Source organism: Pseudomonas sp. UBA6753 (genome assembly GCF_002453565.1).
GTDB classification, from domain to species: Bacteria; Pseudomonadota; Gammaproteobacteria; order Pseudomonadales; family Pseudomonadaceae; genus Aquipseudomonas; species Aquipseudomonas putida_Z.
The window spans coordinates 114155-169962 of the sequence record NZ_DKHD01000061.1; the positions used below are offsets into that span (position 1 = coordinate 114155).

Consider the following 55808-nt stretch of genomic DNA (forward strand, 5'->3'; position numbering starts at 1 on the left):
TTGGGCAGCAGCACGCCGTAGGTGTCGTACTTGATTGCACGGTAATCGGCCTGGCCCGGGTTGCCGTCGTAACGGTAACCGTTTTCCAGCACCAGGTAGCGGTTGCCGTCGGCCTGGATTTCCTGGTGGCCTTTTTCGGCCACCAGCACCGACGGGGCGCGGTCCTTGGTCTTGTCCTGGTTGAAGCGCTTCTCGGAAATGAACACCCCGGCCAGGTTGATGCGGTCGTCCGACAGCTCTTCGGTGTAGGTCACCCGCGAGCCGTCGCGCAGGGTCTGGAAGCGGCCCGGCACCAGGGTGTCGAACTCGGTCAGGGCATCCTGCTGGGCGATGATCTGCTGCACCTGGGCCACGCCCAGCGGTGCCAGGCTCAAGCTCAGCCATGCTACCAGCAGGGCGACCAGGGCGGCCGGCGCCATGGTCAGGCTCAGCAGGCGCTGCTGGCTCATGCCGGTGGCCGACAGCACGGTCATCTCGCTTTCCAGGTACAGGCGCCCGTACGCCAGGAGAATGCCGAGGAACAGCCCCAGAGGCAGGATCAGTTGCAGGAAGCCCGGGAGGCGGAAGCCCATGATCAGGAACAGCACGCTCGGGTCGAGCACACCCTGGGCAGCCTGGGCCAGGTACTTGATGAAGCGCCCGCTCATGATGATCACCAGCAGCACGGCGCTGACGGCGCTCAAGGTCACCAGGACCTCGCGGGACAGATAACGAAAGACGATCAAACCAGACACTCCTGGGTTGTCAGGGCGGACTGCCAATCAATGGCGCCAGACAATGACTTAGTACAGCCAAGACCAATGCCGGTTCGCCAAAGGCGAACCTCCATGTAAAGTGCGCGCATTATCCTGTGATTGACCGCCCCTGTCACTTCGCCGCGCATGAAGGCGCAAAACGGGGTTGTCAGCACGCTTGCCGCAGGCTCAAACTGGCAGCTTTTCCGCTGGCGCGCGACGACGCGGCCAGGCCCGTCCAGAGCGCTGGAACACACAGCGCCGACTGTATCGATCATTCGGGGATCCTGACATGGAACTGGTTGTAAAAAGCGTAGCTGCTGCATCCGTAAAAACCGCCACCCTGGTCCTCCCGGTAGGTGAAAACCGCAAGCTCGGCGCCGTGGCCAAAGCCGTCGACCAGGCCAGCGAAGGCGCCATCAGTGCCGTGCTCAAGCGTGGCGACCTGGCCGGCAAGCCGGGCCAGACCCTGCTCCTGCAGAACCTCGCGGGCCTGAAGGCCGAGCGCGTGCTGCTGGTGGGCAGCGGCAAGGACGAAGCCCTGGGCGACCGCGCCTGGCGCAAACTGGTCGCCAGCGTCGCCGGCGTGCTCAAGGGCCTGAACGGCGCTGACGCAGTGCTGGCCCTGGACGACATCGCGGTCAGCAACCGCGATGCCCACTATGGCAAGTACCGCCTGCTGGCCGAAACCCTGCTCGACGGCGAATACGTGTTCGATCGCTTCAAGAGCCAGAAGGCCGAGCCGCGCGCCCTGAAGAAGGTCACCCTGCTGGCCGACAAGGCCGGCCAGGCCGAGGTCGAGCGTGCCGTCAAGCATGCCAGCGCCATCGCCACCGGCATGGCTTTCACACGCGACCTGGGCAACCTGCCGCCCAACCTGTGCCACCCAAGCTTCCTGGCCGAACAGGCCAAGGACCTGGGCAAGGCGCACAAGGCGCTGAAAGTCGAAGTGCTGGACGAGAAGAAGATCAAGGACCTGGGCATGGGCGCGTTCTACGCCGTCGGCCAGGGCAGCGACCAGCCACCACGCCTGATCGTGCTCAACTACCAGGGCGGCAAGAAGGCGGACAAGCCGTTCGTGCTGGTGGGCAAGGGCATTACCTTCGACACCGGCGGCATCAGCCTCAAGCCTGGTGCCGGCATGGACGAAATGAAGTACGACATGTGCGGTGCCGCCAGCGTGCTCGGCACCCTGCGTGCGGTGCTCGAGTTGCAGCTGCCGGTCAACCTGGTGTGCCTGCTGGCCTGCGCCGAGAACATGCCGAGCGGCGGAGCCACCCGCCCGGGTGACATCGTCACCACCATGAGCGGGCAGACCGTGGAAATCCTCAACACCGACGCCGAAGGCCGCCTGGTGCTGTGCGACACCCTGACCTACGCCGAGCGCTTCAAGCCGCAGGCAGTCATCGACATCGCCACCCTGACAGGTGCCTGCATCGTCGCCCTGGGCAGCCACACCACCGGCCTGATGGGCAACAACGACGACCTGGTCGGCCAGTTGCTCGACGCCGGCAAGCGCGCCGACGACCGTGCCTGGCAGCTGCCGCTGTTCGATGAGTACCAGGAGCAACTGGACAGCCCGTTCGCCGACATGGGCAACATCGGCGGGCCGAAGGCCGGCACCATCACCGCCGGCTGCTTCCTGTCGCGCTTTGCCAAGGCCTACGACTGGGCGCACATGGACATCGCCGGCACCGCCTGGGTCAGCGGTGGCAAGGACAAGGGCGCCACTGGCCGCCCTGTGCCCCTGCTGACCCAGTACCTGCTGGACCGCGCTGGCGCCTGACGCCATGAAGCCGGTGGCGCCCCGCGCGCCACCGGCCGGCGATACCACCATGAGCAAAGTCGATTTCTACATCCTGCCCACCGACTCGCTGTCGGCGCGGCTCGATTTCGCCTGCAAGCTGTGCGAAAAGGCCTGGCGCCTTGGCCACCGGGTCTACCTGCATTGCCAGGACGCCGAGCAGCGCAGCGAGCTGGACCAACGCCTGTGGCGCTTCAAGGGCGAGGCCTTCGTGCCCCACGATCTCGCGGAAGTGCATGCCGATGCCAGCGTGGCATTGGGCCTGGCCGCCGACAGTGCAGGCGATCACCACGACCTGTTGATCAACCTGGGCGCCGGCGTACCGGCCTTCGTCGGCCAGTTCGAACGGGTGGCCGAAATCGTCGTTGAAGAGCCTGGCATCCGCCAATCGGCCCGTGAACGATTCCGTTTCTACCGTGAACAGGGCTATGCTCTGCAAGACCACCGCTTACAGCGACTTTGACGACGATGGACAAGCCCTCCCCCCTGCCCGATTCCGCCCATCTGCTCGATGACCTCGAGTCGATACGCCAGTTGCTTGGCGACGCCGACCTGCAACCGCCGCTGCTGACCGAGACGGTGGAGCAGATCCCGTTGCTGCTGGAAGAAGCGCCCGGCAACCATGTGCCTGCGGCCGAACCGGTAGCTGCCGAACCCGAAGATGACCCGCAGACCCGTCGCCAGGACACCCTCCTGCACCTGGAAAGCGAACTGCGTGCGGCGGCGCAGATGATCATGCAGGACGTGATCAACGACTTCACCCCGCACATCGAGAACGAGATCAAGCGCCGGCTGGATGCGCGGATCGAGCGGTTGATCAAGCGTTCCGAGTAGATACCGAACATCCGGGTCGCCTGCTTCGCGGGCACGCCCGCTCCCACAGGGTCCCCACAGCCCGCAAGATCTGTGGTGCACCTGTGGGAGCGGGCGTGCCCGCGAAGCAGGCGCCACTGTTCCGACAGTTGTCAGCAGCTTGTCGCCTGCGGCCCCCAGCTTGGTTATACTTCCCGGCTTTCCCGAATAAATGCACAGGGTCCCGCCGCGCATGGATAAGACCTACCAGCCGCACGCCATCGAAACTTCCTGGTACAACACCTGGGAGTCCGAGAACTATTTCGCCCCACAAGGTGCAGGCGAGTCCTACACCATCATGATCCCGCCGCCGAACGTGACCGGCAGCCTGCACATGGGCCACGGGTTCAACAACGCGATCATGGACGCCCTGATCCGTTTCCGCCGCATGCAAGGCCGCGACACCCTGTGGCAGCCAGGCACCGACCACGCCGGTATCGCCACCCAGATGCTGGTCGAGCGCCAACTCGAGGCCAAGGGCCAGAACCGGCATGACCTGGGCCGCGAAAAGTTCCTGGAAAAGGTCTGGGAATGGAAGGACCAGTCCGGTGGCAACATCAGCCGTCAGATCCGCCGTCTGGGCTCGTCGGTCGACTGGAGCCGCGAGCGCTTCACCATGGACGACGGCCTGTCCGAAGCGGTCAAGGAAGCCTTCGTGCGCCTGCATGAAGACGGCCTGATCTACCGTGGCAAGCGCTTGGTCAACTGGGACACCAAGCTGCACACGGCCATCTCCGACCTCGAAGTGGAAAACCACGACGAGAAAGGTCACCTGTGGAACCTGCGCTACCCACTGGCCGACGGCGCCAAGACCGCCGAAGGCAAGGACTACCTGGTAGTCGCCACCACCCGTCCGGAAACCCTGCTGGGTGACGCCGCCGTGGCGGTCAACCCGAACGACGAGCGCTACCAGGCACTGATCGGCAAGTTCGTCGAACTGCCGCTGGTCGGCCGCCGCATCCCGATCATCGCCGACGACTACTGCGACCCCGAGTTCGGTACCGGCTGCGTGAAGATCACCCCGGCCCACGACTTCAACGACTACGAAGTCGGCAAGCGCCACAACCTGCCGCTGCTGAACATCTTCGACAAGAACGCCTTCGTGCTGGCCAGCGCGCAGGCCTTCAACCTCGATGGCAGCGTCAACGAGCAGGTGGACACCCGCCTGCCGGCCCAGTACGCCAACCTCGACCGCTTCGTTGCGCGCAAGCAGATCGTCGCCGACCTGGATGCCCAGGGCTTGCTGGTCAGCATCGACGACCACGCGCTGAAAGTGCCGAAAGGCGACCGTTCGGGCACCGTCATCGAGCCGTGGCTGACCGACCAGTGGTACGTTTCCACCAAGCCGCTGGCAGAGCCTGCCATCGCCGCCGTGGAAGATGGCCGCATCCAGTTCGTGCCCAAGCAGTACGAAAACATGTACTTCTCCTGGATGCGTGACATCCAGGACTGGTGCATCAGCCGCCAGCTGTGGTGGGGCCACCGCATCCCGGCATGGTACGACGAGGCCGGCCAGGTCTATGTCGGCCGCAACGAGGAAGAAGTGCGCGCCAAGCACAACCTGGGCGCCGACGTGGCCCTGCGCCAGGACGACGACGTACTCGACACCTGGTTCAGTTCGGGCCTGTGGACCTTCTCTACCCTGGGCTGGCCGGAACAGACCGAGTTCCTCAAGAAGTTCCACTCCACCGACGTGCTGGTGACCGGCTTCGACATCATCTTCTTCTGGGTTGCGCGCATGATCATGCTGACCATGCACCTGATCAAGAACGAGGATGGCACCCCGCAGGTACCGTTCAAGACCGTGTACGTGCACGGCCTGGTACGTGACGGCCAGGGCCAGAAGATGTCCAAGTCCAAGGGCAACGTGCTGGACCCGCTGGACATCGTCGACGGCATCACCCTCGACGCCCTGCTGGAAAAACGCACCAGCGGCATGATGCAGCCCAAGCTTGCCGAGAAGATCGCCAAGCAGACCAAGGCCGAGTTCCCCGAAGGTATCGCCAGCTACGGCACCGACGCCCTGCGCTTCACCTTCTGCTCGCTGGCCTCCACTGGCCGCGACATCAAGTTCGACATGGGCCGCGTCGAAGGCTACCGCAACTTCTGCAACAAGATCTGGAACGCCGCCCGCTACGTGCTGGACAAGGGCGAGGACTGCGGCCAGAACGGCGAAGCCTACGAGCTGTCGCTGGCCGACCGCTGGATCATCTCGCAGCTGCAGCGTACCGAAGCCGAAGTGACCCGCCAGCTGGAGCAGTTCCGCTTCGACCTGGCCAGCCAGGCGCTGTACGAGTTCATCTGGAACCAGTACTGCGACTGGTACCTGGAGCTGTCCAAGCCGGTGCTGTGGGACGAGAACGCCCCGGTCGAGCGCGCCCGTGGCACTCGCCGCACCCTGGTGCGCGTGCTGGAAGTGGCGCTGCGCCTGGCACACCCGTTCATGCCGTTCATCACCGAAGAGATCTGGCAGCGCATCGCGCCGCTGGCCGGCATCGAAGGCAAGACCATCATGCTGCAGCCATGGCCGGTGGCCAATGAAAGCCGCATCGATGCTGCCGCCGAAGGCGACATCGAGTGGCTCAAGGAGCTGATGGTCGGCCTGCGCAACATCCGCGCCGAAATGAACATCGGCCCGGGCAAGCCGCTGCCGCTGTTCCTGAAGAACGCCAACGCCGACGACCAGCGTCGCCTGCAGGAAAACGAAGCCCTGCTGAAGAAGCTGGCCAAGGTCGAATCGTTCACCGTACTGGGCGATGCCGACGAAGCGCCGCTGTCGGCCACGGCCCTGGTCGGTGACCTGCAAGTGCTGGTGCCAATGGCCGGCCTGATCGACAAGGATGCCGAGCTGGCGCGCCTGAACAAGGAAATCCAGCGCCTGCAGGGTGAAGTGGCTCGCGTGGGTGGCAAGCTGTCCAACGCCGCCTTCGTCGACAAGGCACCACCTGCCGTGATCGAGAAGGAGCGCGCCAAGCTGGCCGAGTCCGAACAGGCCCTGGCCAACTTCACCGAGCAGCATGCGCGGATTGCAGCGCTGTAACCAAAAGTGAAGCCATAGCGGGCTGCTTCGCAGCCCATCGCCGGCAAGCCAGCTCCCACAGGAAAGCGCTGTACCTGTGGGAGCTGGCTTGCCGGCGATGCTTTTCAGGACCCCATCATGACCGACAAACCCACCCTGCACCCGCGCAACCGCCACCAGGGCCGCTACGACTTCCCCAGCCTGATCAAGGCCCACCCTGACCTGGCGCGCTTCACCATCACCAACCCCCACGGCAAACCCAGCATCGACTTCGCCAACCCCGAGGCCGTACGGGTGTTCAACCGTGCCCTGTTGAAGGCCCAGTACGGCATCCAGCACTGGGATATCCCCGCCGACTACCTGTGCCCGCCGATTCCCGGCCGCGCCGACTACATCCACGTGGCCGCCGACCTGCTGGCCGACGACAATGCCGGCGAGATCCCAAAGGGCGCCCAGGTGCGTGCGCTGGACATCGGCGTGGGGGCCAACTGCATCTACCCGCTGCTGGGCCACAGCGACTACCGCTGGCGCTTCCTCGGCTCGGACATCGACCCCGTGGCCCTGGCTTCGGCCAAGGCCATCGTCCAGGCCAACGGCCTGGGCAAGGCCATCACCCTGCGCCAGCAGGCCAACCGTGCACACATCCTCAGCGGCCTGCTGCAGGAGGGCGAACGCTTCGACCTCACCCTGTGCAACCCGCCCTTCCATTCCTCACGCGACGAAGCCACCCGCGGCAGCCAGCGCAAGTGGAAGAACCTCGGCAAGCAGGACCCCAAGCGCAAGCTGCCGGTGCTCAACTTCGGCGGCCAGAACAACGAACTGTGGTGCGAAGGCGGCGAAATCCGCTTTGTCAGCCAACTGGTCAGCGAAAGCGTGCAGTACGCCGAGCGGGTACTGTGGTTCACCAGCCTGGTGTCCAAGGCCAGCAACCTGCCGGGGATCGAGGCTGCGCTCAGGAAAGCGGGCGCCAAGGCCGTGCGCATCAGTGAAATGGGCCAAGGGCAGAAGCAAAGCCGCATGGTCGCCTGGAGCTTCCACGACGACGCCGCGCGCCAGGCCTGGCACGCCGGGCGTAAAAACCAGGCATGAAAAAACCGCGCCCGGGCAAGCCGGGCGCGGTTTCGTCAAAGCTTCAACAATTACTTGTTGATGGCGTCGGTCAGCACTTTGGCTGGAACGAACTTGACGACTTTCTTGGCAGCGATTTCGATGGCAGCGCCAGTCGAAGGGTTGCGGCCGGTACGGGCAGGACGCTCAGCGACTTTCAGCTTGCCGATGCCTGGCAGAGTGATTTCAGCGCCGTTTTCCAGCTGGTCGGCAACGATCTGGCCCAGTTGCTCCAGAGCGTTCTTGGCGGTGGCTTTTGGCGCGGCGATCGATTCGGCGATGTCGGCAATCAGTTGGTCTTTGGTCAATGCCATGGTGGTGTTCCTTCCCTATCAAATTCGATGGTTATGCAGCGGACTACGACGTTATCGGGCCAGCCCCTGAAAGTGGAGGGCCGCGCCAATCGCGTATGTAGATACGCAAATCGACGTTTGGTTCGACACGACGACAGCACGCTGCCAGCAATGCGCCACACAAGGGGCGCAAGACCGCGCAAAGCTACCACAGGAACGGATAAATATCCGCTGCGCGCTTCGATTTAATGCAGGTTTTTCGGGGGTTTTAGCCTAAAACGCACAAATTTGAACAAAAAACGAACAACCGGCATTTCTGCCAACATCCGGCCACTGCACCACCTTGTGTCTAGGGTAAACTGGACGACTTTTGCAGCTCGCCGAGAATTCCATGCCAATCCGTCATTGCATCGTTCACCTGATCGACAAAAAGCCCGATGGCAGCCCCGCCGTGCTGCATGCCCGCGATCGCGAACTGGCCGCCTCCGACGCCATCGAAAACCTGCTGGCCGACCTCAATGACAGCTACAACGCCAAGCAAGGCAAGGCCTGGGGCTTTTTCCACGGCGAGTCCGGCGCCTACCCGCTGAGCGGCTGGCTGAAGCAGTACCTGGACGAAGAAAAGGACTTTACCGCCTTCAGCCGCGTGGCCGTGGAGCACCTGCAGAAGCTGATGGAAGAGTCCAACCTGTCCACCGGCGGCCACATCCTGTTTGCCCACTACCAGCAAGGCATGACCGAATACCTGGCGATCGCCCTGCTGCACCACAGCGAAGGCGTGGCGGTGAACGCCGAGCTCGACGTGATGCCTTCGCGCCACCTCGACCTTGGCCAGCTGCACCTGGCGGCGCGCATCAACCTGTCGGAGTGGAAGAACAACCAGAACTCCAAACAGTACATTTCGTTCATCAAGGGCAAGAACGGCAAGAAGGTCTCGGACTACTTCCGCGATTTCATCGGCTGCCAGGAGGGCGTCGACGGCCCGGGCGAAACCCGCACCCTGCTCAAGGCCTTCAGTGACTTCGTCGAGAGCGAAGACCTGCCGGAAGAGTCTGCCCGCGAAAAAACCCAGACCCTGGTCGAGTACGCCACTACCCAGACCAAGCTGGGCGAGCCGGTCACGCTGGAAGAGCTGTCCAGCCTGATCGACGAGGACCGGCCCAAGGCGTTCTACGACCACATCCGCAACAAGGACTACGGCCTGTCGCCGGAAATCCCCGCAGACAAGCGCACCCTCAACCAGTTCCGCCGTTTCACCGGCCGTGCCGAGGGGTTGTCGATCAGCTTCGAAGCGCACCTGCTGGGGGACAAGGTCGAGTATGACGAAGAGGCAGGGACCTTGATCATCAAGGGCCTTCCGACCACCTTGGTGGATCAGTTGAAGCGGCGCAAGGACTGATGGGCCCGGGACTGCTGGGCAGCCCATCGCCGGCAAGCCAGCTCCCACAGGTACTGCACAGGCCTGAGGTCTAAGCAGTCGAAGTGGGAGCTGGCTTGCCGGCGATGGGGCGCGAAGCGGCCCTAATTAGCAGCCACTACTGCGCCATAGGAGGCCACCAACGCCTCCTTCGCCGACTTGCGCAGCCGCTTCACCAGCCGCTCCTGGCGTAACGCCTCGCCCTTGTTCGGCCATTGCTCCACATACACCAGCGCCTGGGCCGGGCTGGTCTTGAAGTAACGCGCGCCCTGCCCTTTCTGGTGCGCCAGAAAGCGCCGCTGCGGGTCATCGCTGATACCGCAATACAGCGATCCATTGGCAGCCCTTACCAAGTAGACATACCAGGGTTTGCTGGCGGCGATTTCGACGGGCTCACTCACACTGGGCCTGCTGGAATGCTCGCAATCCTGTGAACGCCTGCTGGCGTACCTTGTTCTGCACCAGCGGCGACCAGCCCAGCAGCATGCCAGGCACACCCAGCGCCTGCCGCGACCAGCGCCACAAGTCGAAGTGGTCATCGTGCTGGCAGATCAGCCCGTCACGGATCACGAAACGCGCCTGGATATCGTTGACCACGATGCGGCCGGTCTGGCTGAACAGGTAGGTGGCCACCCAATGTGCGGCGCCTGTGCGTTCATCGGCGCGGACGTTGTCGAAGGTCAGGGTGAAGTCCTTGGCCCGGCTGGTGAGCATTCGCCACATGTCGCCTGCATCCTTGCCACGCAAGGTGCCGAAGACCGGGTCGCTGAAGACGATATCGTCGCAGTAGCAGGCGACCATGGCCTCGGCGTCCAGGCGCTGGAAGGCCTGGTAGAAGCGGGTGATCAGGTCGCGGTTGGCGTCGCTCATGGGGGGCTGGTCCGTCCTGGGATGAAAGCAGCACGATAATCTGCCCCGGTTGCTTATGCCAGTACCGGCCTCTCCGCGGGCGCGCCCGCTCCCACAGGATCTACACACGCTTCGAACCTGTGGCTCTCCTGTGGGAGCGGGCGTGCCCGCGAAGAGGCCCCTTCAGACTTTCTCGCTGCTCACCTGCACATGCAAAGCCCGCCCGGCGCCCAGGCCGAACACGATAGCCCCCACCCCCAGCACGGCAAAGATCCACCCCACTGCCGCCCAGCCCCCGGTCAGGTCATGCACCAGCCCCACCGCAAACGGCCCCATCGACGCCAGGGTATAACCCACCCCCTGCGCCATGCTCGACAGGTTCGCCGCCACATGGGCATCCTTCGAGCGCAGCACGATCAAGGTCAGCGCCAGGGCAAAGGTACCGCCCTGCCCCAGGCCCAGCACAACCGCCCAACCCCACAGCCCGGAAAGCGGCGCATACAGGCAACCGAACAGGCCGGCCAGGGTAATGAGCATGACCAGCACGATCGCCAGGCGCTGGTCCTTGCCGCGAGTGGCCAGCCAGGGCGCACTGAGCGAACTGACCAGCTGCACGATCACCGACCCCGACAGCACCAGCCCCGCCTCGGTCGGGCTCAGGCCGCGACCGATCAGGATCGATGGCAACCAGCCAAAGACGATGTAGGCCAGTGACGACTGCAGGCCCATGTACAGGGTCACTTGCCAAGCCAGCGGATCACGCCACAGCCCACGCACGCGATAGGCCACCTTGTGCAGGCCATGACCTTGACGGGCCTGCGGCAGCCATACCAGCATGGCCAGCAGGGCCGGCACCATCCAGAAGCCAAGCCCCAGCGCCCAGCTGCCGTCGAAATGCTGGGCCAAGGGCACCGTGGCGCCAGCCGCCATGGCGGCGCCCAGGCACAACGCCATGGTGTACACGCCGGTCAGCGTGCCAGCGTGCTGCGGGAAATCGCGCTTGACGATGCCCGGCAGCAGCACGCCAATGATGCCGATGCTGGCCCCCGCCATGAGGCTACCGAGGAACACCCCGGTGGCCCCCAGGCTACTGCGCACGACAATGCCGAGCGCCAGGGTGGCGAGGATGCCGAGGATCACCCGCTCGCTGCCAAAGCGCCGCGCCAGCACCGGCGCCAAGGGGGCGAACAGGCCCAGGCACAGCACTGGCAAGGTGGTCAGCAAACCGGCCTGCGAGGCGTTCAGCCCCAGGCCTTCGGACACCTGGCCCAGCACCGGAGCCATGCTCGACAATGCCGGGCGCAGGTTCAAAGCCACCAGCACCAGGCCGAGCAACAACAGCCAAGGCCGCTGTACCTGTACCGGCTGCTGTTGGACCTGTTCGTCGTCAGCCTCGGCGTCGATCAGCAACTCATCGAGGTCCCGCTCGCTCGGTGGGGTGTTACGGGTGATGGAATCAGCCATGGCCTTCTCGGAGTCAGGATTCGATAAGGGTACGGCTCAGGCGCTTGGCCTGCTCCGCATCGCGTTGCTCGATGGCGGCAAGGATCTGCCCATGCAGGTCGAACGTGGCCTGGCAGCGCGGCACGGTCGCCATGTTGTGCTGCAGCGCGGCAGCCACCACCCCGGAAAAGTACCGGTACAGCTCACTCAAGGCCGGGTTATGGGCGGCATCGACCAGCCGCTGGTGAAACACCAGGTCGCAGGCCACATAAGCATCGATATCACCGTGAAAATGCCCGGCACTGTTGGCCAGGGCATCACGCAGCGCCTGCAGGTCGGCGTCGGTTCGGCGCAGCGCGGCCAGGCCGATGGCCTCGGCTTCGAGGATGTGCCGGGTTTCACGGGCCTGCTCGGGCGTGCAGCGTGACATCGCCTGCACCGCCTGCAGCGGGTCCTGGGCCGTGCGCAGGTAGCTGCCGTCGCCCTGGCGGATCTCCACCAGGCCACTGAACGCCAGCACACGCATGGCCTCGCGTACTGTGTTGCGGCTTATGCCCAACTGCAGGGCCAGTTCCGGCTCGGTCGGCAAACGTTGGCCAACCTGCCAGTCGCCCAGCACGATGCGTTCGCGCATGCGCTCGACGGCCAGTTCGACCAGGGAGCGCTTGGTCAATTCGGTACTCATGCAACTCAACCAATCATCCGATGAATCTGGCCAGCATAATGTATACCGGCAATACAGCAAACACTGATGGTTTCTGGCGATAGTGGAAATCCCTGTGGGAGCGGGCATGCCCGCGAAGAATCCAACGCGATGGATGGCACCGGCGTTGCCGGTGTTCGCGGGCACGCCCGCTCCCACAAGGGCTGCGTCACGGCAGCTTGCAATACCGTCAGGTCAACGCATCGAGCAGCGCCTGGTTCATCTCTGGCGTACCGATGGTGATGCGCAGGAACTGGGCAATGCGCGGCTGCTTGAAGTGGCGCACGATCACGCCCTGCTCGCGCAGGCGTGCAGCCAGCTCACCGGCATCTTGTTGCGGATGGCGGGCGAAGATGAAGTTGGCCGCCGACGGCAGCACTTCGAAGCCCTTGGCCTGCAGCTGCTCGACCAACACCTCGCGGCTGTCGATCACCTTGCGGCAGGTTTCCTCGAAGTACTCGCGGTCCTCGAACGCCACCGCCGCGCCGACGATCGCGGCACGGTCCAGCGGGTAGGAGTTGAAGCTGTTCTTGATCCGCTCCAGCGCCTCGATCAGGTCCGGGTGCCCCACCGCCAGGCCAACCCGCAGCCCGGCCAGCGAGCGCGACTTCGACAGGGTCTGGGTGACCAGCAGGTTGTCGTAGCGGTCCACCAGGCTGATCGCCGTTTCGCCACCGAAGTCGATGTAGGCTTCATCGACCACCACCACCGAATCACGGTTGGCCTGCAGCAACTGCTCCACCGCCTGCAGCGGCATCAGGCAACCGGTCGGCGCGTTGGGGTTGGGGAAGATGATGCCGGCATTGGGCTTGTTGTAGTCCTCGATGCGGATCTGGAACTGCTCGTCCAGCGCCACCTGCTCGAAGGCGATACCGTACAGGCCGCAGTAGACCGGGTAGAAGCTGTAGCTGATGTCAGGGAACAGCAGCGGTGCGTCGTGCTGGAACAGGCCGTGGAAGATGTGCGCCAGCACCTCGTCCGAGCCGTTGCCGACGAACACTTGTGCCGGCGTCACGCCGTAGTACTCGGCCACCGCCTGCTTCAGCCGGTCACCGTTCGGGTCAGGGTACAGGCGCAGGTTGTCGTTCAGCTCGCCGCGCATGGCCTCCAGCGCCTTGGGCGAAGGGCCGTAGGGGTTTTCGTTGGTGTTCAGCTTGACCAGGCGGGCCAGCTTGGGCTGCTCGCCCGGCACGTAAGGCACCAGGTCCTTGACGAAGGGGCTCCAGAATCGACTCATGCTCAGTTCCCCTTCTCTTGGGTCAGGATGCGGTATTCGGCGCTGCGGGCGTGGGCGGTCAGCGACTCGCCACGGGCCAGGACCGAGGCGGTGTGGCCCAGCTCGGACGCGCCCTGCTCGGAGCAGAAAATGATCGACGAGCGCTTCTGGAAGTCATACACACCCAGCGGCGACGAGAAACGCGCGGTGCCGGAGGTCGGCAGCACGTGGTTGGGCCCTGCGCAGTAGTCGCCCAGCGCTTCACTGGTGTGGCGGCCCATGAAGATCGCGCCAGCGTGGCGGATGTGCGGCAGCCAGGCCTGCGGGTCGGCCACCGACAGCTCCAGGTGCTCGGGTGCGATGCGGTTGGCCACTTCCATGGCCTGCTGCATGTCACGCACCTGGATCAGCGCACCACGGCCATTGATCGACTTCTCGATGATCTCGGCACGTTCCATGGTCGGCAGCAGCTTGTCGATGCTGGCGGCAACGCGGTCGAGGAAGGCGGCGTCCGGGCTGACCAGGATGGCCTGGGCATCTTCGTCGTGCTCGGCCTGGGAGAACAGGTCCATGGCGATCCAGTCCGGGTCGGTCTGGCCGTCGCACACCACGAGGATTTCAGACGGGCCGGCGATCATGTCGATACCCACCTGGCCGAACACATGGCGCTTGGCGGTGGCGACGTAGATGTTGCCCGGGCCGACGATCTTGTCCACCTGCGGCACGCTTTCGGTACCGTAGGCCAGCGCGGCAACAGCCTGGGCGCCACCGACGGTGAACACACGGTCGACACCGGCGATGCAGGCAGCCGCCAGCACCAGCTCGTTGACCTCGCCACGCGGGGTCGGCACCACCATCACCACTTCGGCCACACCGGCGACCTTGGCCGGGATGGCGTTCATCAGCACCGACGACGGGTACGACGCCTTGCCACCCGGTACATACAGGCCGGCGCGGTCCAGCGGGGTGACCTTCTGGCCAAGCACGGTGCCGTCGGCCTCGGTGTACTGCCAGGAATCCTGCTTCTGCCGCTCGTGGTACATGCGCACGCGGTTGGCAGCCTTTTCCAGGGCTTCGCGCTGGACCGGAGTAATGCGGGTCAGGGCCAGTTCCAGGCGCTCGCGGCCGAGGATCAGGTCATCGATGGACTTGGCATCGACACCATCGAAACGCTGGGTGAATTCCACCAATGCCGCATCGCCACGCTCGCGCACGGCCTTGATGATGTCGAGCACGCGCTGGTTGACCGCGTCATCGGACACACTTTCCCAGCTCAGCAGATGATCCAGATGTCGGGCGAAATCCGGATCAGCAGCGTTGAGACGGGCAATTGCAGTGGACACGGTCATGGCGAGGGCCTCGATTATTGGCGAATGCTCAGGCGCCCTAGGCTACCAGTCCATCCGCGCGGGCACCCGAGAAAAATGGCTATGACGCGGATAGACGGGCGCGGCAGCGAAGGCCGCGCGCAGTCGGTAGAGAGTCAGCCGCGGTGTCGCGATTCGACCGCTCCGCGCAGCGTGTCGATCAGGCTCTGGATACGGGCGTGCTGCATTTTCATGGAGGCCTTGTTGACCACCAGGCGCGAGCTGATCGTGGCGATCAGTTCCTGGGGCTCCAGGCCGTTGGCACGCAGGGTGTTGCCGGTGTCGACCACGTCGATGATCTTGTCGGCGAGGTTGATCAGCGGAGCCAGTTCCATCGAGCCGTACAGCTTGATGATGTCGACCTGGCGGCCCTGTTCGGCATAGTAGCGCTTGGCTACGTTGATGAACTTGGTAGCCACGCGCAGACGGCCCTTGGGCTCGGGTGCGCCGACCACGCCAGCGGTCATCAGCTTGCAACGGGCAATCTGCAGGTCCAGGGGCTCGTAAAGGCCCTGGCCGCCGTACTCCATCAGCACATCCTTGCCGGCCACACCCAGGTCGGCGGCACCATGCTCGACATAGGTCGGCACGTCGGTGGCACGCACGATCAGCAGGCGCACATCGTCCTGCGTGGTGGGGATGATCAGTTTGCGGCTCTTGTCCGGGTTCTCGGTCGGCACGATACCGGCCTCGGCCAGCAATGGCAGGGTATCGTCGAGAATACGGCCTTTGGAAAGCGCGATGGTCAACATTGGAACGTCGGTCCTTAAGCGGCTACTGCCGGCCGGGCGTCGAGCCCGACCGTATTTGATTCATTGTGGGAGCGGGCTTGCCCGCAAAGCAACCACCGCGGTGCATGGCACCGGCTCTGCCGGTATTCGCGGGCAAGCCCGCTCCCACACGGTATGCCGAAGGGCTACTAGCCCGGTACGCGACGGATCTTCGCGCCCAGCATCTGCAGTTTTTCTTCGATGCACTCGTAACCACGGTCGATGTGGTAGATGCGATCGATCAGGGTATCGCCTTCGGCTACCAGCGCCGACAGCACCAGGCTGGCGGAAGCACGCAGGTCGGTGGCCATTACCGGGGCCCCCTTCAGCGCCTTGACGCCAGTGACGATGGCAGTGTTGCCTTCGACCTGGATCTGCGCGCCCATGCGGTGCATTTCGTAGACGTGCATGAAGCGGTTTTCGAAGATCGTCTCGATCACTGCACCAGTGCCTTCGGCAATGGCGTTGAGCGAGATGAACTGCGCCTGCATGTCGGTCGGGAACGCCGGGTACGGGGCGGTACGCAGGTTGACGGCTTTCGGCCGCTTGCCGTGCATGTCCAGCTCGATCCAGTCTTCGCCGGTGCTGATGTCGGCGCCGGCTTCCTTGAGTTTTTCCAGTACGGCTTCAAGGATGGTCGGGTCGGTGTCCTTGACCTTGACGCGGCCGCCGGTCACGGCAGCGGCAACCAGGTAGGTACCGGTCTCGATACGGTCCGGCATCACCCGGTAGTTGGCCGAGTGCAGGCGCTCGACGCCATCGATGACGATGGTGTCGGTACCAGCGCCCTGGACCTTGCCGCCCATGGCGTTGATGAAGTTGGCCAGGTCGACCACTTCCGGCTCGCGCGCGGCGTTCTGCAGCACGCTGCGGCCCTTGGCCAGGGCAGCGGCCATCATGATGTTCTCGGTACCGGTCACGCTCACGGTGTCGAAGAAGAAGTGCGCACCGCGCAGGCCACCCTCAGGTGCCTTGGCCTTGATGTAGCCGGCTTCGACTTCGATCTTCGCGCCCATGGCCTCGAGGCCACGGATGTGCAGGTCGACCGGGCGCGAGCCAATGGCGCAACCGCCAGGCAGGGCCACTTCGGCCTCACCGAAACGGGCGACCATCGGGCCCAGCACCAGGATCGAGGCGCGCATGGTCTTGACCAGCTCGTAAGGCGCGACCAGGGTCTTGATGGTGCGAGGGTCGATCTCGACCGCCAGCTTTTCGTCGATCACCGGCTCGATGCCCATGCGGCCGAACAGCTCGATCATGGTGGTGATGTCGTGCAGGTGCGGCAGGTTGCCCACGGTGACCGGGCCGTCGGCCAGCAGGGTCGCTGCCAGAATCGGCAGGGCTGCGTTCTTCGCGCCCGAAATGCGGATCTCGCCATCAAGGCAAGCGCCGCCAGTAATAATCAGTTTGTCCATTGGAATCTCGCCGCCACGTTGGCTCAGGTGCGCTCAGCCCAGGCTGCGCTGCTGAAAAATTTCATGGTTACCGCATGGATGCTGCCATTGGCGATCCACGGATTCAGGTGAGCATAGATCGCCTGCTGGCGTTTGACCGGGCTCAGGCCAGCCAACTCGTCGCTGATCACGTTCAACTGGAAGTTGCAGCCTTCGCCTTCAACTTCGACCCGGGAACCCGGCAATTTCTCTTCAAGGAAGCTTTTAACTTCTACGGCCTGCATGCTCAACCTCAATCGGCGCCCGATGCGCACGGGTCGGCCATCATACAAAAAAGCCCCTCGCCTGCGAAGCCCAACGAGGGCTTCGCTGACCGAGGGGCCATCATCCGTGCCGGGCCATCAGGTTGCCAGCACTTCATCGAGGTCATAGACCTCGGCAATTTCCCGCATGTCGTCGGGCATGCTGCGCACCTGGCAACCCTTGCCGGCGGCCTGGGCATCACGCATGAATGCCAGCAGCAACGACAGGCCGACACTGGTGGAGCGCTGCACTGCCGAGCAATCGAGCACCAGCTGCGCCTCGCGGCAGGCCGCGATCAGCGCCTTGCCCTGCTTGCGCAGGGCCGGCCCGCTGCGGTAGTCCAGCTCGCCGGCCAGGCGCAGCACGCCCGGCTCGGCCATGCTTACGCCGGCCTCACTCATTTGACGGTCTTCTCTGGCGAGTTGTCGGCGGCCTGCTTGGCCTTGGCCACTTCGCCGGCCCAGCCGTCGATGGTCTTGTCCAGGTCGTTGCCATTGCGCTGCATGGCGTCGGCGAACTGGTCGCGGAACAGCTTGCCGATGTTGATGCCGTTGACGATCACGTTACGCACCTTCCACTCGCCGCCGATGTTTTCCAGGGTGTACTGCACCGGATACACGGCACCGTTGTTGCCGGTGACCTTCATGCCAACGCTGGCGCGCTTGCCGTCATCAGCCTTGGCCGGGTCGACGGTGATGCCCTGGTTGTTGTACTCGAGCAGGGCATTGCCATAGAACTGCATCAGGCTGCGCTTGAAGTTTTCCTGGAAGCGCTGCATCTGCTCGGGGGTAGCCTTGCGCGAGTACTTGACGGTCATGATGCTTCTGGAAATACCGTCAGCGTCCACCACCGGGCCGAGGATGCGGTTCAGCGCATCGTAGAAGGCATTGGGGTTGGACTTGTACTGTTCCTTGTTGGCCTTGAGGTCGCCCAGCAGTTCAGTGGTGGTGCCCTGAACCACATCGTGTGGCGTCTGCGCAGCCATGGTCAGCAGGGGGAAGGCCGCCAGCAGGACCAGCAGGCCACGTCGCAGGATGGAAATCATGGAAACTCCTTAATTAGCCGGTTGCGCTTCTTTCGGTTCCTTGCCAACGGAGTTGAGCAGGAACTTGCCAATCAGATCTTCCAGCACCAGCGCCGACTGGGTGTCGTGGATGGTCCCGCCGTCCTTGAGCACCTGGTCCTCACCGCCCACGCTGATGCCGATGTACTTCTCGCCCAGCAACCCGGCGGTCAGGATCGAGGCAGTGGAGTCGGTCGGCAGGTTGTCCACCGACTTGTCCAGCTGCAGCGTCACCCGACCGGTGTACGAATCACGGTCCAGATCGATGGCGGTAACCTTGCCGATGGTCACACCGGCCATGGTCACTTTAGCTCTGACCGTCAAACCGGCGATATTGTCGAAGTAGGCATAAACTTTATAGGTATCGCTGCTCGGGCTGGCCGACAGCCCGCTGACACGCAGGGCGAGCAGCAGCAGCGCCAGGATCCCGGCCAGGAGGAACAGGCCGACACCGATTTCCAGGGTGCGGTTTTGCATCAGAAATCTCCAAACATCAAGGCGGTCAGAATAAAGTCCAGACCCAGCACTGCCAACGAGGCATAGACCACGGTCTTGGTGGTGGCACGGCTGATCCCTTCTGAGGTGGGCTCACAGTCGTACCCCTGGAATACGGCGATCCAGGTCGTGACGAAGGCAAATACCAGGCTCTTGATCAGCCCGTTGAGCACGTCGTCGGTGAACGAAACACTGTTCTGCATGTTGGCCCAGAACGAGCCCTCGTAGACGCCCAGCCAGTCCACCGCCACCCACGAGCCACCCCAGATGCCGACCACGCTGAAGATCAGCGCCAGCAACGGCAGCGAGATGAAACCGGCCCACAGGCGCGGCGCGACGATGTACTTGAGCGGGTCGACGCCGATCATTTCAAGGCTCGACAACTGCTCGGTGGACTTCATGTTGCCGATTTCTGCGGTCAGCGCCGAACCGGCACGGCCGGCGAACAGCAATGCCGTCACCACCGGGCCGAGCTCACGCAGCAGGGTCAGGGCGACCATCTGCCCAACCGCCTGCTCCGAGCCGTACTTGGTCAGGATGCTGAAGCCCTGCAGCGCCAGCACCATGCCGATGAACACGCCGGACACGACGATGATCGCCAGCGACAGCACGCCCACCGAATACAGCTGCTTGACCAGCAGCTGGAAGCCGCCACCGATGCCGCCACGGCCGATCAGCGCATGGAACAGGAACAGGCAGGAGCGCCCCAGCACCGCCAGCACGTCGATGGCCGAGCGCCCCAGCAGGCGGACACGTTCGAGTAAGGATTTTCTGCGCATCAACGCGCTCCCAGCAGGTCGGCGCGGTAGTCAGGCGCAGGGAAGTGGAAAGGCACCGGGCCGTCCGGGTCGCCCTTCATGAACTGGCGAATGCGCGGGTTGTCCGAGCCCATCAGCTCGTCAGGCGTCCCCTGGCCCAGCACCTGGCCGTCACCTACCACATAGATGTAGTCGGCGATGCTGGCGGTTTCCGCCAGGTCATGGGAAACAACGATGCTGGTGATACCCAGGGCGTCGTTGAGCAGGCGGATCAGACGCACCAATACACCCATGGCGATCGGGTCCTGACCGACGAACGGTTCGTCGTACATGAGGATCTGCGGGTCCAGGGCAATTGCCCGGGCCAACGCCACACGGCGCTTCATGCCACCGGACAGCTCGTCGGGCATCAGGTCGATGGCACCGCGCAGCCCCACGGCCTGCAGCTTCATCAGCACGATATCGCGGATCATCTCGTCCGACAGCTGGGTGTGCACGCGCAGCGGGAACGCGACGTTCTCGAACACATCGAGATCGGTGAACAGCGCGCCGCTCTGGAACAGCACCCCCATTTGCTTGCGGGCGTCGAACAGGTCGCTGCGCGACAGCGTCGGCAGGTTCTGCCCGGCAACCCAGACCTCACCGCTGGAGGGGCGCAACTGCGCGCCCATCAGGCGGAGCAACGTGGTCTTGCCGCAACCCGATGGCCCCATGATACCGGTGACCTTGCCGCGCGGGATGCGAATGTCGACGTTGCTGAAAATGCTGCGCGAACCGCGTTTGAAGGTAACCCCCTTCAACTCGACCGCGTAGGCGCTATCCACACTCATCTAGACTCCTTGCTAGTGCAGCCTCGTCCTAATGGACGTCGGCCTCCATCTGGAAGGCACAAGCGCCCCAGGCAGGCCGAATAGCGGCGAACTATAGCACCGCTGACAGCGCCGCCCCAAGGCCGGCTAACGAGTCGTTCAGCCCTGCGACAGGCTGCCCAGACATTCACCACGGCAATCGAAAGCGTGAGGGTTTCTTTCATTGCAGCTATAATCGCCGCCTTTTCATCAGGCATTGCTTTTTCGACATGAGCCAATCCAGCGAGCTGATCCAATCCGCCCAACGCACCCTGCGCCTGGAACTCGAGGCCGTAGAGGCCCTGCTGGCGCGCATCGACGACAATTTCGTCAAGGCCTGCGAACTGATCCTGGCCAGCAAGGGCCGGGTCGTCGTGGTCGGCATGGGCAAGTCCGGGCACATCGGCAACAAGATCGCCGCCACCCTGGCCAGCACCGGCACACCGGCGTTTTTCGTGCACCCTGCCGAAGCCAGCCATGGCGACATGGGCATGATCACCCGCGATGATGTCATCCTTGCCCTGTCGAATTCCGGCAGCACCGCCGAAATCGTCACCCTGCTGCCGCTGATCAAGCGCCTGGGCATCAAGCTGATCAGCCTGACCGGCAACCCGGACTCGCCCCTGGCCCAGGCTGCCGAGGTCAACCTCGACGCCCGCGTCGAACAAGAGGCCTGCCCGCTTAACCTGGCCCCCACCTCCTCCACCACCGCCTCGCTGGTGCTGGGCGACGCGCTGGCCATTGCCCTGCTCGAAGCCCGCGGCTTCACCGCCGAGGACTTTGCCTTCTCGCACCCGGGTGGTGCACTGGGCCGCCGCCTGCTGCTCAAGGTGGAGAACGTGATGCACGCCGGCGACGAACTGCCCCAGGTGCCCCGCGGCACCCTGCTCAAGGACGCACTCCTTGAAATGTCCCGCAAAGGCCTGGGCATGACCGTGATCGTCGAAGCCGATGGCAAGCTGGCAGGGATCTTCACCGACGGCGACCTGCGCCGGAGCCTGGACCGCAACATCGACGTCCACACCACCCTGATCGACCAGGTAATGACCGTGCACGGCAAGACGGCCCGCGCCGAAATGCTTGCGGCCGAGGCCCTGAAGATCATGGAAGACCACAAGATCGGCGCCCTGGTGGTGGTGGACCGCGAGGACCGCCCCACCGGCGCCCTGAACATGCACGACCTGCTGCGCGCCGGCGTGATGTAAAGGAGCAATGGAATGAACCAGGACCTCATGCAACGCGGCAAGAACATCAAGCTGGCAGTGTTCGACGTGGACGGCGTGCTCACCGACGGGCGCCTGTACTTCCTCGAGGACGGCAGCGAGTTCAAGACCTTCAACACCCTCGACGGCCAGGGCATCAAGATGCTCATGGCCTCGGGCGTGACCACCGCGATCATCAGCGGGCGCAAGACCCCGGTGGTCGAGCGCCGGGCGAAGAACCTCGGCATCCCGCACCTGTACCAGGGCCGCGAGGACAAACTGGTGGTGCTGGACGGCCTGCTCGCCGAACTGGGCCTGAGCTATGCTCAAGTGGCCTACCTTGGCGACGACCTGCCCGACCTGCCGGTGATCCGCCGGGTCGCACTGGGCATGGCGGTGGCCAATGCCGCGCCGTTCGTTCGCCAGCACGCCCATGGCGTGACCCAGGCACGTGGCGGCGAAGGCGCGGCCCGTGAATTCTGCGAACTGATCATGCAGGCCCAGGGCACCCTGGACGCTGCCAACGCCAACTATCTGTAAGGCTGCCCATGTTCAGCAAGAAAGCCCGCAACATTGCGCTGCTCGCGGTGATCGCCACCCTGCTGGTGGCGATCGGCTACTGGAATGTCAGCCCGGAAAGCTTCCTCGACAAGCCGGCGGCCCAGGTCGACGAAAACGCCGTCGACTACTACGCGATCAACGCCCACAGCGTGCAGTTCCTGCCCGACGGCAAGCTGCAGTACGAAATGACCGCCGACAAGGTCGAACACCTCAAGGCCAGCGAAATCACCCTGCTGACCACGCCGGACCTGCACCTGTACCGCGGTACCGAATACCCGTGGCACGTGCAGAGCACCCGCGCCGAAGTCAACCCGGACGGTAGTGAAGTCGAACTGATCGACAACGTACGGGTCGCCCGCACCGACGAAAAGCAGCGCGAAATGATCATTACCAGCTCGCGCATGACCGTGTTCCCGCAGAAGCAATATGCGCAGACCGAGCAAGCCGTTAGAATCGACGGCGCCGGTGGCACAACTACGGGCAAAGGAATGAAAGCGTATTTGAAAGAAGGCAAGATGGACTTGCTCTCTAACGTAAGAGGACAGTATGAGGCTCGTTAAAACCCTCCCCCTTTTGCTCAGCCTGAGCGCAGCACTGGGAAGCGCGAGCGCCCTCGCCCTGCCGAACGACCGTGACCAGCCTATCCGCATCCAGGCCGACAACGCCCACCTGGACGACAAGCAGGGCGTGGCCACCTACACCGGCGACGTGATCATCACCCAGGGTTCGATGATGATCAAAGGCAACACCGTGACCATCACCCGCTCCGCCTCCGGCGACATCGACGTGGTGACCTCGGTGGGCAACCTGGCCTACTTCGAGCAGCAGCAGAGCGCAGCCAAACCGGACAAGATGAAAGGCTGGGCGGTGACCATCCAGTACCAGTCGCAGAAGGACATGGTGATCCTCACCGACCGCGCCAAGGTCGAGAACGAAGGCAACACCACCGAAGGCGAGAAGATCGTCTACAACACCCAGACCCAGGTGGCAACCGCCGGTCGTGGTGGCAACGTGACCTCGCCGCGTCAGCGTATCGACATGGTGATCCAGCCCAAGAAGAAGGCCGAGTAAATGGCAACCCTCAAAGCCCAGCACCTGGCCAAGAGCTACAAGGGGCGGCAAGTCGTACGTGACGTCAGCCTGTCGATCGACAGCGGCCAGATCGTCGGCCTGCTCGGCCCCAACGGCGCCGGCAAGACCACCTGCTTCTACATGATCGTCGGCCTGGTCCAGGCCGATCAGGGGCGCGTGCTGATCGACAACCTCGATGTCAGCCACCAGCCCATGCACGGTCGCGCTCGCGCCGGCATCGGCTACCTGCCGCAGGAAGCCTCGATCTTCCGCAAGCTGTCGGTGGCCGACAACATCATGGCCATCCTCGAGACCCGCAAGGAGCTCGACCGCGACGGCCGGCGCAAAGAGCTGGAAAGCCTGCTGCAGGAGTTCCACATCAGCCATATTCGCGACAACCTCGGCATGAGCCTGTCCGGTGGTGAGCGCCGCCGCGTGGAAATTGCCCGCGCGCTGGCGACCGCACCCAAGTTCATCCTGCTGGACGAACCGTTTGCCGGTGTCGACCCGATTTCGGTCGGCGACATCAAGCAGATCATCCATCACCTCAAGGCCAAGGGCATCGGTGTACTGATCACCGACCACAACGTGCGTGAGACCCTGGATATCTGCGAAACCGCCTATATCGTCAACGATGGCCGGCTGATCGCTGAAGGCGACGCCGAAACCATCCTGGCCAACGACCTGGTCAAAGAGGTTTACCTGGGCCACGAGTTCCGGCTCTGAGCCTGGCACGCGCCTGGAGTACTGGCAAATCGCCCTGAAACCCGGGGTAAAGTGTTACGGTGCTCTAGGCAAACGCTACAATTTAAGGCATAAAACTTGCTTGATCTGGCGCCCCGGCGCCCTCGTGTAGTGGATGGCGCATGCGCGCCGGCGAACAAGGTATTAAGCCCCAGCCATGAAACCATCGCTCGTCCTAAAAATGGGCCAGCAACTGACGATGACACCGCAGTTGCAACAGGCCATCCGCCTGCTCCAGCTCTCCACCCTGGACCTCCAACAGGAAATCCAGGAAGCGCTGGAGTCGAACCCGATGCTCGAACGTCAGGAAGACGGCGACGACTTCGACAACAGCGACCCGATGGCGGACAACGCCGAGAACAAGCCGGCCGCCGAAGTCCAGGACAACAGCTTCCAGGAAAGCACCACCAGTGCCGACACCCTGGAAGACGGTGAGTGGAGCGAGCGCATCCCCAACGAACTGCCGGTCGACACCGCCTGGGAAGACATCTACCAGACCAGTGCCAGCAGCCTGCCGAGCAACGATGACGACGAGTGGGACTTCACCACCCGCACATCGGCCGGCGAAAGCCTGCAAAGCCACCTGCTGTGGCAACTGAACCTGGCCCCGATGTCCGACACCGACCGCCTGATCGCCGTCACCCTGATCGACAGCATCAACGGCCAGGGCTACCTGGAAGACACCCTCGAGGAGATCTGCGCCGGTTTCGACCCGGAGCTGGATATCGAGCTGGACGAGGTCGAAGCGGTGCTGCACCGCATCCAGCAGTTCGAGCCAGCCGGCATTGCCGCCCGCACCCTGGGCGAATGCCTGTTGCTGCAACTGCGCCAGCTGCCTGCCAGCACCCCGTGGATGGCCGAAGCCAAGCGCCTGGTCACCGACTTCATCGACCTGCTCGGCAGCCGTGATTACAGCCAGCTGATGCGTCGCATGAAAATCAAGGAAGACGAGCTGCGCCAGGTCATCGAACTGGTACAAAGCCTCAACCCGCGCCCCGGCTCGCAGATCGAGTCCAGCGAGCCCGAGTACGTGGTGCCCGACGTCATCGTGCGCAAGGACAGCGACCGCTGGCTGGTGGAGCTGAACCAGGAGGCCATTCCGCGCCTGCGCGTCAACCCGCAGTACGCCGGCTTTGTGCGCCGGGCCGACACCAGCGCCGACAACACCTTCATGCGCAACCAGTTGCAGGAAGCGCGCTGGTTCATCAAGAGCCTGCAAAGCCGCAACGAAACCCTGATGAAGGTGGCCACGCAGATCGTCGAGCACCAGCGCGGCTTCCTCGACCACGGCGACGAAGCGATGAAGCCGCTGGTACTGCATGACATCGCCGAGGCGGTGGGCATGCACGAGTCGACCATTTCGCGGGTAACCACGCAGAAATACATGCACACCCCGCGTGGCATCTACGAACTGAAATACTTTTTCTCCAGCCACGTCAGCACCTCCGAAGGCGGAGAATGCTCGTCTACGGCGATCCGCGCGATCATCAAGAAACTGGTTGCGGCGGAAAATCAGAAAAAGCCATTGAGTGACAGCAAGATCGCTGGTTTACTGGAGGCACAAGGCATCCAGGTAGCCCGTCGCACCGTCGCCAAGTACCGCGAGTCCCTCGGCATCGCACCGTCGAGCGAGCGCAAGCGACTGATGTAGCCCCTGAGATGTGCCACAGCGTTTGTGGGGCAGGTGCAAGACCTGCCTCTTTATGCACGGGCAACAAAGGAGAAGCTGTATGCAAGTCAATATCAGTGGACAGCATGTAGAAGTCACCCAGCCACTGCGCGATTATGTGCTTGAAAAGCTCGCTCGCGTGGAAAGTCACTTCGACAAGATCACCAACGTGCAGGTCATCATGAAAGTCGAGAAGCTGCAGCAAAAGGTCGAGGCGACCTTGCAGATTCCCGGCGGCGAAGTGGTTGCCAACGCCGAACACGAAGACATGTATGCAGCGATCGACGCCTTGGCCGACAAGCTCGACCGCCAACTGAAAAAACACAAGGAAAAACAGCAAAGCCTGCTGCAAGGTGCAGCTGCCCGCTGATCCCCCTCATCCATGATCCGACTTGAAACCATCCTGACCCCCGGCCGTTCCCTCGTGAACGTGCCGGGCGGCAGCAAGAAGCGCGCCCTGGAAAAGGTCGCCACCGTCATCGCCGAACAAGTGCCCGAACTGGAGATGCAAGACGTCTTCGAAAAACTGGTCGCCCGGGAAAAACTCGGTTCGACCGGTTTCGGCAACGGCATCGCCATCCCGCACTGCCGGCTTGAAGGATGTTCCGCTCCGGTCAGCGCCCTGCTGCACCTGGAAGCCCCTATCGACTACGACGCCATCGATGGCGCGCCGGTGGACCTGCTATTCGTCCTGCTGGTGCCTGAAGCCGCCACCGATGCCCATCTGGAATTGCTGCGCCAGATTGCCAGCATGCTCGATCGCAAGGAGGTCCGTGATCGCCTGCGTGCGGCCACCAGCAGCGAGGCCCTGTTCCAGGTTGTCCTGGACGTACAGAACGAGCACTGAACATGCGCCTGATCATCGTCAGCGGCCGGTCCGGCTCCGGCAAGAGCACCGCCCTCGATGTCCTGGAAGACAACGGTTTCTACTGCATTGACAACCTGCCCGCCGGGCTGCTGCCACAGCTGGCGGAAAATGCGCTGATCAATACCGAATTGCTGCAACCCAAGGTCGCCGTGTCGATCGACGCGCGCAACCTGCCCAGCCACCTGACGCGTTTCCCCGAGTTGCTCGAAGAAGCCCGCGCTCGGCATATCCAGTGCGACGTGCTGTACCTGGATGCCGACGAAGACGTACTGCTCAAGCGCTTCTCGGAAACCCGCCGACGCCACCCGCTGACCAACGCCGACCGCTCGCTTGCGGAAGCGATTCGGGTGGAAAGCGAATTGCTGGGGCCGATTGCAGACCTGGCCGACCTGAAGATCGATACCACCAGCCTGAACCTGTACCAACTGCGTGATTCGATCAAGCTGCGCCTGCTCAACCAGCCCGAGCCTGGCACCGCGTTCCTGGTCGAGTCGTTCGGTTTCAAGCGCGGAATGCCGGTCGATGCCGACCTGGTGTTCGATGTGCGCTGCCTGCCCAACCCCTACTGGAAGCCTGAGCTGCGTGAGCACTCCGGCCTCGACCAACCGGTAATCGACTACCTGGCCGCACAGCCGGATGTCGAAGAGATGTTCAACGACATTTCCAGCTACCTGCTCAAGTGGCTGCCCCGCTTCGCCGCCAGCAACCGTGCCTACGTCACCATTGCCATTGGCTGCACCGGCGGCCACCACCGCTCGGTGTACATTACCGAACGCCTTGGCCAGCTGCTGCAGCAATCCCTGAAAAACGTCCAGGTCCGCCACCGCGACCTCTAGCCCAAGGATCCGCCCCACGATGCCCGCCCGTGAAATCACCATCATCAACAAGCTGGGTCTGCATGCCCGGGCGGCAGCCAAGTTCGTCGGCGTTGCCGGCCGCTTCCCCTGCCAGGTCAGGGTTGGCCGTGCGCCGGACAAGCTGGTGGATGGCAAGAGCATCATGGCGGTGATGATGCTGGCGGCCGGCAAAGGCACCCAGGTGCATCTGCATACCGAAGGCGAGCAGGACGTTGATGCCATGGATGCGCTGGTCGAGCTGATCAACAACTTCTTCGACGAAGGCGAATGAAACTCGCTGGCTCATTCGCAAGCGGTACCCGCTCCCACAGAGTCCCCACCAATTCAATGAGTCATGTGCCGCTCCCAAAGCGAAGCCGGTGAACACCCCATCATCCGGCGCAAACCGATGCACAGCCCCAAGATGGCCAGGCCAGGTCCAACCAGGCAAAGCCGCGCGCCAATAGCAATGCAGTGCCTGCCAGTAACAGCAAAGTCCCAAGCATCAGGCGAAACAAGCGAAACAGGCGCACACGGCTGACAGAAATCATCTGGGAGCGCATACCGGGGAGACTCACTTCAGGGTTTCTAGGTAGCGGCGCTCCACTTCCGCCCAGTCAATGACGTTGTAGAAGGCACCGATGTATTCCGGACGACGGTTCTGGTACTTCAGGTAGTAGGCATGCTCCCACACGTCCAGGCCGAGGATTGGCGTGTTGCCGTGCATCAGCGGGCTGTCCTGGTTGCCGCTGCTTTCCACTACCAGGGTTTTCTGCGGGGTCACGCTGAGCCAGGCCCAGCCACTGCCGAAGCGGGTCAGCGCAGCCTTGGTGAAGGCCTCCTTGAAGGCATCGAAGCCGCCCAGTTGGGCGTCGATGGCCTGCGCCAGAGCGCCCTGCGGCTCTCCCCCACCCTGCGGCGACATCACGGTCCAGAACAGGCTGTGGTTGGCGTGCCCGCCGCCATGGTTGGTCACCGCACCACGCAGGTTTTCCGGCAGTTGCCCGACCGCGCCGAGCAGTTTTTCCACCGGCCACCCAGCCCACTCGGTGCCTTCGATGGCGGCGTTGAGGCCATTGACGTAGGTCTGGTGGTGCTTGGTGTGGTGGATTTCCATGGTCTGCGAGTCGATGTGCGGTTCCAGCGCAGCGTAGGCGTAAGGCAGTGCAGGCAAGGTATGAGGCATATCAGTGAATTCCGTAGGCATGGGTTGGGCGATGACCAATGCGGCCACCGCTGGCGCTTGGGCCGTGACTCAGTGTCAGATACCACCGGCGGTGAGCTTCTCCGGGTCCAGCAGCGCTTCCAGCTGGTCACGGGACAGGTCGGTGTGCTCCAGCGCCACGTCGATGATCGGACGGCCCTGCTTGTAGGCGGTCTTGGCGATTTCAGCGGCCTTGAGGTAGCCGATGATCGGGTTCAGCGCCGTGACCAGAATCGGGTTGCGTGCCAGGGCTTCCTTGAGCTTGCTTTCGTTGACCTTGAAGCTGGCGATGGCCTTGTCGGCCAGCAGGCGGCTGACGTGGGCCATCAGCTCGATGCTCTCCAGCAGGTTGCGGGCGATCACCGGCAGCATCACGTTCAGCTCGAAGTTGCCGGACTGGCCGGCGATGGCGATGGTGGCGTCATTGCCGATCACCTGGGCGGCGACCATGGCGGTGGCCTCCGGAATCACCGGGTTGACCTTGCCCGGCATGATCGAAGAGCCCGGCTGCAGGCCTTGCAGCTCGATTTCGCCCAGCCCGGCCAGCGGGCCAGAGTTCATCCAGCGCAGGTCGTTGGCGATTTTCATCAGCGCCACGGCGGCAGTCTTGAGCTGGCCGGACAGGGCCACGGCGGTGTCCTGCGAGCCGATCAGGGCGAACAGGTTCTGCCCGGGGGTGAACTCGACCTGGGTCAGGCCGCTGAGCTGGCGTGCGAAACCGGCAGCGAACTGTGGGTGGGCGTTGATGCCGGTGCCCACGGCGGTGCCACCCTGGGCCAGCGCCTGCAGGCTCGGCAGGGTCGCTTCGATGTGTGCCTTGGCGCCATTGATCTGCGCCGCCCAGCCATCCAGCACCTGGCTCATGCGCACTGGCATGGCGTCCATCAGGTGGGTGCGGCCGGTCTTCACGTACTGATGCACCTGTGCCGACTTGGCCTCGATCACCTGTACCAGGTGCGCCAGGGCTGGCAGCAGTTGCTCGTGCAGGGCCAGGGCGGCGCTGACGTGAATGGTGGTCGGGATGATGTCGTTGCTGCTCTGGCCGCAGTTGACGTGGTCGTTGGCGTTGACGGCTTCACCCAGCACGCGGCTGGCCAGAGTCGCGATCACCTCGTTGGCGTTCATGTTCGAGCTGGTGCCGGAGCCGGTCTGGAACACATCCACCGGGAAATGCTGGATGAAGTCACCCGCCAGTAGTTGCTCGACTGCCGTGACGATGGCCTGGCCCTGCGCGGTCGACAGCTGTTCCAGTTCGACGTTGGCCTTGGCCGCGGCAGCCTTGGCCAGCAGCAGCGCGCGAATGAACTGGGCCGGCATGCGCTGGCCGCTGATCGGGAAGTTGTCGACCGCGCGCTGGGTCTGGGCACCGTACAGGGCCTGGGCCGGCACCTGCAGTTCGCCCATGCTGTCACGCTCGATACGGGTATCACTCATCATCAAATCCTTGCATCAGTTCATCGGGAGAAATCGACGGCAGCAGGCGGCAATTGGCCAACTGCAGGGCGTAGGGCTGCCAGCGCTGGTTCTGGGCCTCGCGGTCGAGGTTGCGCAGGTCCAGCAGCGGGCGCCAGGCCTGGTCCAGGCACAGGCAGCGCCAATGCCAGGGCAGCATGCGGTCGCAGGCGGTATCCAGCAGCAGGCGGAAGGAGGTCAGCGCCACCGTCCATGGCGAGGTCTCGGTGCAGCACACCAGGTAACGGCCTTCAGCCAGGTAATGCTCGATCAAGCGCGGCTCGTCGGGCTCGAGCGCACAGCGGATGCGTCGGCTGAGCCAGCGCCAGTTTTCCAGGTAGGGCAGTTCGCGGAGGACGGGTTTCATGAACATCATCGCCGGGTTACTGGATAATGATATTCATTATTAAGTGATAAACAGAATCACTTCAAGAAAAAGGTGATGAAACAAAAAACCCGGCGTGGGGGCCGGGTCTTCGGTTTCATTGAAAATTCTCTATAGCCTGCACCGGCCTCTTCGCGGGCTTGCCCGCTCCCACAGGGATCGCACAGGTTTCAAGCTTGTGCAGTATCTGTGGGAGCGGGCAAGCCCACGAAGAGGCCGATACAGGTTGTGGATCAGCTACCCGCCACAGTCATCCGCTCGATCAGCACCGACCCGGTGTGAATGTTGCTGCGGGTCTCAAGATCGCTGCCAATCGCGACAATCTGCTGGAACATGTCTTTCATGTTCCCGGCAATGGTCACTTCCTGCACCGCGTGCTGAATCTCGCCATTCTCGACCCAGAACCCTGCCGCGCCACGGGAATAATCCCCCGTCACCATGTTCAGGCCATGCCCCATCAACTCGGTCACCAGCAGCCCGCGGCCCATGCGCCGGATCAGCGCCGCCTGGTCTTCGACACCATGGCTGACGAACAGGTTGTGCACGCCGCCGGCGTTGGCCGTGCTTGGCAAACCCAGCTTGCGCCCGGAATAGGTACCCAGCAGGTACGACACCAGCTCACCCTTGTCGACGAACGGCTTGGCATAGGTAGCCAGGCCATCGCCGTCGAATGCGGCACTGCCCAGTGCCCGCGGAATGTGCGGGCGCTCGTCGAGGGTCAGCCAGGTGGGGAACAGGCGCTGGCCGATGGTCCCCTCCAGGAACGACGACTTGCGATACAGGTTGCCGCCGGAGATGGCCGACAGGAAGCTGCCGAACAGGCCACCGGCCAGCTCGGCCGAGAACAGCACCGGCACCTCGCAGGTCGGTACCGGCCGTGCACCCAGGCGGCTGGCGGCACGCTGGGCAGCGCGCACGCCGATGCTACGCGGGTCTGCCAGCAGGTTGCCTTGCCGGTTCACGTCGTACCAATAGTCCCGCTGCATCTGGCCGTCGCCTTCGGCGATCATCACGCAGCTCAGGCTGTGCCGGGTCGAGGCGTAGCCACCGATGAAACCATGGCTGTTGCCATACACGCGGCAGCCCTGGTGGGTATTGAGGGTGGTGCCGTCGGCATTGAGGATACGCGGGTCGGCGTCGAACGCCGCCGCCTCGCAGGCCAGGGCCATCTCGATGGCCTTCTCCGGCTCGAGGTTCCAGTCGTGGTACAGGTCCAGGTCCGGGATCTCACGGGCCATCAACGCTGCGTCGGCCAGGCCGGAACATTCGTCCTCGGAGGTATGCTTGGCAATCGCCAAGGCCGCGGCGACGGTTTCGCGAATCGCTTCCGGGCCACTGGCCGAGGTGCTGGCCGAGCCTTTGCGCTGGCCCACATAGAGGGTGATGCCAAAGCCCTGGTCGCGGTTGAACTCGACCGTTTCGACCTCTCGCTGGCGTACCGTGGTGGACAGGCCCTGCTCCAGCGACACCGCCACTTCGCAGGCACTGGCCCCCTGGCGGCGCGCTTCGGCGATGATCGCCTCGACCTGCTCCTGCAATGCTGGCAGGTCCTTCGGACCTACGCTCTGGACTGCACTCATGGTTCTCTCCACTCAAATTCTGCGTTCGGCGAGGGTCATTCTACGACCGGGCCGGACAAGCGGCCCCCGACTGGTTATCATGGCGGCGATTTCTAGCGGACTGCCACCATGGTTGATTCAAACGACGACGCCTTCGACGGCGAAAAAAGCAAAACCCAGATCAAGCGCGAGCTGCATGCGCTGGTCGAACTCGGCGAGCGCCTTACCACGCTCAAGGCCGATACCCTGGCTCGCCTGCCGTTGACCGACGAGCTGCGCAAGGCCCTGGCTGAAGCCAGCAAGCACACCGCTCACGGTGCCCGCAAACGCCACATGTCGTTTGTCGGCAAGCTGATGCGCGTGCAGGACCTGGATGCCATCCACGCCTTGCTCGAACAGATGGACAGCTCGACCCGCCAGTACAACGAGCGCTTCCACGGCCTGGAGCGCTGGCGCGACCGGTTGATCGACGGTAACGACGAAGACCTCGAGCGCTTCGTCAGCGAATACCCCGACACCGACCGCCAGCAACTGCGCTCGCTGGTGCGCCATGCCCAGCACGAGAAGGCGCGGAACAAACCGCCTGCCGCCGCGCGCAAGGTGTTCAAGTACATCCGCGACCTCGACGAGCTGCAGCGCGGCTTGCGCTGATCACCCTGGGGCCGCTTTGCGGCCCAATCGCGACACAAGGCCGCTCCCACAGTAAGTGCGCAGCCATTTCTGCATGGCGCAATCCCTGCGGGAGCGGCCTTGCGTCGCGAAAGGACCGCAAAGCGGTCCCAGATGGCCATCACGCCCCTGTACCGCCCACAGTAATCGCATCCAGCTTCAAGGTCGGCTGCCCGACCCCCACCGGCACCGACTGCCCGTCCTTGCCGCAAGTCCCTACCCCGCTGTCCAGCGCCAGGTCGTTACCGACCATCGACACCCGGCTCATCGCTTCCGGGCCATTGCCGATCAGGGTCGCCCCCTTCACCGGCGCGGTAATCTTGCCGTCTTCGATCAGGTAGGCCTCACTGGTCGAGAACACGAACTTGCCGCTGGTGATGTCCACCTGGCCACCGCCGAGATTGGCGCAGTAGATGCCCTTCTTCACCGAAGCGATGATTTCCTGCGGGTCGCTTTCGCCGGCACGCATGTAGGTGTTGGTCATGCGCGGCATCGGCAGGTGCGCGTAGGATTCGCGGCGGCCGTTGCCGGTCACCGCCATGCCCATCAGGCGCGCGTTCAGCTTGTCCTGCATGTAGCCCTTGAGCACGCCGTTCTCGATCAGCGTGGTGCACTCGGTCGGGGTGCCTTCGTCATCCACGCTCAGCGAGCCACGGCGGCCTTCGAGGGTGCCGTCGTCGACGATGGTGCACAGGCTCGATGCCACTTTCTCGCCAATACGACCGCTGAACGCCGAACTGCCCTTGCGGTTGAAGTCACCTTCCAGGCCGTGACCGACAGCCTCGTGCAGCAGCACGCCCGACCAGCCCGAGCCCAGCACCACCGGCAGGGTACCAGCCGGTGCCGGGATCGCCTCCAGGTTCACCAGGGCCTGGCGCAGCGCTTCGCGGGCATAGCCCATGACCCGCTCTTCGGTGAAGAAGCGGTAGTCGGTACGCCCGCCACCGCCCTGCCCGCCACGCTCGCGGCGGCCATTCTGCTCGACGATGACGCTGACGTTGAAGCGCACCAGCGGGCGCACGTCGGCGGCCAGGCTGCCATCGGCCGCAGCGATCAGGATGCGCTCCCAGACCCCGGCCATGCTCACACTGACCTGCTGGATACGCGGGTCCAGGGCACGGGTGGCGGCGTCGACACGCTTGAGCAGCTCGACCTTCTCGGCACGGCTGAGCACATCCAGCGGGTTGTCCGCCGGATAAAGGGCAGTCACGTCCTGGCTGCGGAAGGCCTGTACCTTGCCGTTCTGCCCGGCACGGGAGATCGAACGGGCGGCACGGGCGGCCGAGGTCAGCGCTTCGAGGTTGATTGCGTTGCTGTAGGCAAAGCCGGTCTTTTCACCGGACTGGGCACGCACGCCCACGCCCTGGTCGAGGTTGAAACTGCCCTCTTTGACGATGCCGTCTTCCAGCGCCCAGGTTTCCGAGATCTGGCCCTGGAAATACAGGTCGGCGGCATCGATGCCGGGGCCGGCCAACTCACCCAGCACGCTCTGCAGGCTGTCCAGGGTCAAGCCGCCTGGGGCCAGGAGCTGCTCGCTGACGGTGGATAACATTTGGCTCATAGTCACTCCGAGGTGTGCGCAGGCCGCAACGCGCCCTGCGAGAAAAAGCGCCGGTGCGATACCACCGGCATGCGCGCCCGGATGGACGCTTGTTCGTCAATGTCGCGCTCGGCGAGCAGTACCGCTTCACCTTGCGCCTGTTCCGCGACGATGCGCCCCCAGGGGTCGACGATCGCCGCATGGCCATGGGTTTCCCGTGGCCCCGGGTGAGTGCCGCCCTGTGCCGCAGCCAGCAGGTAGCACTGGGTCTCGATGGCCCGGGCGCGCACCAGCACTTCCCAGTGCGCCGCGCCCGTTACCGCAGTGAAGGCGGCCGGCGCAGTGATCAGTTCCGCACCAGCGGCGCGCAGTGCGCTGTACAGTTCGGGGAAGCGCAGGTCGTAGCACACGCTCAGCCCCAGCCGCCCCACCGGCGTATCAGCCACCACTACCTGGGCGCCGTGGGCATAGTCGTCAGACTCGCGGTAACGGCCACGGTTGTCGGCAACGTCCACATCGAACAGGTGCAGCTTGTCATAGCGTGCCGCTACCTCACCGTGTTCGTCGATCAACAGCGAGCAGGCATGCGCCTTGGCTTCAGGCTGGCCGACCGGTGGCAATGGCAAGGTACCAGCGACAATCCATAACTTGAGGTCGCGGGCGGTACGTTTCAACCATGGCAGGATCGGCCCTTCGCCCAACGCTTCGGCGCGGCCGATGGCAGCGGCGTCCTTGCGGCCCATGGCGGCGAAGTTTTCTGGCAGCACGGCCAGCCGTGCACCGCCAAAGGCGGCCTGCTCCAGCAGGGCACCGGCGCGCTGCAGGTTGGCCAGCACATCGTCCTGGCTGACCATCTGGATTACAGCTGCCTTCATGGGCACTCCTAGCGGGATTTCTCGAAAGGTTTCACAAATGTGATTCTAGGCTCTTTCACCGGACCTTCGACACGGTAGTGCACGCTGGCAAAGCGCGACACACGGTCGCCGATCAGCCGGTCGACCAGGAACAGCGCCCCACCCACGGCCGGCGCGCCGACAATCAAGGCCGCCAGCGGCAGGTTGTTGGTCACTGGCAGGCTCACCTGCAGGTTGGCATCGACCCGGTCGCGTACCAGGTCCAGGGTACCGTCCAGCTCGAAGTTGCTCGACGGGCCAGTCACGGCGATTGGCTCGCGGGTCACATAGACACCGTTACTGGCCACCAGCAAGCCTTTGACCCGGTCGTAGGCCAGGCCCTTGTCGAACAGGTCGGAGAAGTCCAGGCGCAAGCGCCGGCCGATGGAGTTGAAGTTCAACAGGCCGAACACCCGCAGCGCCTGGGCACTGCCTTCGACCTCGACGAACTGGCCGGTGCGCAGCGCTGCGTCCATGCTGCCAGAGAAGCGCTTGAGGCTCACCGAGGCCGGCGAACCCGGCCATCGGCCATCCACATCCAGGCGGAAGTCGCGGCTGGTCACGGTCGGGGCAAAGCCCCAGGCCTTGAGCACATCCGCCAGGTTCTTGCCGTCCAGGCGCCCTTTGTACCAGCTGCTGGTGCTGCCCGGTTCGCCTTCCCAGCCGCCGCCACCATCGATACGCAGGCCTTTGAAGTCGAGGTCGATGTCGCTGGCGGTCACGCCTCGCGCGGTCGGCCGCAGCTTGAGCGACGCACTGCCGTACAGGTCGTCACCGCGATAGAGCTTGTCGATGCTCAGGTCCAGCGCCGGCACCTTGCGCGGGTCGAACGAGGCCAGCGGGTCGGGGCCCTCCTCTGCCTGTGCCTCGGCCTGCTTTTCAGCAGCGCTGGCGGCGGGCAGGCGCAAGGTCTGCATGCGCACGACCATGGGCGCGCCCTTGGCATCCGGCACCCGGGCGTTGCCAATGATTTCCTTGCTGTCGAGGCGCAAATCCCAGGCGGGGCCACCACGGGCCAGGCGCACCACGGCCTGGTTCAGGTCCAGGCCAAAGGCTTTCAGCTGGCCGATGCTCAGGTCGACGCCTTGCAGGTTCTGCCGCGCGCTTCCGCCCGGGTCGTTACCGGCCAGGCGCGCCGCCTGTTCCTGCCAAGGCCCCAGGTCCAGCGCCTCCAGGTGCCCGCGCACTCGCAGGCCCTGGCCGCCAGGTACCTGGGCGTCACCGGCGCCCAGCAGCAACTCGCCACGGCCCTGCCCCAGCTTCTCGGCCGGCGCGGCGTAGGCAAAGCGGGCAAGGTCGGTGTAGGCGACATCGAAGCGCCGCTCCGGCCCCTGCAGGGTCATGCTGAAACGGGTGTCACGGGTATCGGACGCTGCCTTGCCGAACGGGGCTGGCAGGTCGATGGCCAGGCCCTTGAGACTGGAATTGACGCTCAGGCGGTTGTCCCGGCTACCCAGGCTGACCTGCAACTGGTACGGCAGGTCGCCGGAAGCCGGCAAGGCCTGGTTGAACTGCAGCCAGTCGGTCAATGCCTTGAGCGATACCTGGCCGCTGGCGTTGACGCGTGTCTGCATCTGCCCGGGCTGGCCTTCGGCGGTGATTTGCGCCGTTACCGGCTTGCCGAAGGCCTGCAGGCTGATGCCCTTACCGCTCAGGCCCTTGTCCAAATCAAAACTGAAGTCACCCTTCAGGCGGCTCAACTCCAGGCTCGGCGGCGCCACCTTCAACCGTGCATCGTCGGTGGCAAAGTCCACCTGCACTTTCGGCCGCTGCCCGTGGGCCAGCGGAATGTCGAGCTTGACCTTGCCCTTGAGCGGCCCCTCGCCCTCCCAGCCAGCGAAGATCTCGCCAGTGCCTATTGGCGCTTCCTTGAGGACCTTCAGGCCATCGCCCAGGCTGCCGTCGAAGTCGCCATCGAGGTACAGGTGGCTTTGCTGGCCCTGGTCGACATGCGGGATATCGACGCTCACATCACTGACCTTGGTGTCGAGCAGTACGCCACGCTGGGCCTTGATGCGCACACCGCTGTCCTCGATGAACACATCGCCATCCACATGCTGAACCTGCGGCCAGCCCGGCTGGAAGTCCAGGGCCGCATCACGCACCTTGAAGAACAGGCTGATGCTGCGGGCTTCCGGCGCGACGCCATGGTTCAGCGAGCCCTGGTACTGGAAGTAGCCTTCGTCCACCGTGCCTTTGACGATCGCACTGCGCAGCCATTCGTCGAGGGCTGGGCTGAGCACCTCGGGCAGGTACTTGGCGGTGTAGCGGCCATCGCCTTCGGTCAGGCCGACGCGCAGGTCCATGTAGTCCTCGCGACCCTCTTCGAACAACAGGCGAATGAGGAAGTCACCGGCGATCTTGCCCTCCTCGCCGAGCACCTTGAGGTAAGGCGCGACCAGGGTGAAACCTTCCTTGTCCAAGGCCCAGGTCAGGCGCGCATTGGCCTTCTGGTAGTGCCAGGGTTTGGCGAAGATCGGGTACAGATGCAGCATGAACGCATCGGTATCAAGGCGCAGTTCGCCATGGCCAAGGTCACCGCTGATGCTGCCGCTGACGTTACCGGCTGCCGGGGCATTGTGATAGGCATCGAAGCCGACCTTCTCCAGGTTGGCTTCGAACTGCAGGCGCTGGTCACCCTCGGCCTTGGGCCGGGCCTCCAGGCGCACATTGCGCAGCGCGCCGGTCACCTTCAGGCCATCGACCACGGCCATGACCTTGTCCGGCAGCGGCGCCAAGGCATCGATCAGCGGGGTCAACGGTGTGAGGTCGAGGCGGTCGGCCTGCACTTGCCAGCTTTCCGCGGCAGCGTCCTCGCCTGGACGCTGCTGCAATTGCAGGTGCGACTCCCAACGGGTCTTGCCGACATCCATGGCCAGGGAGTCGACCACCACATCGAAGCCTTGCTCCCGGCGCTGGAACCAGGCGCCCAGAGCCAGGTTGTTCAGCTTGGCCGCCTTGCGCCCGGCATAGGCGCCCTGCAGCTCCGGTGCATTGAGGCGTACGACGGCCTGCTGCAACTGCCCCTTGCGCCAGTCGACCCAGAACTCGCCGCCCGCCCGCAAGGCGTCGGCATGCCACTGGCCCAGCAAGCGTGGCGGCAGCCAACGCGCCCAGTCACTCTGTGGCAGGCTCAGGTAGGCTTCGACCTGGCCGTCGCGCCAGGCGTTGGCCGAGGCACGACTGCGCAGGTTCAGCGACAGGGGCTGGCCATCGGGCAGGGTCGCACGCAGGTCCAGGGCATGGCGCGAAGCCCCGGCCTGCAGGCCGACGCTCACATAAGTCAGGGTCAACGGGTCGCGCTGCCAGGGGTGCAGGGTGACCTGGCTGTCGAACACATCGATGCGGCCCAACTGGCGCAGGCGCTGTAACAACTCGGCGGGGTCGAGTGGCGTATCGTCCTTCTTCGGCAGGCCTTCGAGGCTCCAGGCGCCCTGCTCGTTCTCGCGCAGGATCAGTTGCAGGCCGCCCAACTGAATGCGTGCCAGGCGTACCTCGCGGGCGGTGAGGCTGGCCCAGACATCGGGTACCACCTTGACGTCATCCAGGCGCAGGGCCGTGGCCCCCTCGCCCAGTTGCAGGTCGCGCACCCGCAGCACCGGTGCCAGGCCGCTCCAGCGGCCTTCCAGGGCACCGACGTGCACGGGCAGGCCCAAAGCCTGCTCGGCCTTGCTTTCCACATCGGCGCGGTACTCGGCCACCAACGGCACCAGTTCGCGGCCGAGGCTGACATACAGTGCCACCAGTACCGCCAGCAGGGCGCAAACGCCCAGCCCCCAGCGGGTCAAAGCGACAAGAACGCGGGTCAGACGTCCCATGGCCATGGCCCTCCAGGTCGTTTATCCATGATGGCCCGTCGTCCCGGTTTTGCCAGCCCGGGCCACCCGCGGCGCGCTTCAGAAGGACTCAGAGCAGCACCACATCGTATTGTTCCTGCGAATACATCGACTCCACCTGGAAACGAATGGTTCGGCCGATGAAGGCCTCCAGTTCCGCGACGTTACCGGACTCTTCATCCAGCAACCGGTCGACCACCTTCTGGTTGGCCAGCACGCGGTAGCCTTCGGCCTGGTAGGCACGGGCCTCGCGCAGGATCTCGCGGAAGATTTCGTAACAGATGGTCTCGGGGGTTTTAAGCTTGCCACGGCCCTGACAGGCCAGGCAGGGCTCGCACAGCACCTGTTCCAGGCTTTCCCGCGTGCGCTTGCGGGTCATCTGCACCAGGCCCAGCTCGGTGATGCCGATGATATTGGTCTTGGCGTGATCGCGCTCCAGCTGCTTTTCCAGGGTGCGCAGCACCTGGCGCTGGTGCTCCTCGTCTTCCATGTCGATGAAGTCGATGATGATGATGCCGCCGATATTGCGCAGGCGCAGTTGCCGGGCGATGGCAGTGGCGGCCTCGAGGTTGGTCTTGAAGATGGTCTCTTCAAGGTTGCGATGACCGACGAAGGCGCCGGTGTTCACATCGATGGTGGTCATCGCTTCAGCGGGGTCGACCACCAGGTAGCCACCGGACTTCAGCGGTACCTTGCGCTCCAGTGCGCGCTGGATCTCGTCCTCGACGCCGTACAGGTCGAAGATCGGCCGTTCGCCCGGGTAATGCTCGAGGCGGTCAGCGATTTCCGGCATCAGCTCGCCAACGAACTGCGTGGTCTTCTGGAAGGTTTCCCGCGAGTCGATGCGGATCTTCTCGATCTTCGGGTTGACCAGGTCGCGCAAGGTACGCAGGGCCAGGCCCAGGTCCTCGTAGATGACCGTGGGCGCACCGCAGGTCTTGATCTGGGTGCCGATCTGCTCCCACAGGCGGCGCAGGTAGCGAATGTCCTGCAGGATCTCTTCAGCGCGTGCACCTTCAGCGGCGGTACGCAGGATGAAGCCACCGGCGTCCTTGATGTTCTCGCTTTCCATGCAGTCGCTGACCACCTGCTTGAGGCGCTCGCGCTCGGCTTCGTCTTCGATCTTCAGGGAAATGCCGACATGGCTGCTGCGCGGCATGTACACCAGGTAGCGCGACGGGATCGACAGCTGGGTGGTCAGGCGCGCGCCCTTGGTGCCGATCGGGTCCTTGGTCACCTGCACCACCAGGGCCTGGCCCTCGTGCACCAGGGCGGTGATGTTCTCTACCGCCGAGCCTTCGCGCTGGGATATTTCCGAGGCATGGATGAATGCCGCGCGCTCCAGGCCGATGTCGACGAAGGCCGCCTGCATGCCCGGCAGCACTCGCACCACCTTGCCTTTGTAGATATTGCCGACGATGCCCCGGCGCTGGGTGCGCTCGACATGCACTTCCTGCAGCACCCCGTTTTCCACCACCGCCACGCGCGACTCCATCGGGGTGATGTTGATCAGGATCTCTTCACTCATGGCAGGCTCTCGTCAAAGGTCTTGGATAATGATGGATGGCGTATGCAGTGCTGGCTACCGCTGGTTTGTTACCTCTGGCGTATGCGCAGGCGATTGCCAGCAGGCAATGCCGAATTGGCCGAGCAGTTCGGCCGTTTCACTGAGGGGCAAGCCGACCACCGCCGAGTAGCTGCCGGAAAGGCCGGTGACGAACACCGCGCCCAAGCCCTGGATGGCATAGCCGCCGGCCTTGTCCGCGGGCTCGCCGCTGGCCCAGTAGCGTTGCGCTTCCTCGGCGCTGATTGCACGGAAGCGCACCTTGCTGGTGACGCACAGGCTGTGCACGCGCTGGCCATCGCTCAGGGCGACCGCGGTCAATACCTGGTGCTCGCGGCCCGAAAGGTCGGCCAGCATGGCCAGGGCATCTTCGCGGTTTTCCGGTTTGCCGAGAATACGACCATCGAGCACCACGGCAGTGTCTGCACCCAGCACCACAGCCCGATTTTCCAGGGCCGCGGTGTGGCTATTCGCGGGCGCGCCCGCTCCCACAGGGACGGCGCTGCCCTCCAGGCCATCATCGGACCTGTGGGAGCGGGCATGCCCGCGAATGGCCTGCACTGGATGTTCCAGGCTGGCCAGGCCAGCGGCAGCCTTGGCCCGGGCCAGGCGCTCGACGTAGGCCGGGGCGCTTTCATCAGGCAATGGGGTTTCATCGATGGGGGCACTGACGACGCTGAACGGAACACCGATCTGGGCTAGCAGTTCACGACGACGGGGCGAGCCGGAGGCCAGGTATAGCGGGGTCATGCAGACATCTCCCTGTCAGTCGCGGCGGCGCCGTCAGTTGATATGCAAGCGTCGGCGCAGGTCGCGCAGGGCGAAGCTGATCCACGGCCAGAGCAAGGCACTGATCACCGCCGACCAGACCAGCGCCAAGGTGGGCAGGCGGTTGCCGGTCAGCGCGCTGAGCCACAGCTGGATCAGCTGGGCAATGCCGAAAATCACCAGGATCACCAGGCTCTGCTGCCACATGGGGAACATGCGCAGGCGCTGCTGCAAGGACAGCACCAGGAAGGTGATGAGAGTGAGGATCAGCGCGTTCTGCCCCAGCAGGGTGCCGTACAGCACATCCTCGGCCAGGCCCAGCACGAACGCGGTGGTCATGCCGACCTTGTTCGGTACGGCGAGGGTCCAGAACGACACCAGCAAGGCCAGCCACATGGGCCGGAACACTTCCATGAACTGCGGCATGGGCGAGACGCTGAGCAGCAGGCCGATGGCGAAAGTCAGCCAGATGACCCAGCCGTTGTTGCGGCGTGATGCAGCCATCATTGCCTCCGGGTGTGAGCGGGTGCGGCAGGCGCGGCAGCCGGCGTGGCAGGGGCGGCTGCCGGAGCTGCAGGCTGCGCAGCCGGGGCTGCCAGGGTCGCTGGTGTGGCCGCTGGTGTGGCCGGCGTGGCAGGGGCGCTGCCAGCTGGTGCGCCCTGCTCGCCCGTCGTGGCCGGCTGGCCTGCGGCCGAGGTGCCCTTGCGGTCAGCCTCTTCCTGAGCAATGGCGGCATCGGTGGCGCGCTGTTCCGGGCTGCGCCGGTCGCTGAACACCAGCAGCATGTAGCGGCTGCGGTTGAGCGCGGCGGTAGGGATGGCACGAACGATGGCGAACGGCTGGCCGGAATCGTGGATCACTTCGTTGACCGTGGCCACCGGGTAGCCGGCCGGGAACCGTTGCCCCATGCCAGAACTGACCAGCAAGTCGCCTTCCTTGATGTCGGCGGTATCGGCCACATGGCGCAGCTCCAGGCGCTCCGGGTTGCCGGTGCCGCTGGCGATGGCGCGCAGGCCGTTGCGGTTGACCTGCACCGGGATGCTATGGGTGGTATCGGTCAGCAACAGTACCCGCGAGGTGTAGGGCATCAGCTCGACCACCTGGCCCATCAGGCCACGGGCATCGAGCACCGGCTGGCCAAGGAACACGCCATCACGCTCGCCCTTGTTGATCAGGATGCGGTGGGTGAACGGGTTGGGGTCGACACCGATCAGCTCGGCCACTTCGACCTTTTCGTTGACCAGCGCCGAGGAGTTGAGCAGTTCGCGCAGGCGCACGTTCTGCTCGGTCAGGGCCGCCAGCTTCTGCAGGCGCCCCTGCAGCAGCAGGGCTTCGGTCTTGAGCTTTTCGTTCTCGGCGATCAGTTCGGTGCGGCTGCCGAACTGGCCGGCCACACCTTGCCACGCACGCTGCGGCAGGTCGGTGATCCAGTACGACTCCATGAGTACCAGGCCCATCTGGCTGCGCACTGGTTTGAGCACGTCGAAGCGCGCGTCGACAACCATCAACGCGACCGACATCACCACCAGGACGAGCAGGCGAACGCCCAGCGAAGGGCCCTTGGAGAAAAGCGGTTTAATGGGCCGTTCCTCGTGGACGACTCAGGAGGTCATTGGACATGGGACAACGCACCAGCCTGGTTGCGGGTTGATGGATACGGCGCCCCGAACGGGCGCCAGCCCAGCACATACAGGTAGCACTGTGCGTACTACCTGTAAACCGGGGCTCGTGAACAGCGAGCGGAATCACTCGCTGGAGAGCAGGTCCATCGCGTGCTTGTCCATCATCTCCAGGGCGCGACCACCGCCACGGGCGACACAGGTCAGCGGGTCTTCGGCGACGATCACCGGCAGGCCGGTTTCCTGGGCCAACAGCTTGTCCAGGTCACGCAGCAGGGCGCCACCACCGGTCAGCACCAGGCCACGCTCGGCGATGTCCGAAGCCAGCTCGGGCGGCGATTGCTCCAGGGCACTCTTGACCGCCTGGACGATGGTCGCCAGGGACTCCTGCAGCGCTTCGAGCACTTCGTTGGAGTTCAGGGTGAAGGCACGCGGTACGCCCTCGGCCAGGTTGCGGCCGCGCACGTCGACTTCGCGTACTTCGCCGCCCGGGTAGGCGGTACCGATTTCCTGCTTGATGCGCTCGGCGGTGGACTCGCCGATCAGGCTGCCGTAGTTGCGGCGCACGTAGGTGACAATGGCTTCATCGAAGCGGTCGCCGCCAACGCGGACGGATTCGGCATAGACCACGCCGTTCAGGGAGATGAGCGCGATTTCAGTGGTACCACCACCGATATCGACGACCATCGAACCGCGGGCTTCTTCGACCGGCAGGCCGGCACCGATGGCGGCGGCCATCGGCTCTTCGATCAGGAACACTTCACGTGCACCGGCACCCAGCGCCGATTCGCGAATGGCGCGGCGCTCTACCTGGGTCGACTTGCACGGCACGCAGATCAGCACGCGCGGGCTCGGCTGCAGGAAGCTGTTCTCGTGAACCTTGTTGATAAAATATTGCAACATTTTTTCGCAAACGCTGAAGTCGGCGATGACGCCGTCCTTCATCGGACGAATGGCAGCAATGTTGCCAGGCGTACGGCCCAGCATGCGCTTGGCTTCGGTACCGACGGCGACGACGCTTTTCTGGTTGCCATGGGTACGGATGGCAACAACCGAGGGCTCATTCAGGACGATACCGCGCTCACGCACGTAAATAAGGGTGTTGGCAGTACCCAGGTCGATGGACAGATCGCTGGAAAACATGCCACGCAGTTTCTTGAACATGGGAAAGTGACCCTGGGGAAAGCGTGGGTAAAAAAGTGCGGCAAACTCTAACAATGGCAGGGATTTTGGGCAAGGAGCCAATATGTTAAATTGGCTGTTTTTCCGAGCACGCCAGCAGAATTTCGCGGCCGTTAGACCGCCAGAAAGCTGACATGTTCCTCACTGCGGACCCAAATTCCGGTCTTTGTTTCCCCTGGAGATCCCCATGGCGCTTGAACGCTGCGACGTGGAAAAGATCGCCCATCTGGCCCGTCTGGGCCTGAATGATGGCGAACTGCCACGCATTACTGACGCACTGAACAGCATTCTCGGGCTGGTCGACCAGATGCAAGCGGTCGACACTACCGGCATCGAGCCACTGGCCCACCCCCTGGAGGCCAGCCAGCGCCTGCGTCCCGACCAGGTCACCGAAAGCAACCAGCGCGACGCCTACCAGGCCATCGCGCCGTCGACCGAAAGCGGTCTGTACCTGGTTCCCAAAGTCATCGAGTAAGGGATAGAGCCTGCCATGCATCAATTGACCCTGGCCGAGATCGCCCGCGGACTCGCCGACAAGTCGTTTTCCTCCGAAGAGCTGACCGGCGCCCTGCTGGCGCGCATCAAGCAGCTCGACCCGCAGATCAACAGCTTCATCAGCGTCACCGAAGACCTGGCCCTGGGCCAGGCGCGTGCCGCCGACGCCCGTCGCGCCGCCGGCGAAACCGGCGCGCTGCTGGGTGCCCCGATCGCCCACAAGGACCTGTTCTGCACCAACGGCGTACGCACCAGCTGCGGCTCGAAGATGCTCGACAACTTCAAGGCGCCGTATGACGCCACCGTGGTTGCCAAGCTGGCCGAAGCCGGCATGGTCACCCTGGGCAAGACCAACATGGACGAATTCGCCATGGGTTCGGCCAACGAATCCAGCCACTACGGCGCGGTGAAGAACCCATGGAACCTCGAGCACGTCCCGGGCGGCTCGTCGGGCGGTTCGGCCGCGGCAGTGGCTGCGCGCCTGCTGCCAGCCACCACCGGCACCGACACCGGCGGCTCGATCCGCCAACCGGCGGCACTGACCAACCTCACCGGCCTCAAGCCGACCTACGGCCGCGTGTCGCGCTGGGGCATGATCGCCTACGCCTCCAGCCTCGACCAGGGTGGCCCGCTGGCCCGTACCGCCGAAGACTGCGCCCTGCTGCTGCAAGGCATGGCTGGTTTCGACGCCAAGGACTCCACCAGCATCGAAGAGCCGGTGCCGGACTACAGCGCCAACCTGAATGCTTCGCTGCAGGGCCTGCGCATCGGCCTGCCGAAGGAGTACTTCGGTGCCGGCCTCGACCCACGCATCGCCGACCTGGTCCAGGCCAGCGTCAAGGAACTGGAAAAGCTCGGCGCGGTGGTCAAGGAAATCAGCCTGCCGAACATGCAGCACGCCATCCCGGCCTACTACGTGATCGCCCCCGCTGAGGCCTCGTCCAACCTGTCGCGTTTCGACGGCGTGCGCTTCGGCTACCGCTGCGAAAACCCGAAAGACCTCACCGACCTGTACAAGCGTTCGCGTGGCGAAGGCTTCGGTGTCGAAGTGCAGCGCCGCATCATGGTCGGCACCTACGCCCTGTCGGCCGGCTACTACGACGCCTACTACGTGAAGGCGCAGCAGATCCGCCGCCTGATCAAGAACGACTTCATGGCTGCCTTCAACGACGTCGACCTGATCCTCGGCCCGACCACGCCAAACCCGGCCTGGAAACTCGGCGCCAAGAGCAGCGATCCGGTCGCCGCCTACCTTGAAGACGTCTACACCATCACCGCCAACCTGGCGGGCCTGCCGGGCTTGTCGATGCCGGCCGGCTTCGTCGATGGCCTGCCAGTCGGCGTGCAGCTGCTGGCGCCATACTTCCAGGAAGGCCGCCTGCTCAACGTCGCGCACCGCTACCAGCAAGTGACCGACTGGCACACCCGCGCCCCCAACGGCTTCTGAGGAATTCACACATGCAATGGGAAGTTGTGATCGGGCTGGAAATCCACACTCAGCTCGCCACCCAGTCGAAGATCTTCTCCGGCAGCGCCACCACCTTCGGTTCCGAACCGAACACCCAGGCCAGCCTGGTTGACCTGGGCATGCCTGGCGTACTGCCGGTGCTGAACCAGGAAGCCGTGCGCATGGCGTGCATGTTCGGCCTGGCCATCGATGCCGAGATCGGCAAGCGCAACGTGTTCGCGCGCAAGAACTACTTCTACCCGGACCTGCCCAAGGGCTATCAGATCAGCCAGATGGACCTGCCGATCGTCGGCAAGGGCCACCTGGACATCGCCCTGGAAAACGGCACCATCAAGCGCATCGGGGTAACCCGCGCGCACCTGGAAGAAGACGCCGGCAAGAGCCTGCACGAAGACTTCAGCGGCTCCACCGGCATCGACCTTAACCGTGCCGGCACCCCGCTGCTGGAAATCGTCTCCGAGCCTGACATGCGCAGCGCCAAGGAAGCCGTGGCCTACGTCAAGGCGATCCACGCGCTGGTGCGTTACCTGGGCATCTGTGACGGCAACATGGCCGAAGGCTCGCTGCGTTGCGACTGCAACGTGTCGATCCGCCCGAAAGGCCAGGCCGAGTTCGGCACCCGCTGCGAGATCAAGAACGTCAACTCGTTCCGCTTCATCGAGCGCGCGATCAACAGCGAGATCCAGCGCCAGATCGACCTGATCGAGGACGGCGGCAAGGTGGTACAGGAAACCCGCCTGTACGACCCGAACAAGGACGAGACCCGCTCCATGCGCAGCAAGGAGGAAGCCAACGACTACCGTTACTTCCCCGACCCGGACCTGCTGCCGGTGGTGATCGAGGACAGCTTCCTCGAAACCGTCCGCGCCGGCTTGCCGGAACTGCCGACGCAGAAGGTCGAGCGCTTCCAGAACCAGTACGGCCTGTCGGCCTACGACGCCAACGTGCTGGCTTCCAGCCGCGAACAGGCGGACTACTTCGAGGAAGTGGTGAAGATCGGTGGCGATGCCAAGCTGGCAGCCAACTGGGTCATGGTCGAGCTGGGCAGCCTGCTGAACAAGCTGGGCATCGAGATCGACCAGGCGCCGGTCAGCGCCGCACAGCTGGGCGGCATGCTGCTGCGTATCCGCGACAACACCATCAGCGGCAAGATCGCCAAGACTGTGTTCGAGGCCATGGCCGCTGGTGAAGGCGATGCCGACAGCATCATCGAAAGCAAAGGCCTGAAGCAGGTCACCGATACCGGTGCGATCGACAAGATGCTCGACGAAGTGCTGGCGGCCAACGCCGAGCAGGTCGAACAGTACCGCGCAGCCGACGAGGCCAAGCGCGGCAAGATGTTCGGCTTCTTCGTCGGCCAGGCGATGAAAGCCTCCAAAGGCAAGGCCAACCCGGGGCAAGTGAACCAATTGCTCAAGGCCAAGCTCGAAGGGTGATTTGAATATGCTGCGAGGGCTTTGCCCTCGTTCGCGGGCTTGCCCGCTCCCACAGGTACTGCGCCGCTTTCACAGGCGGTGATATACCTGTGGGAGCGGGCAAGCCCGCGAATGGCTGCACTGGAGACCTCCTGACTTGCTAAAGCGATCCCTGAGCACCCTCGCCCTCTTCTCCTTGCTGGCCGGCTGTGCCAGCCAGGACATCGACGTCGACCCCGACGGTTACGACAAGACCGGCACCGCTTCCTATTACGGCGCGCGCCACCACGGCAAACGCACCGCCAGCGGCGAACCGTTCAACCAGCATGGCCTCACCGCCGCCCACCGCAGCCTGCCCTTCGGCACCCGGGTACGGGTTACCAACCTGGCCAACCAGCGCAGCGTCGTGGTGCGCATCAACGACCGTGGCCCACATACCCGCGGCCGCCTGATCGATCTTTCACGTGCCGCCGCAGAAAAAATCGGCATGATCCGTAGCGGAACCGCGCGCGTGCGAGTACAAGGGCTTAGCGACTGACGCGACAGGAGTCCGACCATTTTCGACCTGGCTACCCTTCCGACCTCCAGCCTCCTGCAACTGGGCATCGCCCTGCTGTTGCTGGTCGGCGGTGCCGAACTGCTGGTACGCGCAGCCCTGCGCCTGGCCCAGCGCCTGCACGTACGCCCGCTGATCATCGGCCTGAGCCTGGTGGCCTTCGGCAGCACTGCCCCGCAACTGACCGTGAGCCTGCAGGCCGCCTACCAGGGCGCGCCGGATGTGGCGGTGGGCAGCGTGATCGGCAGCAACATCTTCAACGTACTGGTCATTCTCGGCCTGGCCGCACTGATCATCCCGCTGCGTGTGTCGCGGCAACTGGTGCGCCTGGACATTCCACTGATGATCATCGCCAGCGGCCTGGTCTACGCGTTATCCGCCAACGGCCACCTGGGCCGGGTCGAAGGGGTGTTGCTGCTGACCGGCCTGGTCGGCTACCTGGCAATGCTTTGGCACCAGTCGCGCCACTACGCCCGCACGTACCCCGCACCGGCCACCGTCACCAGCAGCACCGGGCGCTTCTGGTCGGGCACGCTGCTGCAGGTGCTGGCCGGCCTGGGCCTGCTGAGCCTGGCGGGTCACTTGTTGCTGGAAGCCGCCGTGGAGGTGGCCACCGACCTGGGGCTGTCCGAGCGCATCATCGGCCTGACCGTCGTTGCCATCTGCACTTCCCTGCCGGAACTGGCCGCTGCGCTGATCGCCGCCCTGCGCGGTGAACGGGAAATCGCCGTGGGCACGGTGATAGGCAGCAACCTGTTCAACCTGCTGGCGGTGCTGGGCCTGACAGCACTGGTCACTCCCGAGCCGCTGTCGATCTCGCCCAACGCCTTGGCTTTCGACCTGCCAGTAATGCTGGGTGTTGCTGCGCTGAGCCTGCCGGTGTTCTATTCCGGTTACCGTATCACCCGCGCCGAAGGCCTGGTGTTCCTCTGCCTGTACCTGGCCTATGGGCTGCACGTGGCGGCGTTCACCATGGGCATGCCACTGGCCGGCCGCCTGGAGCGGTTGATGCTGTTCTACGTACTGCCGGTGCTCGCCATGGTGTTGCTGTACACCACCGTACGAGCCTGGCGTCGCCAACACTAAGGAAAACAACATGGCTGATAGCAAGAAAACCGGCGAACAGATTCGGCGCCAGGTGATGGGCGATGCGTTCGTCGACCGCGCCCTGGGCAATGCCACCGACTTTACCCAACCGCTGCAGGACTTCGTCAACGAACATGCCTGGGGCAGCGTGTGGGCCCGCGACGGGCTGCCGTTGAAAACCCGCAGCCTGATTACCCTGGCCACGCTGACCGCACTGAAGTGCCCGCAGGAACTCAAGGGGCATGTGCGCGGGGCGCTGAACAATGGCTGTACGGTGGAGGAGATTCGCGAAGCGCTGCTGCATTGCGCGGTGTATGCGGGGGTGCCGGCGGCGATTGATGCGTTCCGTGCGGCACAGGAAGTGATCGACAGTTATCAATAGGTAGCCTGTACCGGCCTCTTCGCGGGCACCCTACAGGCTCTGAGACCTGTGCAGTACCTGTGGGAGCGGGCGTGCCCGCGAAGAGGCCGGTACTGTGTTACCTACCTGGCCTGGCGAGCCTTCTTCATCTTGAAGGCCACCCACAGCACCAAGATCCACCCCGGAATCAGCATCACCGAGATGCGAATCGGCGGGGTCAGGTACATCACCACCAGGATCAGCACGATGAACGCCAGGCACAGGTAGTTGGTGACCGGGTGCCCCCAGCTTTTGTAGAACGGGGTAATCCCGGCCGCCAGCTTGGCCTTGCGGAACTTCAGGTGGGTGATGCTGATGCTCGCCCAGTTGATCACCAGCGCCGACACCGCCAGGGCCATCAGCAAACCAAAGGCTTCACCCGGCATCAGGTAGTTGATCAGCACGCACAGCCCGGTGGCGAAAGCCGACACACCCAATGCGGTCAGCGGCACGCCGCTACGGCTTACCTTCAGCAACTGACGCGGAGCGTCGCCCTGGCTGGCCAGGCCGAACAGCATGCGGCTGTTGGCGTACACGCAGCTGTTGTACACCGACAGCGCGGCCGTCAGCACCACGATATTGAGGATGGTCGCCACCAGGTCACTGTCCAGTTCGTGGAAGATCATCACGAACGGGCTGCCACCCTGCACCACCTTCTGCCACGGGTACAGCGACAGCAGCACCGCCAGGGCACCGATATAGAAGATGAGGATGCGGTACACCACCTGGTTGGTGGCCTTGGGGATGCTCTGACGCGGGTTGTCGGCCTCGGCGGCGGTAATGCCCACCAGCTCCAGGCCACCGAACGAGAACATGATCACTGCCAGTGCCATCACCAGGCCGGTGACGCCGTTGGGGAAGAAGCCGCCGTACTGCCAGAGGTTGGCCACGCTGGCGTCTGGGCCGCCATGGCCGCTGGTCAGCAGCCAGGCGCCGAAGCCGATCATGCTGACGATGGCCACCACCTTGACCAGGGCGAACCAGAACTCCATCTCGCCGTAGACCTTCACCTGGGTCAGGTTGATCAGGTTGATCACCACGAAGAAGATCGCCGCCGTGGCCCAGGTGGGGAAGCCGGGCCACCAGTACTGCACGTAGATACCCACCGCTGTCAGCTCGGCCATGCCGACCAGTACGTACACCACCCAGTAGTTCCAGCCCGAGACGAAGCCGGCGAACTCGCTCCAGTACTGGTGGGCGAAGTGGCTGAAGCTGCCGGCCACCGGCTCTTCCACCACCATTTCGCCGAGCTGGCGCATGATCAGGAAGGCCATCAGGCCGGCAATGGCGTAGCCCAGCAGGACGGAAGGGCCGGCCAGCTGGATGGTCTGGGCGATGCCCAGGAACAACCCGGTACCAATGGCCCCGCCCAGCGCGATCAGCTGGATATGGCGATTCTTCAGCCCGCGCTGTAACCGCTCGGGCGTGCTCTGGTCTTGCATGAAGTGTCCTTTAGCTCAGTGAGGCTGTGTTTTTTGTGTTGTTTGCAGTCAAGGATCTAGATCCATCCGCCCCACTGCAAGATGAAAATACCAATGTTGGTGGTGATCGCCGCCATTAGCGTGGTAATCACGATGATCGACGCCGCCAGCTCATGGTTGCCGTTGGCCGCCCGCGCCATGACGTAGCTGGCCGCTGCGGTCGGGCTGCCGATGTACAGGAACAGGATACCCAGCTCGGCCCCGCGGAAGCCGCATAGCCAGGCGCCGAGGGTGCCGAGCAGCGGTAGCCAGACCATCTTCACCAGGCTGGCGTCGATGGCCAGCCTGCCACTGTCGCGCAGCGCCGCCAGCGACAGCGTGCCACCGATGCAGATCAGCGCCAGCGGCAGGGTCATCTGCGCCAGGTAGTCGCCCGAGGTCAGCAGCCAGTTGGGCAGTGGCACCTGGCCGTACGCCATGGGCGTGGCCACCAGCACACTGATGATCAGCGGGTTGCTGAGGATGCTCTTGCAAATGCTCCACGGGTCGGACTTCAGGTCCGGGCTGTACACCGCCAGCACCACTGCCGACAGCGAGTTGTACATGAGGATGACCAGGCCGGCGAGCACCGCACCCAGGGAGATGCCGTAGTCGCCATAGAGACTGGCGGCCAGGGCCAGGCCGATCACACCGTTGTTGCCGCGGAATGCGCCTTGGGTATAGATGCCCCGGTCGGCCAGCGGGCTGCGCCAGATGGCCAGGCCCCAGGCAATGGCGAAGCCGGCCAGGGTGGCGACGACGAAATAGAGAAGGACGCCGGGTTTGACCGCCGTGGCCAGGTCGGCGTGATAGATGCCGAGGAACAGCAGCGCCGGCATGCACACGTTGAACACCAGCTGCGAGGCGACGCGGTTGAAATTGTCGTCGATCAGGCGAATACGTTTGAGCAGCACGCCCATGAACAGCATGGCGAAGACCGGGGCCGTGATGTTCAGTGTCTGGATAAGAAGGGCGAGCATGCGCAAGCGATCCTGGAGGGGTTGCCGTTAGGGGGCTAATGATACGCCAACGGCCGGGACTTGCGGGGATCGCGGGGTATTACAGAGAAATTTCTGTCAGTACCGGCCTCTTCGCGGGCTTGCCCGCTCCCACAGGTATTACACAAGCCGCAAGACCTGTGCAGTACCTGTGGGAGCGGGCAAGCCCGCGAAAGGGCCGGTACAAGCCCAGCAGGAATCAGCGCCGAACCGGGCGCTTCTGCAGTTTGCGCTGCAAGGTCCGCCGGTGCATGCCCAGCGCCCGGGCGGTGGCCGAGATATTGCCTTCGTGCTCGTTCAGCACCCGCTGGATGTGTTCCCACTGCAGGCGGTCGACCGACATCGGGTTTTCCGGCACCAGGGTGTCCAGGTCGGTGTGCTCCGACAGCAGCGCCGCCAGCACATCATCGGCATCGGCCGGCTTGCACAGGTAGTTGCAGGCACCGCGCTTGACCGCTTCCACCGCGGTGGCAATGCTCGAGTAACCGGTCAGGATCACCACGCGCATTTCCGGGTCCAGCTCCAGCAGCTTGGGCAACAGCACCAGCCCGGAGTCGCCGTCCATCTTCAGGTCCAGCGTGGCGTAGTCCGGCAGGTCCTGCTGGGCCAGGATCAACCCTTCCTCGGCAGAGCTGGCGGTGCTCACGCGGAAACCGCGGCGGCTCATGGCCCGGGCCATGACCCGGGTGAAGGTGGCATCGTCATCCACCAGCAGCAGGTGCGGCAGCTCTTCGCCTTCGACCTGGTTTTCTTCGCTCATCATTCATCTCCTCGCTTGCCATAGGGCAGGCGCAGTTCGGTCAGGGTGCCACCCTGTTCATGACTATAGAGTTTCACCGAGCCGCCCGCACGGGTCACGCTGGCCTTGCTCAAGAACAGGCCCAGGCCGAAGCCTTTGCCTTTGGTGGTAATGAAGGGTTTGCCGATGGCTTCGGCGATGGCCGGCGGCACGCCGGGGCCATGGTCACGGATGCTGATGACGATGTCATGGGCGTCCCAGTCCAGGCGCACTTCAAGGTCATCGGGGCAGGCATCGGCGGCATTGTTCAACAGGTTCAACAGCGCCTGGGTCAGGTCCGGCGGCGGGGTCAGACGCGGCACCTGGCCGTCGCGCAGGCGCTGGAAGCGGTAGCTGGCTTCCGGGCGCATCAGGTGCCAACGGTTGAGCGCTTCGTCCAGCCAGGCCGTCACGTCCTGCTCCACCACGGCCAGGCGGCGGTTGGCTTCGGCGGCGCGTACCAGCTGTTGCAGGGTTTCCTTGCACAGCTTCACCTGGTCCTGAAGGATCTGCAGGTCTTCCTGCAGCAGCGGGTCGGCGTGGTCCTGGCGCATTTCGTTCAGCAGCACGCTCATGGTCGCCAACGGCGTGCCCAGCTCATGGGCGGCACCGGCGGCCTGGGTGGCCACGGCCAGCAGCTGCTCGTCGCGCAGGCTTTCTTCACGCCGCTCGGAACGCAGCTGCTCCTGGCGGCGCAGCTCTTCGGCCATGCGCGCGGCAAAGAAGGTGATCACTGCGGCGGCCAGGGCAATGCTCAACCACATGCCGTACACCTGCATCTTGTCCCGCGCCATCGGCAGGCCTTCGAGCGGGTAGAACTGCACCAGCAGCAGGCTGTAGGCGGTCAGGGCAATGCCCGAGAGAATCAGCGAATACAACCACGGCAAGGTCACCGCGGCGATCGCCAGCGGCACCAGGTAATACGACACGAACGGGTTGGTCGAGCCGCCGGAGTAATACAGCAAGGCACTGTGGATCAGCAGGTCGCAGGCCAGTTGCAGGGCGTACTCCAGCTCGGTGACCGGCAACGACAGGCGCAGGCGCAGGGCCGTGAAGGCGCACAGCAGCGAAGACAAGGCCAAGGTGCCGGCAAGCGACAGCCAGGGCAAGGGCAGCAGTTCGGTCCAGTAGGCGACGCCCACGGAGCCGGCCTGGGCAGCCAGGACCAGGACCCGAATGACGGTCAGGCGCCAGAGGTTCTGGCGAGTAGCGGACAGCGGTTGTACGGCGGCGAGCATGAGCTCTCCTGATGAGTGCTCCAGAAAAATCGGCTGGAGTATACCGAAGCCAGGCGCCTCGCTGCAGCGATGCGGCAAAGCGCCACACTTTGTCACAGGTTGATGATGGCACTTTTGAACCCACTACACTGTTGCCGGTCTGATGGGCCATGCGTGGAATGGATGACCACAACCCACGCCTTATATTGCCAAGGAGTACCACATGCAAATCCCACGTCGCGGCACCGCCCTGATCCTGTCCTGCGGCCTGCTCGCCAGCCTGCCGGCGCTGGCTGCCGATGAGCCGCGCTACAACCAGGTCTCGCTGCGTGCCGAAGTCAGCAAGGAAGTGGCGCGTGACCTGATGGTCGTTACCCTGTACAGCGAAGCGCAGAACACCGACCCGGGCAAGCTCGCCAAGCAGATCACCGAAACCATGAACAAGGCCGTACAGCAGTCGCGCCAGGTCAAGGACGTGAAGATCAGCCAGGGCAGCCGCAACAGCTACCCGGTGTATGACAGCAAGGGCCAGAAGATCACCGGCTGGCGCGAGCGCGCCGAGCTGCGCCTGGAAGGCGCCAACTTCCCGGCCCTGTCGCAGCTGACCGCCGACCTGCTGCAAGAGCTGAAGATGGGTGGCATGGACTTCTCCATCGCCCCGGCCACGCGCAAGGCCAGCGAGGATGCACTGCTCAAGGATGCGGTGGATGCCTTCAAGGCGCGCGCCCAGCTGGCTACCGAAGCGCTGGGTGGCAAGGGCTACAAAGTGGTCAGCCTGAACCTCAACAGCAGCGGTTACCCACGCCCGTACCTGCGCAGTGCACCGATGGCGATGAAGGCCATGGGGGCTGATGAGTCGGCACCGGCGCCGGATATCGAGGCCGGGACCAGTGAAGTGAGCATGAATGCCGATGGCCTGATCGAAGTGCAGATGCCTTGAGTTCGCCGGGGGCGCATTGCGCCCCTATCGCCGGCAAGCCAGCTCCCACAGATACACCACAGGTTTCAGCCCTTGTGTTGTACCTGTGGGAGCTGGCTTGCCGGCGATGAGGTCAGTCGAAAAAACGCAGATTCAGACCTTTCCTACGCACCAAATAGGTGCTTCCTACACTAACCCCGCCTCGAAACATCCCGCAAAAAGCCATCATTTTGCCTGCGCAAACGTTTAACTTCCCTGGAAGTTATATCAATGCGACATCCATGTACGACCGTACCACTTTTCTGACGTCAACTATCCCTCTGCATATTGCATTGGTAACAGCCCCTGCATAAGTATCCGCAGGTCGGCTCACGAGGCCACCTCAATCGAAAAATGACAACAATGAGGCCACCATGCTCAAACACGCAGTCATTCCGTTCCTGCTAGGCGCAGGCTTGCTCTCCGGCGCACCGTCGGCCCTCGCCGCGTCCAACCTGGTGTTCTGCTCCGAAGGCAGCCCGGCCGGCTTCGACCCAGGCCAATACACCACAGGGACTGACTTCGACGCCTCGGCCGAGACCGTGTTCAACCGCCTGACCCAGTTCGAACGTGGCGGCACTGCAGTCATCCCGGGTCTGGCGACCAAGTGGGAAGTCTCCGACGACGGAAAGACCTACACCTTCCACCTGCGCGAAGGGGTCAAGTTCCACACCACCGACTACTTCAAGCCCACCCGCAACTTCAACGCCGACGACGTGCTGTTCACCTTCAACCGCATGCTCGACAAGAACCACCCGTTCCGCAAGGCCTACCCCACCGAGTTCCCGTACTTCACCGACATGGGCATGGACAAGAACATCGCCAAGCTGGAGAAGCTCGACGAGCACACGGTCAAGTTCACCCTCAACGAAGTCGACGCCGCATTCATCCAGAACCTGGCCATGAGCTTCGCCTCGATC

Annotated in this window: 57 protein-coding genes (2 of these 57 running past the window's edge); 25 read left to right on the forward strand and 32 right to left on the reverse strand. The window is 64.0% G+C overall.

Features of this window, described 5'->3' with window-relative positions; translation table 11 throughout:
- Window positions 1-725: the 5' portion of an LPS export ABC transporter permease LptF gene (gene lptF / locus B2790_RS24435; protein WP_286919970.1), read on the reverse strand. Its footprint begins 391 nt before the window's first position; the window shows 725 of its 1116 coding nt (coding positions 1-725); it begins with the start codon at window positions 723-725; its stop codon lies off the left edge, out of view.
- A gap of 301 nt (window positions 726-1026) precedes the next feature.
- Between lptF and B2790_RS24440 the strand changes: the two genes are divergently transcribed.
- From B2790_RS24440 to rlmF, 5 genes are all read left to right on the forward strand, one after another.
- A complete protein-coding gene (locus B2790_RS24440) occupies window positions 1027-2520 on the forward strand; it encodes a leucyl aminopeptidase (protein WP_025337839.1) in 1494 nt (497 codons plus the stop codon).
- 49 nt (window positions 2521-2569) lie between these two features.
- A complete protein-coding gene (locus B2790_RS24445) occupies window positions 2570-3001 on the forward strand; it encodes a DNA polymerase III subunit chi (RefSeq protein ID WP_025337838.1) in 432 nt (143 codons plus the stop codon).
- A 5-nt stretch (window positions 3002-3006) separates the two neighbouring features.
- A complete protein-coding gene (locus tag B2790_RS24450; RefSeq protein WP_013971096.1) occupies window positions 3007-3372 on the forward strand; it encodes a hypothetical protein in 366 nt (121 codons plus the stop codon).
- 211 nt (window positions 3373-3583) lie between these two features.
- Window positions 3584-6430: a valine--tRNA ligase gene (locus tag B2790_RS24455; protein ID WP_286919971.1), complete on the forward strand. Its 2847-nt coding sequence runs from the start codon at window positions 3584-3586 to the stop codon at window positions 6428-6430.
- A 117-nt stretch (window positions 6431-6547) separates the two neighbouring features.
- Window positions 6548-7498 (forward strand): 23S rRNA (adenine(1618)-N(6))-methyltransferase RlmF, encoded by a 951-nt coding sequence (gene rlmF, locus B2790_RS24460; protein ID WP_286919972.1) that lies wholly within the window; start codon window positions 6548-6550, stop codon window positions 7496-7498.
- A gap of 50 nt (window positions 7499-7548) precedes the next feature.
- Here rlmF and B2790_RS24465 read toward each other — a convergent pair whose 3' ends face one another.
- Window positions 7549-7830, reverse strand: a complete 282-nt coding sequence (locus B2790_RS24465; RefSeq protein WP_003257928.1) for an HU family DNA-binding protein — start codon at window positions 7828-7830, stop codon at window positions 7549-7551.
- Between the two features lie 370 nt (window positions 7831-8200).
- Between B2790_RS24465 and yejK the strand changes: the two genes are divergently transcribed.
- A complete protein-coding gene (gene yejK, locus B2790_RS24470; protein ID WP_025337836.1) occupies window positions 8201-9208 on the forward strand; it encodes a nucleoid-associated protein YejK in 1008 nt (335 codons plus the stop codon).
- 122 nt (window positions 9209-9330) lie between these two features.
- Here the strand turns inward: yejK and B2790_RS24475 are convergent, their stop codons facing one another.
- The 14 genes from B2790_RS24475 to B2790_RS24540 form a co-directional block, all read right to left on the reverse strand.
- Window positions 9331-9627, reverse strand: coding sequence for a GIY-YIG nuclease family protein (locus B2790_RS24475; protein ID WP_286919973.1), 297 nt, complete (start codon window positions 9625-9627; stop codon window positions 9331-9333).
- Window positions 9620-10096, reverse strand: coding sequence for a nuclear transport factor 2 family protein (locus B2790_RS24480; RefSeq protein ID WP_286919974.1), 477 nt, complete (start codon window positions 10094-10096; stop codon window positions 9620-9622). The genes B2790_RS24475 and B2790_RS24480 overlap by 8 nt, the downstream gene beginning before the upstream one ends.
- Before the next feature lie 162 nt (window positions 10097-10258).
- Window positions 10259-11539 (reverse strand): CynX/NimT family MFS transporter, encoded by a 1281-nt coding sequence (locus tag B2790_RS24485; protein ID WP_286919975.1) that lies wholly within the window; start codon window positions 11537-11539, stop codon window positions 10259-10261.
- A 13-nt stretch (window positions 11540-11552) separates the two neighbouring features.
- Window positions 11553-12203 carry a FadR/GntR family transcriptional regulator gene (locus tag B2790_RS24490; protein ID WP_025337831.1) on the reverse strand — a complete coding sequence of 217 codons (651 nt, stop codon included), beginning with the start codon at window positions 12201-12203 and terminating at the stop codon, window positions 11553-11555.
- 208 nt (window positions 12204-12411) lie between these two features.
- Window positions 12412-13458 (reverse strand): histidinol-phosphate transaminase, encoded by a 1047-nt coding sequence (hisC, locus tag B2790_RS24495; protein WP_137163056.1) that lies wholly within the window; start codon window positions 13456-13458, stop codon window positions 12412-12414.
- 2 nt (window positions 13459-13460) lie between these two features.
- Window positions 13461-14786 (reverse strand): histidinol dehydrogenase, encoded by a 1326-nt coding sequence (gene hisD / locus B2790_RS24500; protein ID WP_025337829.1) that lies wholly within the window; start codon window positions 14784-14786, stop codon window positions 13461-13463.
- Window positions 14787-14920: 134 nt separating this feature from the next.
- The gene (gene hisG, locus B2790_RS24505; RefSeq protein ID WP_286919976.1) at window positions 14921-15556 is read right to left on the reverse strand and encodes an ATP phosphoribosyltransferase; all 636 of its coding nucleotides are present in this window, start codon (window positions 15554-15556) and stop codon (window positions 14921-14923) included.
- 167 nt (window positions 15557-15723) lie between these two features.
- Entirely contained in the window at window positions 15724-16989 is a 1266-nt protein-coding gene (gene murA, locus B2790_RS24510; protein WP_286101109.1) for a UDP-N-acetylglucosamine 1-carboxyvinyltransferase, read from the reverse strand.
- Window positions 16990-17012: 23 nt separating this feature from the next.
- Entirely contained in the window at window positions 17013-17252 is a 240-nt protein-coding gene (locus B2790_RS24515; protein ID WP_003255121.1) for a BolA family protein, read from the reverse strand.
- Window positions 17253-17369: 117 nt separating this feature from the next.
- Window positions 17370-17672: an STAS domain-containing protein gene (locus tag B2790_RS24520; RefSeq protein ID WP_075043869.1), complete on the reverse strand. Its 303-nt coding sequence runs from the start codon at window positions 17670-17672 to the stop codon at window positions 17370-17372.
- Entirely contained in the window at window positions 17669-18316 is a 648-nt protein-coding gene (locus tag B2790_RS24525) for an MlaC/ttg2D family ABC transporter substrate-binding protein (RefSeq protein WP_025337826.1), read from the reverse strand. Before B2790_RS24525 ends, B2790_RS24520 begins: the two co-directional genes overlap by 4 nt.
- Before the next feature lie 9 nt (window positions 18317-18325).
- Window positions 18326-18811, reverse strand: a complete 486-nt coding sequence (gene mlaD / locus B2790_RS24530; RefSeq protein ID WP_003257921.1) for an outer membrane lipid asymmetry maintenance protein MlaD — start codon at window positions 18809-18811, stop codon at window positions 18326-18328.
- The gene (mlaE, locus tag B2790_RS24535) at window positions 18811-19608 is read right to left on the reverse strand and encodes a lipid asymmetry maintenance ABC transporter permease subunit MlaE (RefSeq protein WP_025337825.1); all 798 of its coding nucleotides are present in this window, start codon (window positions 19606-19608) and stop codon (window positions 18811-18813) included. Before mlaE ends, mlaD begins: the two co-directional genes overlap by 1 nt.
- Entirely contained in the window at window positions 19608-20417 is an 810-nt protein-coding gene (locus B2790_RS24540; protein ID WP_012270662.1) for an ATP-binding cassette domain-containing protein, read from the reverse strand. Before B2790_RS24540 ends, mlaE begins: the two co-directional genes overlap by 1 nt.
- A gap of 248 nt (window positions 20418-20665) precedes the next feature.
- Here B2790_RS24540 and B2790_RS24545 point away from each other — a divergent pair, with 248 nt between their 5' ends.
- The 10 genes from B2790_RS24545 to B2790_RS24590 all read left to right on the forward strand — a co-directional run bounded on the left by B2790_RS24545 (window position 20666) and on the right by B2790_RS24590 (window position 27678).
- Window positions 20666-21640 (forward strand): KpsF/GutQ family sugar-phosphate isomerase, encoded by a 975-nt coding sequence (locus tag B2790_RS24545; RefSeq protein WP_003257920.1) that lies wholly within the window; start codon window positions 20666-20668, stop codon window positions 21638-21640.
- 12 nt (window positions 21641-21652) lie between these two features.
- Entirely contained in the window at window positions 21653-22177 is a 525-nt protein-coding gene (locus B2790_RS24550; protein ID WP_024086339.1) for a KdsC family phosphatase, read from the forward strand.
- Between the two features lie 8 nt (window positions 22178-22185).
- Entirely contained in the window at window positions 22186-22758 is a 573-nt protein-coding gene (lptC, locus tag B2790_RS24555; protein ID WP_286919978.1) for an LPS export ABC transporter periplasmic protein LptC, read from the forward strand.
- A complete protein-coding gene (gene lptA / locus B2790_RS24560; RefSeq protein WP_015269063.1) occupies window positions 22745-23269 on the forward strand; it encodes a lipopolysaccharide transport periplasmic protein LptA in 525 nt (174 codons plus the stop codon). The genes lptC and lptA overlap by 14 nt, the downstream gene beginning before the upstream one ends.
- Window positions 23270-23995: an LPS export ABC transporter ATP-binding protein gene (gene lptB, locus B2790_RS24565; protein ID WP_015269062.1), complete on the forward strand. Its 726-nt coding sequence runs from the start codon at window positions 23270-23272 to the stop codon at window positions 23993-23995.
- Between the two features lie 175 nt (window positions 23996-24170).
- The gene (locus B2790_RS24570) at window positions 24171-25664 is read left to right on the forward strand and encodes an RNA polymerase factor sigma-54 (RefSeq protein ID WP_046615768.1); all 1494 of its coding nucleotides are present in this window, start codon (window positions 24171-24173) and stop codon (window positions 25662-25664) included.
- 79 nt (window positions 25665-25743) lie between these two features.
- Entirely contained in the window at window positions 25744-26052 is a 309-nt protein-coding gene (gene hpf / locus B2790_RS24575) for a ribosome hibernation-promoting factor, HPF/YfiA family (protein ID WP_003255135.1), read from the forward strand.
- Between the two features lie 12 nt (window positions 26053-26064).
- The gene (ptsN, locus tag B2790_RS24580) at window positions 26065-26529 is read left to right on the forward strand and encodes a PTS IIA-like nitrogen regulatory protein PtsN (RefSeq protein ID WP_015269060.1); all 465 of its coding nucleotides are present in this window, start codon (window positions 26065-26067) and stop codon (window positions 26527-26529) included.
- Between the two features lie 2 nt (window positions 26530-26531).
- A complete protein-coding gene (rapZ, locus tag B2790_RS24585; RefSeq protein WP_025337823.1) occupies window positions 26532-27386 on the forward strand; it encodes an RNase adapter RapZ in 855 nt (284 codons plus the stop codon).
- A gap of 19 nt (window positions 27387-27405) precedes the next feature.
- Window positions 27406-27678: an HPr family phosphocarrier protein gene (locus tag B2790_RS24590; RefSeq protein ID WP_023660775.1), complete on the forward strand. Its 273-nt coding sequence runs from the start codon at window positions 27406-27408 to the stop codon at window positions 27676-27678.
- Between the two features lie 282 nt (window positions 27679-27960).
- Here the strand turns inward: B2790_RS24590 and B2790_RS24595 are convergent, their stop codons facing one another.
- The 4 genes from B2790_RS24595 to pmbA form a co-directional block, all read right to left on the reverse strand.
- Window positions 27961-28572, reverse strand: coding sequence for a superoxide dismutase (locus B2790_RS24595; protein WP_286919979.1), 612 nt, complete (start codon window positions 28570-28572; stop codon window positions 27961-27963).
- A gap of 75 nt (window positions 28573-28647) precedes the next feature.
- The gene (locus B2790_RS24600) at window positions 28648-30024 is read right to left on the reverse strand and encodes a class II fumarate hydratase (RefSeq protein WP_286919980.1); all 1377 of its coding nucleotides are present in this window, start codon (window positions 30022-30024) and stop codon (window positions 28648-28650) included.
- Window positions 30017-30418: a hypothetical protein gene (locus tag B2790_RS24605; protein ID WP_025337819.1), complete on the reverse strand. Its 402-nt coding sequence runs from the start codon at window positions 30416-30418 to the stop codon at window positions 30017-30019. Before B2790_RS24605 ends, B2790_RS24600 begins: the two co-directional genes overlap by 8 nt.
- Before the next feature lie 242 nt (window positions 30419-30660).
- A complete protein-coding gene (gene pmbA, locus B2790_RS24610; protein WP_025337818.1) occupies window positions 30661-32007 on the reverse strand; it encodes a metalloprotease PmbA in 1347 nt (448 codons plus the stop codon).
- Window positions 32008-32115: 108 nt separating this feature from the next.
- On the opposite strand from pmbA, the gene yjgA reads away from it, so the two are divergent.
- Complete coding sequence (yjgA, locus tag B2790_RS24615; protein ID WP_025337817.1) at window positions 32116-32637, forward strand: ribosome biogenesis factor YjgA; 522 nt, start codon at window positions 32116-32118, stop codon at window positions 32635-32637.
- A gap of 139 nt (window positions 32638-32776) precedes the next feature.
- Here the strand turns inward: yjgA and tldD are convergent, their stop codons facing one another.
- The 8 genes from tldD to mreB form a co-directional block, all read right to left on the reverse strand.
- Window positions 32777-34216 (reverse strand): metalloprotease TldD, encoded by a 1440-nt coding sequence (gene tldD, locus B2790_RS24620; protein ID WP_024086333.1) that lies wholly within the window; start codon window positions 34214-34216, stop codon window positions 32777-32779.
- Between the two features lie 2 nt (window positions 34217-34218).
- Window positions 34219-35070: a carbon-nitrogen hydrolase family protein gene (locus B2790_RS24625; protein WP_075043863.1), complete on the reverse strand. Its 852-nt coding sequence runs from the start codon at window positions 35068-35070 to the stop codon at window positions 34219-34221.
- Window positions 35071-35078: 8 nt separating this feature from the next.
- Window positions 35079-38912, reverse strand: a complete 3834-nt coding sequence (locus B2790_RS24630) for a YhdP family protein (RefSeq protein WP_286919981.1) — start codon at window positions 38910-38912, stop codon at window positions 35079-35081.
- Window positions 38913-38994: 82 nt separating this feature from the next.
- On the reverse strand, window positions 38995-40452 hold the full coding sequence (gene rng / locus B2790_RS24635; RefSeq protein ID WP_013971067.1) for a ribonuclease G: 1458 nt from the start codon (window positions 40450-40452) through the stop codon (window positions 38995-38997).
- 54 nt (window positions 40453-40506) lie between these two features.
- Window positions 40507-41238, reverse strand: coding sequence for a Maf family protein (locus B2790_RS24640; RefSeq protein WP_075043861.1), 732 nt, complete (start codon window positions 41236-41238; stop codon window positions 40507-40509).
- 33 nt (window positions 41239-41271) lie between these two features.
- Entirely contained in the window at window positions 41272-41760 is a 489-nt protein-coding gene (gene mreD, locus B2790_RS24645) for a rod shape-determining protein MreD (RefSeq protein WP_015269051.1), read from the reverse strand.
- Window positions 41760-42776, reverse strand: a complete 1017-nt coding sequence (gene mreC / locus B2790_RS24650) for a rod shape-determining protein MreC (RefSeq protein ID WP_414708605.1) — start codon at window positions 42774-42776, stop codon at window positions 41760-41762. The genes mreD and mreC overlap by 1 nt, the downstream gene beginning before the upstream one ends.
- 225 nt (window positions 42777-43001) lie before the next feature.
- Complete coding sequence (gene mreB / locus B2790_RS24655; RefSeq protein WP_003255163.1) at window positions 43002-44039, reverse strand: rod shape-determining protein MreB; 1038 nt, start codon at window positions 44037-44039, stop codon at window positions 43002-43004.
- Between the two features lie 205 nt (window positions 44040-44244).
- On the opposite strand from mreB, the gene gatC reads away from it, so the two are divergent.
- From gatC to B2790_RS24685, 6 genes are all read left to right on the forward strand, one after another.
- Window positions 44245-44532 carry an Asp-tRNA(Asn)/Glu-tRNA(Gln) amidotransferase subunit GatC gene (gatC, locus tag B2790_RS24660; protein WP_003255165.1) on the forward strand — a complete coding sequence of 96 codons (288 nt, stop codon included), beginning with the start codon at window positions 44245-44247 and terminating at the stop codon, window positions 44530-44532.
- Window positions 44533-44547: 15 nt separating this feature from the next.
- Window positions 44548-45999, forward strand: a complete 1452-nt coding sequence (gatA, locus tag B2790_RS24665) for an Asp-tRNA(Asn)/Glu-tRNA(Gln) amidotransferase subunit GatA (RefSeq protein ID WP_024086328.1) — start codon at window positions 44548-44550, stop codon at window positions 45997-45999.
- Between the two features lie 11 nt (window positions 46000-46010).
- A complete protein-coding gene (gene gatB, locus B2790_RS24670; RefSeq protein WP_286919982.1) occupies window positions 46011-47456 on the forward strand; it encodes an Asp-tRNA(Asn)/Glu-tRNA(Gln) amidotransferase subunit GatB in 1446 nt (481 codons plus the stop codon).
- Between the two features lie 136 nt (window positions 47457-47592).
- Window positions 47593-47973 (forward strand): septal ring lytic transglycosylase RlpA family protein, encoded by a 381-nt coding sequence (locus B2790_RS24675; RefSeq protein WP_025337810.1) that lies wholly within the window; start codon window positions 47593-47595, stop codon window positions 47971-47973.
- Between the two features lie 60 nt (window positions 47974-48033).
- A complete protein-coding gene (locus B2790_RS24680; RefSeq protein ID WP_286920002.1) occupies window positions 48034-49077 on the forward strand; it encodes a calcium/sodium antiporter in 1044 nt (347 codons plus the stop codon).
- Window positions 49078-49087: 10 nt separating this feature from the next.
- On the forward strand, window positions 49088-49459 hold the full coding sequence (locus B2790_RS24685) for a carboxymuconolactone decarboxylase family protein (RefSeq protein WP_046615782.1): 372 nt from the start codon (window positions 49088-49090) through the stop codon (window positions 49457-49459).
- A gap of 101 nt (window positions 49460-49560) precedes the next feature.
- Here B2790_RS24685 and B2790_RS24690 read toward each other — a convergent pair whose 3' ends face one another.
- The 4 genes from B2790_RS24690 to B2790_RS24705 all read right to left on the reverse strand — a co-directional run bounded on the left by B2790_RS24690 (window position 49561) and on the right by B2790_RS24705 (window position 53951).
- Window positions 49561-50919: an amino acid permease gene (locus tag B2790_RS24690; RefSeq protein ID WP_013971058.1), complete on the reverse strand. Its 1359-nt coding sequence runs from the start codon at window positions 50917-50919 to the stop codon at window positions 49561-49563.
- 56 nt (window positions 50920-50975) lie between these two features.
- On the reverse strand, window positions 50976-51917 hold the full coding sequence (locus B2790_RS24695; RefSeq protein ID WP_025337807.1) for an AEC family transporter: 942 nt from the start codon (window positions 51915-51917) through the stop codon (window positions 50976-50978).
- Window positions 51918-52134: 217 nt separating this feature from the next.
- Window positions 52135-52695, reverse strand: a complete 561-nt coding sequence (locus B2790_RS24700) for a response regulator transcription factor (protein ID WP_025337806.1) — start codon at window positions 52693-52695, stop codon at window positions 52135-52137.
- A complete protein-coding gene (locus tag B2790_RS24705; RefSeq protein WP_025337805.1) occupies window positions 52695-53951 on the reverse strand; it encodes an ATP-binding protein in 1257 nt (418 codons plus the stop codon). The genes B2790_RS24700 and B2790_RS24705 overlap by 1 nt, the downstream gene beginning before the upstream one ends.
- 202 nt (window positions 53952-54153) lie before the next feature.
- On the opposite strand from B2790_RS24705, the gene B2790_RS24710 reads away from it, so the two are divergent.
- Window positions 54154-54870, forward strand: a complete 717-nt coding sequence (locus B2790_RS24710; protein WP_286919983.1) for an SIMPL domain-containing protein — start codon at window positions 54154-54156, stop codon at window positions 54868-54870.
- A gap of 392 nt (window positions 54871-55262) precedes the next feature.
- Window positions 55263-55808, forward strand: the 5' end (the start) of a protein-coding gene (locus tag B2790_RS24715; RefSeq protein ID WP_025337804.1) for an ABC transporter substrate-binding protein. The gene runs 1080 nt beyond the window's last position; only the first 546 of its 1626 coding nucleotides appear in the window; it begins with the start codon at window positions 55263-55265; its stop codon lies beyond the right edge, outside the window.

Excerpts from the sequence above, each read along its gene's own strand:
- B2790_RS24440 (WP_025337839.1), top strand. The coding sequence starts at position 1,027 with ATGGAACTGGTTGTAAAAAGCGTAGCTGCTGCATCCGTAAAAACCGCC.
- B2790_RS24445 (WP_025337838.1), top strand. The coding sequence starts at position 2,570 with ATGAGCAAAGTCGATTTCTACATCCTGCCCACCGACTCGCTGTCGGCG.
- B2790_RS24450 (WP_013971096.1), top strand. The coding sequence starts at position 3,007 with ATGGACAAGCCCTCCCCCCTGCCCGATTCCGCCCATCTGCTCGATGAC.
- B2790_RS24455 (WP_286919971.1), top strand. The coding sequence starts at position 3,584 with ATGGATAAGACCTACCAGCCGCACGCCATCGAAACTTCCTGGTACAAC.
- rlmF (WP_286919972.1), top strand. The coding sequence starts at position 6,548 with ATGACCGACAAACCCACCCTGCACCCGCGCAACCGCCACCAGGGCCGC.
- B2790_RS24465 (WP_003257928.1), bottom strand. The coding sequence starts at position 7,830 with ATGGCATTGACCAAAGACCAACTGATTGCCGACATCGCCGAATCGATC.
- yejK (WP_025337836.1), top strand. The coding sequence starts at position 8,201 with ATGCCAATCCGTCATTGCATCGTTCACCTGATCGACAAAAAGCCCGAT.
- B2790_RS24480 (WP_286919974.1), bottom strand. The coding sequence starts at position 10,096 with ATGAGCGACGCCAACCGCGACCTGATCACCCGCTTCTACCAGGCCTTC.
- B2790_RS24485 (WP_286919975.1), bottom strand. The coding sequence starts at position 11,539 with ATGGCTGATTCCATCACCCGTAACACCCCACCGAGCGAGCGGGACCTC.
- B2790_RS24490 (WP_025337831.1), bottom strand. The coding sequence starts at position 12,203 with ATGAGTACCGAATTGACCAAGCGCTCCCTGGTCGAACTGGCCGTCGAG.
- hisC (WP_137163056.1), bottom strand. The coding sequence starts at position 13,458 with ATGAGTCGATTCTGGAGCCCCTTCGTCAAGGACCTGGTGCCTTACGTG.
- hisD (WP_025337829.1), bottom strand. The coding sequence starts at position 14,786 with ATGACCGTGTCCACTGCAATTGCCCGTCTCAACGCTGCTGATCCGGAT.
- hisG (WP_286919976.1), bottom strand. The coding sequence starts at position 15,556 with ATGTTGACCATCGCGCTTTCCAAAGGCCGTATTCTCGACGATACCCTG.
- murA (WP_286101109.1), bottom strand. The coding sequence starts at position 16,989 with ATGGACAAACTGATTATTACTGGCGGCGCTTGCCTTGATGGCGAGATC.
- B2790_RS24515 (WP_003255121.1), bottom strand. The coding sequence starts at position 17,252 with ATGCAGGCCGTAGAAGTTAAAAGCTTCCTTGAAGAGAAATTGCCGGGT.
- B2790_RS24520 (WP_075043869.1), bottom strand. The coding sequence starts at position 17,672 with ATGAGTGAGGCCGGCGTAAGCATGGCCGAGCCGGGCGTGCTGCGCCTG.
- B2790_RS24525 (WP_025337826.1), bottom strand. The coding sequence starts at position 18,316 with ATGATTTCCATCCTGCGACGTGGCCTGCTGGTCCTGCTGGCGGCCTTC.
- mlaD (WP_003257921.1), bottom strand. The coding sequence starts at position 18,811 with ATGCAAAACCGCACCCTGGAAATCGGTGTCGGCCTGTTCCTCCTGGCC.
- mlaE (WP_025337825.1), bottom strand. The coding sequence starts at position 19,608 with ATGCGCAGAAAATCCTTACTCGAACGTGTCCGCCTGCTGGGGCGCTCG.
- B2790_RS24540 (WP_012270662.1), bottom strand. The coding sequence starts at position 20,417 with ATGAGTGTGGATAGCGCCTACGCGGTCGAGTTGAAGGGGGTTACCTTC.
- B2790_RS24545 (WP_003257920.1), top strand. The coding sequence starts at position 20,666 with ATGAGCCAATCCAGCGAGCTGATCCAATCCGCCCAACGCACCCTGCGC.
- B2790_RS24550 (WP_024086339.1), top strand. The coding sequence starts at position 21,653 with ATGAACCAGGACCTCATGCAACGCGGCAAGAACATCAAGCTGGCAGTG.
- lptC (WP_286919978.1), top strand. The coding sequence starts at position 22,186 with ATGTTCAGCAAGAAAGCCCGCAACATTGCGCTGCTCGCGGTGATCGCC.
- lptA (WP_015269063.1), top strand. The coding sequence starts at position 22,745 with ATGAGGCTCGTTAAAACCCTCCCCCTTTTGCTCAGCCTGAGCGCAGCA.
- lptB (WP_015269062.1), top strand. The coding sequence starts at position 23,270 with ATGGCAACCCTCAAAGCCCAGCACCTGGCCAAGAGCTACAAGGGGCGG.
- B2790_RS24570 (WP_046615768.1), top strand. The coding sequence starts at position 24,171 with ATGAAACCATCGCTCGTCCTAAAAATGGGCCAGCAACTGACGATGACA.
- hpf (WP_003255135.1), top strand. The coding sequence starts at position 25,744 with ATGCAAGTCAATATCAGTGGACAGCATGTAGAAGTCACCCAGCCACTG.
- ptsN (WP_015269060.1), top strand. The coding sequence starts at position 26,065 with ATGATCCGACTTGAAACCATCCTGACCCCCGGCCGTTCCCTCGTGAAC.
- rapZ (WP_025337823.1), top strand. The coding sequence starts at position 26,532 with ATGCGCCTGATCATCGTCAGCGGCCGGTCCGGCTCCGGCAAGAGCACC.
- B2790_RS24590 (WP_023660775.1), top strand. The coding sequence starts at position 27,406 with ATGCCCGCCCGTGAAATCACCATCATCAACAAGCTGGGTCTGCATGCC.
- B2790_RS24595 (WP_286919979.1), bottom strand. The coding sequence starts at position 28,572 with ATGCCTCATACCTTGCCTGCACTGCCTTACGCCTACGCTGCGCTGGAA.
- B2790_RS24600 (WP_286919980.1), bottom strand. The coding sequence starts at position 30,024 with ATGAGTGATACCCGTATCGAGCGTGACAGCATGGGCGAACTGCAGGTG.
- B2790_RS24605 (WP_025337819.1), bottom strand. The coding sequence starts at position 30,418 with ATGATGTTCATGAAACCCGTCCTCCGCGAACTGCCCTACCTGGAAAAC.
- pmbA (WP_025337818.1), bottom strand. The coding sequence starts at position 32,007 with ATGAGTGCAGTCCAGAGCGTAGGTCCGAAGGACCTGCCAGCATTGCAG.
- yjgA (WP_025337817.1), top strand. The coding sequence starts at position 32,116 with ATGGTTGATTCAAACGACGACGCCTTCGACGGCGAAAAAAGCAAAACC.
- tldD (WP_024086333.1), bottom strand. The coding sequence starts at position 34,216 with ATGAGCCAAATGTTATCCACCGTCAGCGAGCAGCTCCTGGCCCCAGGC.
- B2790_RS24625 (WP_075043863.1), bottom strand. The coding sequence starts at position 35,070 with ATGAAGGCAGCTGTAATCCAGATGGTCAGCCAGGACGATGTGCTGGCC.
- B2790_RS24630 (WP_286919981.1), bottom strand. The coding sequence starts at position 38,912 with ATGGCCATGGGACGTCTGACCCGCGTTCTTGTCGCTTTGACCCGCTGG.
- rng (WP_013971067.1), bottom strand. The coding sequence starts at position 40,452 with ATGAGTGAAGAGATCCTGATCAACATCACCCCGATGGAGTCGCGCGTG.
- B2790_RS24640 (WP_075043861.1), bottom strand. The coding sequence starts at position 41,238 with ATGACCCCGCTATACCTGGCCTCCGGCTCGCCCCGTCGTCGTGAACTG.
- mreD (WP_015269051.1), bottom strand. The coding sequence starts at position 41,760 with ATGGCTGCATCACGCCGCAACAACGGCTGGGTCATCTGGCTGACTTTC.
- mreC (WP_414708605.1), bottom strand. The coding sequence starts at position 42,776 with ATGTCGGTCGCGTTGATGGTTGTCGACGCGCGCTTCGACGTGCTCAAA.
- mreB (WP_003255163.1), bottom strand. The coding sequence starts at position 44,039 with ATGTTCAAGAAACTGCGTGGCATGTTTTCCAGCGATCTGTCCATCGAC.
- gatC (WP_003255165.1), top strand. The coding sequence starts at position 44,245 with ATGGCGCTTGAACGCTGCGACGTGGAAAAGATCGCCCATCTGGCCCGT.
- gatA (WP_024086328.1), top strand. The coding sequence starts at position 44,548 with ATGCATCAATTGACCCTGGCCGAGATCGCCCGCGGACTCGCCGACAAG.
- gatB (WP_286919982.1), top strand. The coding sequence starts at position 46,011 with ATGCAATGGGAAGTTGTGATCGGGCTGGAAATCCACACTCAGCTCGCC.
- B2790_RS24685 (WP_046615782.1), top strand. The coding sequence starts at position 49,088 with ATGGCTGATAGCAAGAAAACCGGCGAACAGATTCGGCGCCAGGTGATG.
- B2790_RS24690 (WP_013971058.1), bottom strand. The coding sequence starts at position 50,919 with ATGCAAGACCAGAGCACGCCCGAGCGGTTACAGCGCGGGCTGAAGAAT.
- B2790_RS24695 (WP_025337807.1), bottom strand. The coding sequence starts at position 51,917 with ATGCTCGCCCTTCTTATCCAGACACTGAACATCACGGCCCCGGTCTTC.
- B2790_RS24700 (WP_025337806.1), bottom strand. The coding sequence starts at position 52,695 with ATGAGCGAAGAAAACCAGGTCGAAGGCGAAGAGCTGCCGCACCTGCTG.
- B2790_RS24705 (WP_025337805.1), bottom strand. The coding sequence starts at position 53,951 with ATGCTCGCCGCCGTACAACCGCTGTCCGCTACTCGCCAGAACCTCTGG.
- B2790_RS24710 (WP_286919983.1), top strand. The coding sequence starts at position 54,154 with ATGCAAATCCCACGTCGCGGCACCGCCCTGATCCTGTCCTGCGGCCTG.